The organism is Psychrobacter sp. CoH-33_TS_01, assembly GCF_058189395.1.
In genome coordinates this window covers 1-57,671 of the sequence record NZ_JBVGQI010000006.1, presented here as the reverse complement: position 1 = coordinate 57,671, position 57,671 = coordinate 1, and the positions used below count along the sequence as shown (strand labels likewise).

The following is a 57,671-nucleotide window of genomic DNA, read 5'->3' as shown; positions in this document are numbered from 1 at the left end:
CGCTGCCGATGACACCCTCACGGAACGTCTTAAAGACGCTTGCGCTTTAGTCGACTTACAACTGATTGATCATATTATCGTCGGCCGCAACCAAGTGCTTTCTTATGCTGAACAAGGTCGTGCCCCTTTTTAAATGTCTTTAAACCTTCTTTAATGCATAGGAAAGTAAACTGCAATTATTATGAGTCTATATTGGGACTATTATATTAGCACTACATTGACGCTATAACTGTCTTACCACTAGTCAATTTTAACGGGGCTGCTGACGTTTAAACCATTGACAATATTAGTTTAAAGTATTAAAAATATTAGATTAATTACATCAAAATAAAAAACATTTTACTTTATGTTTAAATTGACTCTGCTTTAAGCAGCTACTCTATCCTTATATAGGAAGATGCAACTATGACCTCCTCGATGAATAAACCTTTTACTAGCGTTTTATTAGTAGCATCCTCCTCCTTATTTCTGATATCTGGCATAGGGTTAGTAGGCTGCTCATCACCAAACGTCCAGCAAGAGACCAATAAACCGACGCGAGTAGACTCAGCACAGAATAAATCCGTAGCTGCAGAGACTAGCGAAGAAGAGGCTGTGCAAAGCGATGCCATAGCAGAGAACAGTGTGCAATCTGCCTCTGGTGACGAAAGATTGGGCACTAAATGGGGGGATGAAGTGGACTCAGTAATAACGACGGTCGACTTACGCCGCGTTAGTGAAAACCCCGTTGAGCAAATGCAGGTCTTTTATGCCGATAAAAATTATTCTGGGCGTACCTTGAATAGTATGTCCATGTTAGCGGGAAAAGTTAACTTTTCTATCTCCACGGATAATGGCGCTTTACCGCTATTTCGTAATAGCAATAAATACTATGTCCGTGGGCAATCTGGTCAGGCTTATCAGCTAGTCTACCGTAATAACAGTGATAAAACCTATGAGGTTGTCGCCAGCGTCGATGGTTTAGATGTCATAGATGGTAGCGCCGCCAGTCGTTATAGTAGCGGTTATGTCTTAAGCCCCCATGAAAGTTTAGTCATCGAAGGTTTCCGCAAAAACGAAAACGCTGTGGCCTCCTTTATTTTTAGTAAGCCTACTGATTCGTATGCCGCCAATAGTGAAGCAGGCTCTATTAATAATACAGGGGTTATCGGTACTGTTTTTTATGAGCTTTATGACCCTAACAACCTTCAATCCGGCCATCAACCCCCACAACAATCTGGGCAACCACAAGCTTTTCCAGCAGATAATGGCTATGCTAAACCCCCTAAATAATGCCAGCTACTAGACTACTTTTAGCAGCAACTCTACATTTAAAGGCTGTCACACCTTTATTAAAAAGATGTCGCAGCTTTATAACTAGTTAAACCGTAGCAGTGTTAATCATTTACACCATTGATTACTGCTGCGGCTACTAGCGGTTATTACTGGCGCATATTCGTCTGCTTATTGCTCATCATTACTTTTAATTTAGTATCCTTTCCTCTTATTATTCTCTTATCATCGCTCTGCCTTATCGCTCTTGCAAGGGTCATTACCCTGGTTTCAATCTAGAATTGCTCTCTCCATTTGCGGTTATCAAGAACATTTCTCACACAGGGCTTAGCACTTTTCTACTTGATAGTTTATGCCAGTCATCTATTATTTTCTATAAAGAGTCATATCCTAATTAATATCATTAAGTAGTGACTTATAAATAACTTATGGTCGCTCAGCTGAGGCTATGAGTGTGAACTGAAATTGAGATAGTTAAGTTAGTCTTAGCAATACCACTCTGTTTTTTAGATCTTTTTTAGCATTTTGTATGACCACTTAGCTTTTTGAATAACCACCCTGCTAAGAGCAAATGTTTTGTTGAGGCGTAAAACTATTAACTGGGCAAGCTATTCTTATTTAAGACTATTAATTATTACAGTCTGGCCAGTTAAAGCCAAACATCGGTATGTTTGATAATAAAAATTTTTAGCGTGGTGCTACCACCTAGATACTGATGAGGCTTGATAAGTTATAGCCTATTTATTTTGCAATACTGCGGTTCCTATTTTTTATACCCTAATTCTAAGGAGGCAATCATGTTGATTGGCCTATTCATTTTAGCAATACTGATCCAGTTGGCGACCGTCTTAGCTATATTTTTGCTAGGGCTTTCACGCGTGACAGGCAGCGTAGTGGCTATCGTCACTGTCATCATCACAGCTATTATCAGCCCTTGGTCCCTTATCTTGGGCATCCCTATGCTGCTATTGTGCTTGGTGATTCTTATCGAGCCTATCCGCCAAGCCCTCATTACCAAGCCGGTTTATAAAGCGTTGGGTGGTGCGATGCCGAGCATGAGTGATACCGAGCGCGAAGCTTTGGATGCTGGGACGAGTTGGTGGGAAAAAGAGCTGTTTATGGGGAATCCTGATTGGGATACTTTCGCCAGCTACCCCTACCCTACCCTGTCAGCAGAAGAGCAGTCCTTCTTAGATAACGAAGTTGAGACCCTATGTGGCATGCTTGATGAGTGGAAAATTCATCATGAAGATAAAGACTTATCACCTGAGGCTTGGCAATATATTAAAGACAATGGCTTCTTAGGTCTGATCATTCCTAAGTCCTACGGCGGTCGTGAGTTTACCTCTTATGCGCAAAGCCGCGTCATGAGTAAAATTGCCTCGCGCAGTTTGACTGCAGCCGTATCTTGCATGGTACCCAACTCTTTAGGGCCAGGCGAGCTATTGATGCATTACGGTACTGAAGCGCAGAAAGACCAGTGGTTACCAGGTTTGGCCAAAGGTACTGAAGTGCCTTGCTTTGGTTTGACCGGTCCAGAAGCTGGCTCAGATGCCGGTGCTATCCCCGATACTGGGGTGGTCTGTTACGGTGAGCATGATGGGCAGCAGGTCTTAGGTCTGCGCATGAACTTCTCCAAACGTTGGATTACCTTAGCGCCGATTGCTACTGTCGTTGGTCTCGCTTTCAAAATGTATGACCCTGAAGGCCTACTCGGTGACAAAGCCAAATCTGATTACGGCATTACCTGTGCGCTCATCCCAGCTAATCACGAAGGTGTGATTGTCGGTCACCGCCATAACCCTGGTGGCTCGCCCTTTATGAACGGGACCGTCGATGGCAAGGATGTATTTATCCCGCTCGACTTTATTATTGGTGGTGTGGACAATGCGGGTCGCGGCTGGCGTATGCTGATGGAGTGTCTCGGTGTTGGCCGTGGCATTTCGCTACCGGCTCTATCGACTTCAGCGGGTGATATGAGCTATCTAACCGTTGGTGCCTTTGCCAAGATTCGTGAACAGTTTAAAATTTCGGTCGGTAAATTCGAAGGTGTGCAAGATGCCACAAGTAGAATTGCCAGTAAGACCTATATGTTAGAAGCCTTCCGTCACTTAGTCACCTGCGGTCTAAATCAAGGCGGCACCCCGTCTGTGATGACAGCCATGGCCAAATACTATGCGACAGAAACCATGCGCAGTGTGGTTAATGATGGTATGGACGTGGTCGGTGGGCGTGCTATTCAGATGGGCCCGCGTAACTTCTTAGCCATTCCTTACCAAGCGATTCCAGTATCTATTACCGTAGAAGGCGCGAATATCTTAACGCGCTCGCTAATGATCTTTGGTCAAGGCGCTATGCGCTGTCACCCGTATCTGTTTGAAGAGCTACAACTACTCCAGAGCGATGATAAGGAAGCTGCGGTACAGAGCTTTGATGATATGTTCTTTAAACATCTCGGCTACACCTTCAACCGTGGTGCCAAAGCCTTTGTCGCCGGTTATCTTGGCGGTAGCAGCGCTGCCCCGAATTTCGCAGACAACTTTACCCGTCCTTACTACAAACATATCAACCGCTTGAGTGCTGACTTTGCGCTAACTGCCGATATGGCGTTAGGGCTACTTGCCGGCGATTTAAAACGCAAAGAGATGCTGTCGGGTCGTCTGGCTGATATCCATGCGCATCTATTTATTGCTACCGCTATCTTGCAGTTTTATCAGAACGGCACAAAGTCTGAGACCGAGCGTTTGCATGCCGAGTTGGCACTAAAAGACGCGTTATACACGATTCAAGAAGCCTTCTTATCGTTCTTTGATAACTTCCCGAATAAGATGGCGGCAGGCTTAGTGAAATTTGTCACCTTCCCTACGGGACGTATCTTTAGTCCTGCTAGCGATGATCTCAAGCGTCAATTGGGTGATGTCATCATGGATGATCATGAGGCCAACCCGTTCCGTGACTACCTCAAAACTATGGTGTATTACAACACGCAACCTGAAGACGTTACAGGCCGTTTGGAACATACCTATCAGACGCTATTACAAGTAGAGCCGTTATGGCAGAAGTTCAAAAAAGCAGAGCATAAAGATAGCTTTGAAGGCTTAAGCTTTGAGGATCATGTCGTATTTGCCACGCAAAATGGTGATATCACTGAATCAGAAGCGGAGCAATTGATTGAATATAATGCCATGCGCTTTGATTCTTTACTGACGGATGTTTTTGATAGCGACCTACAAGTAGCGCAAAAGCGCTTAAACCCGCACTCTTTAGAAAACGCAGCTGCTAACTTGACAGACTATGCTGAAAAGTTAAATCAAGCGGCTACTAACGCAGCATCAGGTAAGCCTGTCGGTTTAGCGGCCAGTCAGATGCAAGAGGAAGCCACCGGTGATGAAAATGCGGCCCATGGTTATGAGCCGGATGGGGACGTAAAAATGGCGGATGAGCAAAGCAGCGTCAATGAGAAGGTAGACCAAGCTGACTTTACCGAGACCAATCCGGATGCAGAAGCCTTAGACCATCGTCAACGTGATGCGGCAAGCAATCTACAGACGCGCATGCGTGACAATCATGCCCCTAAACCTGAGGATACTGCCACTCCTGCTGCTGTTAGTCCTAGTCCCTCTGCTACTGAAGCTGAGCCTGGTGAATGGCAAGATGGTCTACGTCGCGAGCCTAGTACTCATAAAACAGAGACTAGCGTTCATAAAACAGATACTAGCGATATGAAATAAGTACTTTTAGACAATACGCTATAAAAGATAGCTCTAGCTGTAGGCTGCTGTTGCTGAGCTAACCATAGCTCGTAGCTTAGCCGTCTACTATAGTGACAAACCATTGTTTAAATCTCTACCAGTGTTGATACCAAAAATCCCAAGTAGCTTAGTGCTACTTGGGATTTTTGTTGGCTATTTATTATTTAATTTAGCCTTATTTAATCGGTTATTTATAAAAATTAATGCTTAGGTATATTGTGCTTAGCCCAACCAATACAATTACTTAACTAGTAAATTTTCACGATAGCAATCCGCTCAAGCCTTTCTCTTATAAGTGGCTTCGTAAAAAAATGGTTGCAGTTATCCCAACTTTTCTTTTATATTGTTTTACATCAAATTACATTTCCTATAATTGACAAACAATAATTGGTCAATAAACCCGTAGGTATTACTGTAATCATCCAAGTTTTTTAGTTAAAGATGGACAAGGACGTTCCCTTTTAGAGGATATTCAATATGTGGAAAAACATGGGTTTAACCGGCAAGATTCTGGTCGCCATGGCATTAGGTATTGCACTGGGACTGTTTCTGAACTATTCAGGCCTTAATGCCGAAGGCGGCTTCATCAATACCTATTTCGTCAATGGCCTATTCGGTATTATCGGTAAGCTGTTCGTTAACTCGCTGAAAATGCTAGTTGTACCGTTAGTCCTTATCTCACTTATCTGTGGGGTTTGCGGGATTGGCGATATTCGCCTACTGGGCCGTATCGGTAGTAAGACCTTCTTTCTATATATGCTGACCACTGCGTTAGCGATTGCAACAGCTATCGGTCTTGGCTCAATCTTCGGCATTGGTAAAGGCATGAACATTGCCAGCGAAGCCTCTTTTGAAGCTCAAGAAGCACCGCCATTGATTGATGTTTTCTCTAACATCATTCCTGCCAACCCTATCAGCGCTATGGCCAATGGCGACATGCTCTCCATCATCTTCTTTGCGATTTTGATTGGTATCAGTATCTTGATGGTCGGCAAACCTGCTAAAGGCTTAGTGCAGAGTCTAGAGCTCATTAATGAAGTCATCTTAAAGATGGTGACCATCATCATGAATCTAGCCCCTTATGGCGTCTTCGCGCTATTGGTAAAAGCCATGTCGGAATTGGGCATTGACCTGATTTTCTCGCTATTGGGCTATGTGGCAGTATTGATTGGCGCGCTAGCCTTCCATTTCTTTATCACCATGATGATTATCCTGAAGTTATTTTCTGGACTGTCTATCAAGACCTTCTTGGCAAAGATGCGCGAAGTGCAGATTTTTGCTTTTAGTACTTCTAGCTCGAATGCGACGATTCCGGTCACTTTACGTACCGTGACTAAGCGCATGGGCGTGAACAACTCTGTCGCCTCCTTCACGGTGCCTTTTGGGGCCACCATCAACATGGATGGTACGGCGATTATGCAGGGTACTGCGACGATTTTTATCGCTAATATCTATGGCATTAATCTGGGAATCAGCGGTTATCTGACTGTGATTTTAATGTCAGTATTGGCATCAGTCGGTACTGCAGGTGTCCCCGGTGTGGGTCTGATTATGCTATCAATGGTCTTTGCGCAAGTGGGCCTACCTATCGAAGGTATTGGCTTAATCTTAGGGGTCGACCGTCTACTTGATATGTTACGTACGGCAGTCAACGTCGGTGGTGATGCGGCAGTGACCGCCATCGTAGCCAAGTCTGAAGATAAGATGGACCTAGCGATTTATAACGATCCTGACGCCGGTACTAAAGAGGTGTTCGACGGTCATATTGATCCGGATAACGAGCGTGAATTCTCTAACGTGATGAACGACGGTATCATGGGTAGCGAATATGACGATTTAAATAAGCGTTAAGGTTTGTCTTAGAAGGCTAGCGCTGGTTTGCGCTAGTCTTAGCTGCACTGATACGACAAAGCCCTAGGCACTTATTGTGCTTAAGGTTTTTTTAAGATTATTAAGGCGTGCCCTAATTATCTATAATATTGCTAGTCAATCATTGGCTATTAACCAAAAACATATTTAGTAATCATCGCCAAACACACCAATACGATAACCGGACGAATCAGTTTACTACCGCCCTTCACGACCATATGCGAGCCAAAATAAGCCCCTACCATTTGTCCCACCATCATTGCTAGACCCACTTTCCATAAGACATTACCTCCCAAGATAAAAAAGATCAGCGAGGCCACGTTGGTTGATAGATTCAACACTTTCGCTGTGCCCGTTGCGGTAATAATTTCGCGGCCCCGTAATGCCACATTACCGAGCGCAAAAAACATACCCGTACCTGGGCCGACATAGCCATCGTAAAAACCAATCAAGGGTGCAACGACCTTTTGCCAAGCGCCTTCGGAGATACGAGGCTCCGCTTCTACTTCACCAAGACTGGGGGCAAATAAGGTGTAAATCCCAATAGCTGCGATTAAAAAGGGAATCAATTTCTCCAACATATCGGGCGGTGACATCTGTACCGCGATCGTACCAATAGTCGCCCCAATAAATGCCCCAGCAATAGCCCGTTTAATCTTCGAGGGTTGTACTACCCCCTTTTTAAACATCGTAATCGATGCGGCTAGTGCTCCTGAAGCGGCCTGAAGCTTATTGGTGCCCAAGGTCAAAATAGGCGGAATATTAGCCAACAGCATAGCCGGTATCGTCAGTAAGCCCCCACCGCCCGCGATAGCATCAATAAAACCGGCGATGCCCGCAACTGCGACCAACATTAAGATTGTTTCTAAGGTTAATTGGACATCCATAACATCAACTTAGTATATAAAGGAGAGCTCGATTACTGAGCAGGAATTGCAGTAAAGCTGCACACTAACAGCTAGCAAAAGTGAGTATTTTACAATGGCATATAAGCCGGTACAGTATTAAAAAAGGCGGACTAACATGTTAGTAGCGTGGCGTAGCAACTATGATAATAGCTACCCCATTATTTAGGGTGACAAGATACGCCTAATTTGGTGATAAAGACAGCCTTAGCCGCAGCGTCGCTATTGGTGTTGTTATTGGCATTGCTATTAGCGCTCGAATTAGCATTAGTATGAGCATAGATATTGGCATAATTTTTGCCGGTATTTGCGTGCAAACACCTTAGCAAACTCGCTAAAAATACCCTAGTAATAGGGACATTATTATTAATAAGTATCGACTTTTGCGCTAGTATAATCATATTATGGTAGGTATCAATGCCGCTTGGCTATGTGAGGTCGTTTTTTTTCAGGTAAAATAAACGCGTAGCAGGATAGCAATAGCATAAAAATTATCGCTAATTGAGGCACAGTAAGCCCATTTTTTGTGGCATTGCCTGTGACATTTAATCAATATGAGGACAATCACACTAACAGCTGTAGGCTTTAAGTGCTGGTAAACTGAGGATAGTATGGCAATACAAAGGTTAAAAAAGTTTTTTGAATTTGAAGCGGCTGGAGGGATCGTGTTAGCGATTGCCGCCATCGTCGCAATGATTATCGCCAACACCCCCCTGCACCACTGGTACGAAGCCTTCATTCACGCCCCTGTCGAACTGCGTATTGGCAGTTTAGAAATTGCTAAAGATGCGCATCATTGGATTAATGATGGTCTGATGGCGGTCTTCTTCTTTTTAGTGGGTCTCGAGCTAAAGCGTGAAGTGTTAGTGGGTGAGCTGTCTAATATTAAACAGATTATCCTACCTGCTGCGGCAGCCCTCGGTGGCATGCTCGTCCCAGCACTGGTCTATCTCGCCTTTAACTTTCATGAACCTGAGTTTTATAAAGGCTGGGCTATTCCGTCAGCGACCGATATTGCCTTTGCCCTAGGTATTTTGAGTCTGTTAGGCAATCGTGTACCCAACTCATTAAAGATATTTTTGGTCTCCATTGCCATCTTCGATGATATTGGAGCGATTTTAATTATCGCCTTGTTCTATACCAGCGACCTCTCTTTTACCTCGCTTGGTGTGGCAGCCGCTTGCTTGCCGGTTCTCTATTTGTTAAACCGCCGCAACGTGACCAAAATTACGCCTTATTTATTAGTGGGTTTAATCATGTGGGTCGCGGTATTAAAGTCAGGCATTCATGCGACTTTAGCCGGGGTGGTCTTGGCGTTGTTCATTCCGCTGTTGGATAACACTGACCCTGAGCACTCGCCTTTAGAGGAGCTAGAGGAAGACCTTCATAATACGGTAGCTTATGGCGTGCTGCCGATTTTTGCCTTTGCCAACGCAGGTATTTCGCTTAAAGGCGCAGGCTTTGCAGAGTTATTCCATTCGGTTCCTTTAGGGATTGCGGCCGGTCTGTTTATTGGTAAGCAGGTTGGGGTCATGCTGACTTGTTGGGTTCTCATCAAGCTAGGCGCTTGTCAGATGCCTGCTGAGATGAACTTTAAGCAAATCTACGGTGCCGCCCTATTATGTGGTGTGGGCTTCACTATGAGCTTATTTATCGGTGGTCTCGCCTTCGGTGGCGGTAGTCCGCTATTCGATGAGCGCCTAGGCATCATCATGGGTTCAATCGTCTCAGGCATCGCCGGTTACCTCATGCTAAAAGCTACGCTAAAAGACCGTATCGATACTACTGTCGTTGATTTGACCCATACGCCATCGTAAGACGATGTTGGCGTTATTTTAGCCATGGTTTTATAGCAGAACTTTTTTATAGAAGCACTTTATAGTAGTGAGTCAAAGGCTATCTCTTCGGGGATGGCCTTTTTAGAATAGTCTAGTAAGCAAATTACTTTGAGGAATAGCATGATGCGTCTATCTGTTGGTTGGTCCCTACGCTCCATTGGTTTCACCTTGCCCATTTTGGCCAGTGCCCTAGTACTCTCGAGCTGTGCTACTTTAAGCAAAGAGCAATGCGTCATGGGCAATTGGCAGGCCATTGGTTATAACGATGGGGTCGCAGGCTATAGCTCTGAGCGCTTGGCCTCCCACACGAAGGCGTGTGCCAAAGCCAATGTCAGCCCCGACTATCAAGCTTGGGAGCGTGGACGACAACAAGGCTTAAAGCAATATTGCACCCCTAGCAATGCTTATGCTCTCGGCCGTCGTGGGCAGCAGCTCAATAGCGTCTGCCCTAGCGCCATGCTACCGGAACTGCGCAGCAGCTACACGCAAGGCTATAACTACTATAAGTTGCAAGCGCAGCTGCAAGAAGACCAACAGCAACTGCAAAGCTATCTGACGGAATACGATAAATTACGGGAAGGCGAACAGCTGGATTTCAAAACGGAAAAGGAAGCGCGTGCTCGTCTGCTATCGCTACAACCAAAGATACGCTCACTCAGACGCGATATTAATAATACCGAGGCGCAGCTAGACTCGTTAAATCGGCAGCTTAAGTATTAAAAGTTACCGAAAAACTTAGCGCTCGCCTCTTACTTAAGTTGTTTCAAAGCAGTGCAACTTTCTGCCTCTCCTGCCTCACAGGCTTGTTGAAACCATTGTTTTGCCTTACTTCTATCTTTAGGCACCCCTTCCCCATGTAAGTACATAAACCCAAGGAACTGCTGGGCATCCGTATTATGTTGCTCAGCCGATTTTAGCATCCAGTCTCGGACAAGGGTGTAGTCCCCGTCTACGCCTTTACCATAATAATAAGCAAGCCCCAGCATATATTGGGCACAGGGATTTCCTTGATGAGCTGCTGCTAAAAAATACTCTGCCGCATCTGCAAACTCTCCATGCTCTCCCGTACTATAAAAATTATCTATGGCTAAAGAGAGTTTTTTATCCCCGCCTGTAGGTAGGTCTTGTTGTTCAAAACAGCCTGGCATTGTTTTACTAGCAACGGCTGGTGTTTTATGAGTAGCGTTTTGTGCGTCCCCGATACTAGTAGACCTAGCTGCAGCGACAATAGCCGGTGGTGTCGCAAACGCTTGTGAAGTATTGACCCCTTGGGCAGACGCCAGCAAAGGTAGCCCACTTAATAACCCTAGGCTGATGATGCTGTTAATGAACCCTATGTTTAATATCTGCATAGTAGCTTCCTATAATACGGACACAGTAACTTTTTATCATCCTTGGACCGTAACGGTTTAGGGTACTTGCTCATTAAAGTATTTTATCGAGTCACAAGCCTCTGCTAGGCCATCAGTACACGCCTTATCAAACCACTCTAAAGCTTTGTTATCACTGGCGGCAACCCTTTCCCCTAAATGATACATATAGGCAATATTATAGGCAGCATACGGGTTACCTTGCTCTGATGCTTGCAAATACCAGTGCATAGCTAAAGGACTATTCTGCGATATACCTATGCCTTTATGATAGGCCGTACCGAGCTCATATTGGGCATGACTATCGCCATGTCGGGCTAAGACTTGAAGTGATTGCACATACTCAGAAGCATCCTCTTCCCCGGCTACTCCACTCCAAATAGCTGCAGGTGATTGGCTGTCAGTATCATCTGCAACCTCTCCACCATAAGAAGTAGCTGGAATAATAAGCGCCCCTATCACAGTAAACCACAGACGCACGGATGACCTAATGGGCATTTTTATGACCTTCTATAATGTGCGCCTAATTTCTCTGCGCCACTGATTAAAAGCAAAATACTTAAATCACTACCCATAAACAGCTACCAAATAGACAAAATGGGCGATTTTTCAATGGCGTTGCAAACGTCCCCGTAAGCGCACGACCAACCAAATGATGCCTACAAGTACTAAGACCGACGCTAAAGCCGCCACGATAGGCAAAAATATCGATAATGCCGATAAGCCAATGGCGGTACCGGTCTCACCAACCGACAACACGGGATTGGCCAAGCCGCCAGTAGTCCCTGTGGAGACAGCACGACCTGCCGCTGCCGTGCCCTTAATGGTTGCTGCGGCGCCACCACCCGCAATAATAGCTAATGCCCAAGTCATCTCAGGCGATAAATCGGCTACCGAAGCGGCCATCACCATCGTGCCGGCGACCCCAGCTAGCGGTACGGCGATAGTATCGAGCAGATTGTCCACAAACGGGACGAGATAGCTGATCGACTCCACGATACTCGCTACCCCTAATACGATTAAAGCCGGTGTCGAGGCTACCCAAGCAAAGCTATCATTGACTGGAATTACACCATAATAAGCCGCCAAACTCATGGCAAATAGCGGCACGAAGACGCGAAAACCGGCACTAGCCGCGAGGCCAATCCCCAAAAATATACTTAACAAAGTCGTGGTCATAGGCTTACCTTTATTAGGGTTCATTAAATCTTTAACGAACCCTGTTTTAACTAGAATTATTATTACTATAATGCCGCCATATTATGCTAATTACTCGGGTATTGGCTAGAGCGCACCCTCAATTAAATTTGCCACGCATCGTTTACCTGAGTGGTATCATGGGTTAGGCATTTTTTAGACTTTTCTTTTGCATAAGCTAGCATCTCCTATGACTATCTCCTTTACCGCCCTTAATGCGCTTCGCGGCTCTAGCTCATCTGCTGCTGCCACTACCGCAGCCACGCACGCTCATTATCGTCAGCATGGCCGCACCACAGCGACAGACAATCACAGCGATTTACAAGTCCTTAAGCGGATTCGTCGGTTTTTATTGCCCAAGGATTTTGCTATTCAAGACCGTCTACTGCAAGAAATGGTAGCAGGTTACGATATTGGCGATCCGATAGCAGACCGTTTAATCACTCAGGGTGTGCGCTTTGCCAAACCTTTACAAAGTGCCGTCTTAAATCAGCAGACTCCCGAACACTTAGCGGCTAATACAGACTTTAACCAACTTACCGAGCAGTTTAGTCAGCACCCCAATTGGTTTGACCCGAAGCTCGCTGCTATAGGTGCGGCGGCTTACCGACGCTATCCCCTTATGCTCATTTGGTTATTGCGTAACGTCGCGCTGATGGCCGGCTATAGTATTCCCGCTTTATCCTTACCTTTAGTGCAGACCGGGGCGCTTAAGCATGAAGCCTTACCGCGGCTAATGCGCACGTATGCTTATATTCTCGCCGTCTCTGAATACCCTGAGCTAAATGGGGCCGATAGCGTGTTAGCCATTGGTTCTGAAGGGTGGCGCCAGTCTATTCGCGTCCGCCAAGTGCATACCATGGTGCGCCAAGGTTTACTCGAAGGGCAGTTTAAATCTCAGCAAGCTAGCCCTTTTACTGACCAGAATCCTTCTTTAGCAACGCATGCTTTAGCCGATGGCCGCTGGAACAGTAGCTATTGGGGCATTCCTATCAACCAGACCGATATGGTGGCGACGCATTTGCAGTTTTCGTTATTAATTATGCGTGGGTTGCGTTTATTAGGGGCACGTATTAGCGAGGAAGAAGCGCAAGGAATTTTGCATTTATGGAATATGGCGAGTTATTGGATGGGCGTGGATTTGCAGCGGTTGCCGAGCGACGAGACCGCTTGTTGGGAGTGGCTGTATACTTATCTGTCGATTCAACAGCTCGACTTTGAGATGGGCAAACCTTTAGCGCGCGCTTTGCACGATTTGCCCAGTCAAATTATGGGAGAGGATAACCGCCGCGGTCAATTTGTAGAGTTGGTCAATGCCAGCGTGACCCGTACCTTAGTCGGCGACGATATTGGTGATGGCTTAGAGCTGCCCAAACCTCGATTGCGCTTTGGCATCTTGACCGCGGTGCCGATTTTATTTGGTCTCGATACGGCAAGATTGCACAGTGATAAGGCAGCTAATAAGTTAGAAGCCTTCCGTGCTAAACGCCAAGATAATATGAATTGGTGGCTGAAACAACACGATGATTACTATCGGCCGCAAGGGTGACCAGAAAGGATAAGCGCTTAGAGTGGGATTGTTAAATTGAGAGTGTTAAATTGGGTTTATCAAACTATATGAAACCAGCACTAGCGCTCACCTTTAAACCGATAAAACGTTAATTCGCTACGCTTGCGCCCGATAATACCACTCAATTTTTCGATCAAAACACAGCTCTAACAGACTGGCGAGAATTAATCCGGTCAGACCCCATACCGTCTCGCCATCTACTAGCCAGCTTGGCGTTAATAACACTAGATTACTGCCCGACATCGAATAATTAATCGCATACTCTTCTAAGGGCTGCTCGATTAATACCGCAAAGTCGGCCCAAAATATCCGCTCAATCTCACCCAATTCGGGCACTAACGTCAAATCTGGGGGTATCAAAGCGACGATAGGTCGGACGCTCATCCCACTCTTTGAGGTTTGTACCGGCAGTTGCCCCAACACTTGCACTTTATTAGGCGGTAGCGCCGTCTCTTCACAGGCCTCACGTAACGCGGTCACCACGTTATTACCATCAATTGTCTCATGCTTACCCCCCACGAATGATATCTCGCCTGCATGCGCGGCCAGATGCCCTGCCCGCTTGGTGAGCAGCATACGTGGATTGGGCTCATTAGTTATGGCGATAAGTACCGAGGCATCGGCAATGTCAGACTGAAATAGCGTCTCTAAAATCAACGCGCTTTGGCTAATCTCATGCTCGGGTTCAAAGGTCGTGTTAGTTGCAGAGGAAGTCGCCACAGCCTCGCTATCAGCAGCCTCAAAATGCCTACCCATAGCCTGACTATTGGAATCGTTAGGATCTCGACCTTGGCCATCATCATCTTTGATATCCGGCCAACCTGCAATGACAGGACGCTTATACTCTTGTGGAAAACACTGCGACTGCAGGCGCGTGGCCAGCTGTTTTAGGAGCGGGTGCGAGATATGAGCAGGTAGCGCTACCGCCAACTCATCAAAACTTGGAGAATGCAGGGGCTCGGTCATGGTTAAATCCTTTTTTGACACACAAATCAGCGTAACGCAATCATAGCAGGCATGCACGTGCTTTATGTGACTTATGGTGGCACTGCGTAAGCGCAAAGCTCACAAAATACTTATTGTATAAATAATCTAGCAATAGCTTATCCCATCCCTATAGTCAGGCGGCTATACTGAGGTGCTATATTGAAGCACTGTATTGAGCAGTTGCGCCGCTATAATTTAAGGCTTATTGTAAAAAAACCGCCCACTGGCCTACGCATTGTTACAGTCGAGCAGACCGAGTGGGTATAGCTGTGGTATCGTATTATTCTATAAATATATTTCTTTTTTTAGTTTTTAATTCTTCCTAATAGAGCTAGGCAACTTTTATGGCGTACTGTCTCCAATGCGGTCATGCGGCCGAACGAAAAATTCCCGAAGGCGATCATAACCTCCGTCTGGTCTGCCCCAATTGCGATTATATCCATTACGAAAACCCCAAGGTTATCTGCGGGGCTTTAGTCGTTCATGACGATAAAGTCCTATTATGTCGCCGCGCTATCGAGCCACGACATGGCTATTGGACCTTACCGGCGGGCTTTATGGAAATCGGTGAGACGGTGGCGGAAGGCGCTGCTCGCGAGACCATTGAAGAAGCAGCGGCCACGGCAGTAGAGCCGCACCTTTACTGTATCTACGATATTCCTGATATCGGCCAAATCTATATGCTGTATCTGACCACCTTGCAAGAGGGCAAATACGGTGTTGGTCCCGAAAGCTTAGAGTGTGCGCTATTTACAGAAGCTGAAATCCCCTGGGATGATTTAGCTTTTGAAGCCGTACGCCGCACCTTGCGTCATTACTTTGCAGATCGTCAGCAGCATAGCGACCACAGTACTTTTGCTATTCATCAAGAATATATTGGCAAGGATAAAAGTATTAAACGGTATTAATGACGTTTAGAGTGCAATAGCTTTAATGAAAGCCGCCCTAATAAAAATCTGACCCAATAAAAAACCACCGCTTATGACAAACGGTGGTTTTTTTATACGTGATTTTTACGGAGTATTTACTGCTAATCAGTCCCTTACAGCGCCGGAACGATTACGCTAAAAACTCAGTCTTAGCCTTTAACCCGTTGTACCGTAAAGCCAAGTGCTTTGACCGCCTCTTCTTTATCAAAAGGTGCTAATACGGCACGGACATGCGGCTGCTGTTGCAAGTACTGCTTCGCCACGCGCTGCATATCTTCTAGCGTTACCGCCAAGATATTCGCACGCATCTGCTGCTGCCAAGCTTCGCCACGACCATGTAGATCCGCAAAGCAAGACTTGACCGCTTCACCCGCAGGAGAGCCTGGCTTATCCATTGCAGAGATAATACCTAAGATGGCTTCTTCTAATTGCGCATCAGTTTGCGGCTCATTCAACAGCCACTCGACACTTTGCTGAAAGTGAGCAAAGGTCTCAGCACAATGCGGGTCACGGTAGCTAAAGAATTTAAAGGCACACGAGTTGGCGTCATAGCCTGCCCCGCCACCATAAGCACCGCCTTTTTCACGAATAGCACTGTGCAGATAGCCATTGCGTAAGTAAGGGGCCAATACCATTAAGGGTGCGGTATCCGGATGATCTGCCGGGGTGGCCGGATAGACCGCAGCGTTATGATAGACATTGGTCGCCACTAGCCAAGCAATATCATCCTGGTCCGTCGGTGCCGTCGTCGCTGCCGCTTGCAATTGCAAATCTGCAAACTCAGCAGGGACGCTCGCCAACGTAGAGACGCTATCCGCTGCCTTATTATCGATAGGCTCAGCCACCGCTTGCCAGCTTTGCGTAATCAAATCTGTTAAGCGCTCAGTTTGCTCCGCTTCACAGATAATCACCGCATGTTTGGGCAAACTGACGATACGTTGATGTAGCGCCATTAAACCGCTGGCTAGATTATCCCACTGGGTGCCATCTTCTTTGGCATGGGCTAAAAAGGCGGTCAAGGCATTTAGGGCCGGTAGACCACCGCGCACGTATTCTAGTTGCGCTTGACGGCTCATACCGCGGCTGGCCGTTTGCATGGCATAAGCGTGACCTGCTCCAGCAAGACGTGACTGCCAACCGGCTTGTTTTTGCTGCAGCAATTCTTTGATACGAGCATGCTCATCAAAGACACTGTGAGTCATGACCTCTTTGACCAAATCAATGGCTTCAGGCTTACGATTAAGCGCCCGGGTCGCCACTACGAAATAACTGCCAATCTCGTCGCTATTGGTGACGCTAGTGCGTTGGCTAATGCGAGCGGTCACGCCAGAAGAATGCGCGGCTTGCAAAGCCTGCATCTCACGGGCATCCAATTTATCCGTGCCTAGCTCTGACAATAAGCCGAGATATAACGGCAACAGCGGATGATTAATAATCTCATCAGCCACTTCCGGCGAAGTGCCCGGCAGTACCTCACTCGCTAAGGGCATGACCACTTGATAGTAATACAAGCCATTGGTGCCTGCTTCGTATTGATATAACTTTGCGTCGCGGCCTTCTAGTTGGATGGTTTTTTCTTGACCATAAATAAAGCTCACGGACTCCGGCACGTCTTCTAGCCCAACTTTCGGCAACAGGCTCAAGTCGTCTGGAGCACTTTGACGCGCGGCCAAATCTAGCGCTTGTTGACGCAATATAGCCTTGTCATCTTCAGTAAGCTCAGCGGCAATCTTATCGAGGCGCGCTTGCTCAGCGGCTACTATTTTCGCCGACTTTTCTGTATCAGGTATTAAAGTGACGCGGACGCGATGCGGGTTATCAATCAGATGGGTTTTGATTAAGCCTGGCAGCCAATTAGGGTCTTTGACCTGCTCGCGCAGCCACTCTAAATGCTCATCCACTTCCCAAATATCGATAGGGTTGCCATCATGAATCGCCGTACTAAAGCCTTCTAACATAAGGTTGAGGCCATATGGCATGCTATCGCCACCGATATGACGCTGGTCAATCTCGATTTGGTGCAAAATAGTCTCAATCACTTCAGCAGCGATTTCTTGGCTCGCAACCTCGGTTAACAAGTCTAAAATCCCTTGCTCAACCGCTGCAGCATGCTCAGGCTCAGAGCCGCGCAGACCGGTATAGAAAACCATTTCGAAATGACTGTCATCCAGTCCCAATAACGGACTTGGCGCTGTACCCAACTCATGGGTGTCTAAATAAGCGCGGAGTGGCGAGCCTGCATGCTCAATCAATACGCCCTCTAGTAGACGTAACGCCAAGCGCTGCTTCGGATCGGTAATGGCGGGCAACAACCAAGCCACCACGTGATGGGTCTTATTCGGACCCGCTTCATCAGCAGTGTAGGTTTCAGTCGCATGGATTGGGGCGGCAAGACGCTGCTCAGGACGCGATACGTGTTTTTTGCCGGTCTCAAATTGTTTGAGCGCATCTTCATGCAACTTTGCTTGGGTCTCAGCCACCGGAATATTACCAAAGCTCATCAACACGCTATTCGATGGGTGGTAATGGCTCTGATGAAATTCTACCAATTCGTTATGGGTGAGATCCGGAATATCGGAGGGCTCGCCGCCAGAATTATAGTGATAAGTCGTCGTCGGGAATAAATGATGGGCGACCGAATGATACAACTGATCGATTTCACCGCTCATCGCACCTTTCATCTCATTAAAGACGATGCCTTTAAACTGCGGTTTATCATTCTCATCCAACTCAACACGGATACCTTCTTGCGCAAAATCTAAAGGATGAATATTCGGGAAAAAAGACGCGTCAAGATAGACGGACAATAGGTTGAAATAGTCATTTTTATTTTGTGTGGCAAACGGATACGCGGTCCAATCTGCAGCGGTCATAGCATTCATAAAAGTATTCAATGAGCGTTTAATCATCGAAAAGAACGGGTCACGAACCGGATACTTGGCCGACCCACACAGCGCCACATGCTCTAAAATATGCGCTTCACCTTTAGAGTCCATAGGCTGAGTACGAAAGCCTACCAAAAAGGCATTTTCATCGCTAGGATGCGCTAAATGATAGTGCATCGCGCCCGTTTGAGCATGCTGACTGATTAAGACATCGAGGGATAATGCATCAATATGACGGTGCTCGATTAGGCGAAATTCAGGGTGTAAGGTGAGATCAGGGGTAAAGGCAGTATCAATCATAGGGGTCCTTGTTTATCGCGCTACATGCCGCTGGGTAGTGGGTGGCTCATAGCCGACACTAAACCATTAAGCTGGCCATAGAGTGATAAGTAAACTATTGATTTTATATATGAATATTATAGAAGTTGCTGCCCCAATTTTACGGTTTGGGACTGGGATATCTGAATTGTAAAAATAGTGACGGTAATACAGACGCCTAAGGTGATTTTATGGGGGTGATAGGTTATAAAGTCAAGCAATGGGCTAAGAGTAAATGGGCGGGTGAACATTTACCGCAAAAACGGCTATTGGTAAACCGTCCTTAGTAAATTTTAAACCAAAAAAAACGAGCTATTAAGCTCGTCTCTTTTTATGTATCCGCTCTATAAGAGCTTTTGCATATTATCTATAGTCAACGTCTAGCGCTGACCTATAAATTATACTGCAGTGATACCGTGTGCTTGTGGGCCTTTAGCGCCTTGAGTTACTGTGAACTCTACTTCTTGGCCTTCAGCTAAAGTTTTGAAGCCTGAACCAGTGATTTCGCTGTAATGAGCAAAAACGTCTGCGCCAGTTTCTGGAGCGATAAAACCAAAGCCTTTAGCTTCGTTGAACCACTTAACTGTACCTTTTTGAATTTCGTTAGACATAATATAATCCTAGTTTTAAAAATGATGGCCATTGGCCAGTAACGCTTGGAGCTACTACGGTAAATCTTAAAACGGAGGATTATAACTAATACTACGAGGTAATGATTTGGTGCAGAACTTCTCTTAAGCAGGGACGTATTATAAGGAATGATTGCGCATCACGCAAGCTTTATTTTTAATTTTCAGTTAAGGCCGCTCTAAATAATGGCGCTAAGATGATATCACTTACAGCATTTTCGCTAGGCGCTGAGCGGATTATGACTGGGATAACGAGCTAATTAGCACCCACAATTAATAGCATGAATTAAAGTGGCAGTAGCTTGGAGGCGGTGCTACTATAAAGGTAGAGATTATCCCTAACACCTTGCAATTAATACTTATAAAAATAACAGGTTAATACCGTATTTCTTGGTCAACAGACCCTATATTCAACGCAATATTTATAGACGCTGTTATAGCCCGTTATTAGCTCAGCTGTTATCCCTCTTCATTCCACCTCTAGGAGACCTTGCCATGAGTTACCAACATATATTACTGGTCACAGACTTACGCTCAGACGCGGATATCGTCGCACAAAAAACCAAGCGTATCTTCTCTTTACAGCAAGATGCCAAGCTTTCAGTCTTGCACATCGTCAAAGATACTATGGTAGGGTTTGGCTATGAATTGGTGCCCGCCTCCAGCCTTTATAAGGAAGTGGATGATGTGCGCTGCCAAGATGCGCAGGCAAATATGGCGAAATTTTTGACCCGCAATGGCTTAGACGTGGAAAACTCGGAAGTGACTACGGCTATTTCGAGTAGCGAAGGTATTATTAATTATGCGAATAAAAATGCCGTCGATTTGCTAATTATTGGTCGTCATGAGCGCCATGGCCTATCCGCTTGGATTAATGGGGCGACTGCCGATAGCATCCTACCGAATATCCAGTGTGATCTTTTGGTGGTCAAACTGGATAAACCCGTTAAGTAAGGGGTTATTATTCACCTATTCGCCAACGGTCATTAACCCGCTATTTTTAGCCCATTATTAACCAGCTACTAACTATTAGGCATCTACTATTACCTAAGCGTCATTCATTAGCAATCATCTTAATAAACTGCTGCCAGAGTAAGCTTTGGTGGCAGGCCGTATGCCAAATCAACCACCATTGCCGCGACAAATCCAGACCGGCTACAGCAATCTGCACTAACTCTCCACTGGCCAATTCTTCTTCAATCACATGCTGCGATAGACACCCCACCCCAATATCTGCAATGACCATGCGCTTGATGGCTTCAGACTGCGCCACCTCCATAATGACCCTGACCCCCGGTAAATGCTGCAATAGCTTTTCGTCGATGATTTGCCGAGTACCCGAGCCGGCTTCACGGACAATAAAAGGCAGACTGGCCAGCTGGGTAGGACTCAAATGATAACTGGCTCGCTCATCGCCCATTGCAGCATCCAAAGACTGGCCTTCCTCCGCAAAAGCATCCAGCCAACGGCTATTGCGTTTCGCAAACACAACTAAGGTATCGGTACGCCAAACTTGCTGCGCCAATACTTTGATATTGCTCGGATGCGGAGTGGCTTCAACCAAGGCAATATCCACATGCAACTGCTCAACTTCCGCGACAATCTCTTGGGTATTAGCAATGCGCACATCGATATCCGCAGCAGGCACTTGCTGACTTAGCGCAGCAATCACCTCGGGCAGCACATAATTGCCAATCGTCGTACTGGCCCCAATACGAATCTGCCCTGCTTGATGCTCATGGTACTGCTCCAAACTTTGCACTTGCCCTATTATCGCCTGCGCTTGTGCATAGAGCTGCTGCGCATAGGCATGGGGTTCTAGCCGCCGCCCTACCCGCTCAAATAACGGCATCTGTAACCGCGATTCTAATTGCGTTAGAGCGCTACTGACTGCCGACTGTGATAAATACAGCGCCTCACTAGCCTGACTGGTACTGCCCGTCTCGTATACGCTCACAAAGATGGCTAATTGCTTAAGGGTAATCTTGGGTAATGGCATAGGCGGCTCTCAAGGATTGGTTATCACCGTATCGGTAGCGACTTATAGAGTAGTGGGGCTATAGCAGGCGGCAGGCATATAGAGGGCTGCAAACCACCTCGCCTTAACCTATCGATATTATCGATAGACTATACCGTATTAATCCGTTATTCAAATAGATTTTACTGCTATATACTAACTTTGCATAACAGTATTCTATAGTAGACTATCTAGCGAATGCGCTAGTAGACGCAAGCAATTATTGATGATCCGCCACCTTTATAAGCCGCCCTCTATGACTACCGCCTTCGCCCGTACCTTAAACAGTTATATTCCTCGCCCCTACCAGTTTGCTGGGCTAGTCCTAGTGTTGGTGGGCAGTTTGCTGAGTATGTGGCTCAATGAGCAAATTAACGTATGGACTAATGGCCGTATGCTGGGGTTAAGCGCGCTAACCTTGGCCATCATTATCGGTATGGTGTTAGGCAATACGGTCTATCCAAAATTCGCCCCTAAATTAGCAGACGGTGTGACCTTTTCTAAAGGGCAGATACTGCGCTTAGCTATTATGCTGTATGGCTTTAAATTAACGCTAACCCAAGTCGCTAGTGTCGGCACCTCGGCCATCGTGATTGATGCCATCGTACTCAGCTCTACCTTTATGCTCACCTATTTCCTTGGGACGCGCTGGCTAAAAGTGGACCGTGAGACCGCGCTATTAATTGGTTCAGGGGCGAGTATTTGCGGTGCCGCAGCCGTGATTGCAGCGGAGCCTGTCGTCAAAGCAGAGGCTCATAAAGTGACTATCGCTGTCGCAACAGTAGTGGTGTTTGGAACCCTAGCTATGCTGCTTTATCCCCTGTTGTACCATGTGGGCTGGTTATTGCCTTGGCTAACCCCGCAGCAGTACGGGATTTATACTGGGTCTAGTGTTCACGAAGTGGCTCAGGTCGTGGTGGCGGGTAACGCTATTAATGCTGAAGTAGGCAATACGGCGGTGGTCACCAAAATGATTCGCGTGATGATGCTCGCCCCTTTCCTATTAATTCTATCGTTTATTTTGACTGAAAAATCACCGGCTAAAGTCACGCCAACCGTTTCAAGCGCTACTACTTTTGCGGGCACTAACACTACGGCTTCTCACAACACCAAAAACGCCTTTATGGCCCGACTATCACAAGTGAAAGTACCTTGGTTTGCCTTTGTCTTTATCTTGATTGTGGTGCTACATACCTTCGTTAGTATGTCTGAGAGCTTCGTCGCCACGATGGTCACTTTGGACAACGTATTATTGACTATGGCGATGTTTGCGCTAGGATTAACCACCCACCTTAGCGCTATCAAGCAAGCCGGCGTACGCCCTCTATTGCTGGGCGCCATTATGTTTGCTTGGCTCATCCTTGGCGGCGGCCTCATTAACGTCGGCATTAATCAACTGCTATAGTGGCTTCACTTTAAAACCGATATTAAAAAAGGCTTACTAACTATTAGTAAGCCTTTTTTATGGGATAAATCTAGTAAGCCTTTTTGTGGGCTAAATGGCTGAGATATTAACGCTTATTACTTGCACCATGAGTGCAGTTTAAGCGTCCGGCAAGCGCCATAAATAAATGGCTACTCCCGTAAATGCGGCTGCCACGCTCCAAGCCATCCATATTTTTTCAGCAGGCAATTGATAAAACAGCATGGTGCCCGACAAAGTCATCATGATGCATGCCAACCACTTAGCATAACGCGGTACGGCATGACGCTCCTCCCAATCGCGAATAAACTTACCAAAGTATTTATGGTTAATCAGCCATAAGTAAAAGCGCTTAGAGCCCCGCGCCCAACAAGCGGCTGATAATAAAATAAAAGGGGCGGTCGGCATCACAGGCAGCAGCAAGCCAATAATTCCCAGTATAAAAAACACGATGCCCAACAGCAAAAACAACCAACGCATAGCAGGATGCTTGGCTTGTTTTACAGTGCCTGAATAAGAATGCTCGAGGCTTTGCGGCATGATAAAAATCCAAAATTATATATAAATGAAATAGTAACAGTCACTTTATACCGTAGATAGAGCGTTACTTTCTACACGCGTCTTGTCACTTTCTTACCCGCGTATTGTGAGTACTGCCTTAATAGCAGCATCGACGCTAATAATCTTTTTACTCATTGTCACGATAATTGTTGAACAAAATTTCTTTCAAGAATCACCCTGTAATGACTGCCTAATTAATTATCCTATTTAATTCATAAAAAAATTGCTTATTCGCAACCTAGAATGTATGAATAAACCGCTGATATGACTAGAAAAAAACTCAACAATCGGGCATAATCAATTTGTTACATGATTACTTATGCTGAGTAAGTTATTGTATGTCATGCAATATTCTATAAGCTTATTAAGTGCTAAGTAGTTTATTTAATTAGTGATTAACAGTCGGCAGCCTTATTTAAACCATCGCTAATACTAATTTTATAAAAGACAACATTAGTCAATTTCCATAGCGTCTAAAGCTATGTAGCTCATTACCCTTATTATTATGATTATTAAGACAGCGTCTGACCCTGTCCGCCAACATACGCATGAGAGAGATTATGAAACAACGGTTGTCTTTAATCCTAGCTTTAGCAGCAGCTCTAGGCCTTAGCGGCTGTGACAAACTCCCAGGTACTAATTCTACTCCAGAAGTACAATGTGGTAGTGAGACTGCGGTCGATCTCGTCAAAGAGTTATTTCAAGATGGTATCGAATCCAACACTAAAAGTATCGCTAAAAATCAAGATATACGCATCGATAGTGCAGGCCTGCGTGCCAATATCAGTCAAGTAAAAACGACGTTAGATAACGTGCGTACCGATAAGAGTGACCCACAAAGTACCAAAAAATTCTGTGTGGCCACCCTCACGGCGAAGCTAGACTCAGACCTCGTGTCTCGTGCCAATTTCGTCCGTGAATACTATGGCACATCCGGCGTGAATGAAGATGCCTTTGAACAGGACATCGATATGGATGCTAACACCATCAGCTATGAGCTGGAGTATTCGGTACAGCCTACGGATGATGGCGAGAAGGTCTTTGGCAGGTTAGAGAATGGTAGTGAAGTCATTAGCTTTGTCGCTACCACTATCATTGATGCTATGCAGCGCAATGACGTACGCGCCCTAAAAGCTCAGGATAATAAAAATATAGCGATTAATGCAGGAGCTGAACGTGAAGCCGCTGCTTCTGCTCAGATTGCCGCTACCGAAGCTTATACCGAAGCCTCTAATGAAATGGCCAGCGTCGCCACTGAACAAGCTAAAGTCAAAGCCACTATGGACTTTAAACGTAGCGAGTTTAACAAACTTTGGAAGAGCGCTTCTGAAGAAACCCGTCAAAGTCTGATGGACAATCAGCGAGAGTGGGTAGAAAATCGTGATGAGATATGTACCGATCGTGCACGCGAGGCAGAAGCTGCCCGTCAAGAAATCGTCCGTATGGAATGTATCACCGAGCTATTGGGCGATCGCTACTATGAGCTAAAAGAGTATATCGATGCTTATGATTAGACTTATGACTAGGAGTTAAAGCGACCGCTACGATGTTAATTCTGCGTAAGTTATCAGCAAAAATTAAGCTCTTCACTTTTTATTAGTGGAGGGCTTTTTTTGGTCGGGGCACTAGTGACGGATAAACGGTGATTAGTGCTTAGCCATTAAATATTTATAGTTAAATTTGAGACCGATTCGTAATACCTTCCTCCAATCTCTCTATTGCGTATAGCTTTCCCAATACTCTGCAATCACTTTGGGGAAGCAATATTCACGTGGCATCACGGTAATAGCAATGGGTACTAGAATCGATTTGGTCACGCCGCCAATAGCGTCACAGGTGGGGCCAGCCGCTACGTCATAATGCACAATACGCACTGTATTCTGTGGGCATAGGTCTGAGCAGTGAAACTCTTCTATGACTTTGGTACCGTTATGTATCCCAACCACGAGGTTGGGCTCACCCTCGACTGGCGTGCGATCTGTTTGCTTGGCCAATTGGACAAGCTGGGCGTCGGTCATGGTGTTTTCATTGGTGGGAGCGGTTACGCAGCTGGCTAAGGCCATTAAACTGATTATTAAGCTGCTTAAGGCCAGCGTTTTCATAGGTTGGGTTATAAATCTGCTCATAAATAATGTCCGTTTTAATTAGCTTTTAATCAGCCCTAGCTGACGCGCTTCCTTAAGCCACTCTGGAAATTCCTCTAGCATTTTTTCGTATAACGATTCTTCGCTAATATCGTGTAAATCATCTAAGGCGAAGAAATTACAGTTATCAATGACTCGGCCTGTCATATCATCTAGGTTTTCTAAAATGCCGTAGTTTTTGCCACCGAGGCCTACAAATTGCCAAAATATTGGCAGCTGTGCCGCTTGCAGCATAATATTGCTAATACCACGGCTGTCACGGATGCCACCATCACTAATAAATAGAATATAGGCGGGCACGTCTAACCCTTGCGCGATATAAAACTTGGTGACCATCTCCATGACACCGGCTTCATTATTCGTTCGAGAACCAAGCGGCCAATTCCGCCAGCCGCCTTGTACCGTGTCGATGAAATCTGCGTAATTATTGAGACCCACCTCACCAAGATAGAGTGGATGCTCCCCGAATGCCCAACAGTCTAAAGCTTGGTCATCATCAAAACTCACCGCTAATGGTAATAAACGATTGACCACTTCTTGCACTAGTCCTTGTTTATATTGTCGATTCATTGAGCCTGTAGCGTCTAATACTAAAGCTACCTTGGCCGTTAAACTTTGCAATTGGCGCTTTTCTAGAGATACGGTTGCTTTTTTGGCAAGGTTAACTAGCTTGGGCGCTTTCTCCAACATCACTTTTTCTAAGGACACTTTAGCTTTATCTACACTAGGAGTGCTAGCTGATTTTGTTTCCTCTTCTGCCACATCGCCACCGAAATGCTGAACTACTGCTGCCAAGCCGCCATTAAACCCCTGACCTACATTGGCCACTCGCCAAACACCATTTTTGCGATACAGCTGCAAGAGCATACTGGCTTGTAAGTCAGCAAAATCCGCTGATTGGTAATTGGCCTGTGCCTTCTGTGACTGTTGGAATAGATTGATCTCTAAAGACTGTACGTTCTTAAGTGGAGTGTCAGCAGATAATACGAAGAATAGACTGTCAATATCGATAGGCAGTTTAGATAGGCTAACCTCAAACTCTGCTTGGACGCTTTTATTTGAATTAGGTTGAGCGTCGTAATGGGTAAGTTTGATTTGCTGACAGGGCGAGACTGGTTGATTGTAAAAAACCATGTAATCGTCATTAATCAGCTTGCCTTGATTGTCTAATGCAAAGCAGCTGATATCCATCTCTATTGGACTTTGACGGGTAAATTTCACTGTGATTGGGGAGTTTTCATTTATATCAAATTGATGTAGTTGGGCGCGTTGGCCTATAGCTAAGTGATTCATAATTATTGGCTCTATTTAGTTTTCTTTTTTCTCCAAGCATAACTTATCCCAAATCTTACTTCTTGAGAGAAACAGTCGTAAACAGTGCCACAGGCCGTACACTGACACTCATATTTAACTTCAAAAGTATAATTACCTTCAATTTTTTCAAGTATGTGTATTAATCCTAAATCAGCTTGAGACTCTGGGCTTACGTTATCCTGTTTATACCTTAAACACCGACATGCACCGTTAGCAATTTCCTTTAGAAAAAAGTTGAGCCTATCCATCGACCCCAGCTTATATTGTCTATTTTCATTCTTTTCCCAAGTTTCCGTTTCTGATAAAAATTGGAACTTTTCTTGATGTTTTGCCAACTCCCTAAGCACAGTCATATCAGTAATATTCATAATTTCGAAAGAATTTATATCATCAGGTATCAATGGTTTCTTATCCAATGTACCGTTTTTAACAACCTCAATAAGCTCATCTGTTTTCATAGAATACCACTGTATTTTTTAGAACGATGAAGATTTTTCCAATACCGCCAATATAAAATCAATGCCACAAAAAAACCCAATACCAAGCAGTTATACTCAATATTGGGTTAGTAGACAACCATTAATAATGCTACATCTAAGTCATTTCACCGCCGACTCACTTTCTTTCTGCATCAATTCTTGCAGTAGCTCATTCAAGCGTACCTCAGCAGGTTGCCCCCCTTTTTGCAGCCACTCATACGCTTCATTACTCACCGGCAAACGCTTTTGCATAAATCGCCCTCTTACCGCCCCACTCCAGTCTGTAACTTCTGGAGCGTCGGATAAATTGATTTCGCGGTATCTTAAGGCTTCAAGCTCTTCCAGTTGTTCGGCGGTTAAAACAGGCTTTTCACCCTTAGCGAAGTACTTCCTAGTAACTGACATAGTAGATTCTCTCTTCATTCAGTGTAGCTTTACGCGCAGTAATGACACGGATCACTTCACGTCCTATCTCATCGTCAAAAATAACATGGCCAATGAATAAAATCATTATATTATCCGGTGCCATACCAATGGTCTTCCAACGCTGTTCGTTATCTTGGATAAAATCAATTTCAGTTAAGCTGTGCTCATCAAAAAAAGCAGCTATAGCGGTTTCAAAAAACAACCCATGCTTTTTCTTATTGCTAATATTTTTATCATCATCCCATTCAAATACAGTGTGCGCATACTCCACTCGACCCATGCTATTCCCCAAAAATTGGTACTAGGCTTTGACTACAGTTAGCAATAACTTCACTTTAAATACTGACACCAAACATTTCTCTGACTTCCTCATCACCCCAATGAATGTCATCAGGCACAGTCATCTCACCTTGCATAAAGCCAAGCTTTCGCTTTTTCTTAATACCTACTTTCTCTTCAGATAAAGCTGCCTGCTCAGGCGGTAATACGGTAACGACTACTTTAGCCGAAGTCACGTTTGGTGGGGTCTCTAACCATTTGATTCGACCATTTTCTAATAAGGCTTGATAGCTGTTGGACATAATACACTCCATCAGAATGTGTAGATTCTCCCTCAAGTTATAGTAGCACTTTATAAAAGGTCTTGTTTATTGCTTCCGTAGCTCTTAAGCGCCAGCTTTTCCATTCCCCCATTAAAAAACCCAGTATCAAGCACTTACGCTCAATACTGGGTCATTAGACAATACTAGGAATTAAGAATTAGTTACCGAAGCAACAAATTACAAAGCCTTAAGCTGATCCATCTGCTCGGTCATCACTTTCAACTGACCCTCCAGCTCTGCTAGTTTCGCCTTCTCAGCATCCACGACTTCCACAGGCGCTTTACTGACAAAACCTTCATTGCCCAGCTTACGCGCGATGCCTTCTGCTTGACCTTTGAGCTTGTCATATGACTTACCCAAACGGTTTAGCTCGGCAGTTGGGTCAATCAGACCTTTCATAGGCACTAAGATACGTAACTGACCGACCATGCTTGATGATGATAGCGGCACTTCTTCGCCTTCTTTCACGATAGTTAGACTTTCAACTTTCGCGAGCGCTTTAAACTGGTTTTGGATACGTGTTAGACGATCAGACTGCTCATCGGTGATGTTTTGTAGTAAGACCGGTAGACGTACTGCGTTACCTAGCTTCATCTCACCACGGATGTTCCGCACGCCAGCGATAAGCTCCTGTAGCCAAGTCATATCCGTCTCAATCTGTGCATTGATTTGCGCAGTGTCTACGGTTGGGAACTTAGCGACGACGATGCTATCGGTGTCTTTACGGCCTAATAGCGGCGCGATGGTCTGCCAAATCTGCTCGCTTAAGTACGGCATGATAGGATGGGTAAAGCGTAGCGCGGTCTCTAACACATGCAGTAAAACAAAGCGAATCTGTGCCTTACGCTCATCGCTGACCGAGTCATCGTTTAAGCTCGCCTTAGCAAGCTCAACGTACCAATCGCAATACTCGTTCCAGATAAACTCATAGATATCTTTACTGACCATATCCAAGCGATACTGGGTAAAGTGCTGATGGATGTTTTGGATGCTCGAGTTTAAACGGCTCATAATCCAGCGCTCAGGCAGCTCCCAAACGTCAGGGTTTGCAGTGCTATCGATTGCTTGCGCCGTGCCTTCGCTATCCACGCAGTTCATTAAGACAAAACGACTGGCGTTCCAAATTTTATTACAGAAGTTGCGATAACCCTCGACGCGCTTCAGGTCAAAGTTGATATCACGACCGGTGCTGGCCAGCGAGGTAAAAGTAAAGCGCAACGCATCCGTACCGAAAGCAGGAATACCTTCTGGGAACTCTTTACGCGTCTGCTTTTCAATCTTCGCCGCGTCTTTCGGGTTCATCATATTGCTGGTGCGTTTTTCCACCAACGTTTCTAAATCGATACCGTCGATGATATCGATAGGATCAAGGACGTTACCTTTAGACTTGGACATCTTCTGACCGTTGCCATCGCGTACTAGGCCATGCACATAGACGGTTTTAAACGGCACTTGTGGCGTACCATCTTCATTCTTCATAAAGTGCATGGTCAGCATAATCATGCGTGCGACCCAGAAGAAGATGATGTCAAAACCGGTAACTAGGACGCTGGTCGGGTGGAAGGTCTCAAGGACTTTTTTCACATCCGATTCGTCAGCCCAACCTAGCGTGCTGAACGTCCATAGGCCTGAACTAAACCAAGTGTCGAGTACGTCATCGTCTTGACGCAGGCTGATGCTAGCATCAAGGTTATACTTGCTGCGCACTTCCGCTTCGTCACGGGCGACATAGATATTGCCTGCTTCGTCGTACCAAGCAGGGATACGATGGCCCCACCACAACTGACGGCTGATACACCAGTCTTGCAGATCATTCATCCACGCCATGTACATGTTTTTGTACTGGGCAGGGACAAATTCGATACGGCCATCTTCGACCGCTTCAATCGCTGGTTTCGCCAATTGCTCAACAGCCACATACCATTGATCGGTCAACCACGGCTCAACGATGACACCACTACGGTCGCCACGCGGAGCTTTTAGAGCATAGTCTTCGATTTGATCGAGCCAGCCTTCCTCTTTTGCTTGCGCCACCAATTGCTTACGGGCTGCAAAACGCTCAACACCAGCATAAGCCTCTGGGGTGGTCTCAAGCTCAGGCTCGCGGGTCTGCAAGTCCGGATAGACTTCCATTGCTGGGAGGATATGAGCATGGGCATCAAAAATATTAATGAGCGGCATGTCATGACGACGGCCTAACTCATAATCATTAAAGTCATGGGCTGGAGTAATTTTTACACAGCCAGTACCAAAGTCGCTTTCGACATAGTCATCCGCGACAATAGGCACTACACGGCCGGTAATAGGTAGCGTAATTGTCTTACCTACCAGATGTGAATAGCGCTCGTCTTTTGGATTCACGGCAACCGCGGTATCGCCCAATAAGGTCTCAGGACGGGTGGTGGCTACGACAAGATAGTCTTTACCATCTTGGGTCTGTACATCTTTATCGGTGAAGTGATAACGGAAATGCCACAGCGAACCTTTTTCGTCGTGGTTTTCGACTTCTAAATCGGACAGCGCCGTTTGGAATTTTGGATCCCAGTTGACCAGACGTTTACCACGGTAGATAAGGCCATCGTCAAACAGGCGAACGAACACTTCTTTGACCGCATTGGAAAGGCCATCATCCATGGTAAAGCGCTCACGCGACCAATCTACTGATGAGCCCAGACGGCGAATCTGACGGGTAATATTACCGCCCGACTCTTCTTTCCATTCCCAAACCTTATCGATGAAGTCTTCGCGGGTCATATCACGGCGCTTAATCCCTTGGGCATCCAGACGACGCTCGACGACCATTTGCGTGGCGATACCCGCATGATCCGTGCCCGGTTGCCAAAGGGTATTGTCGCCTAGCATGCGGTGATAGCGGGTCAATGCATCCATAATAGCGTTATTAAAACCATGGCCCATATGCAAGTTGCCGGTCACGTTCGGTGGTGGCAGAGCGATAGAGAACGACTCATCGCTGTCATATTTTGGCTGAAAATAGCCTTGCTCTTCCCAAGTTTGGTACATGCCTTGCTCAATCTCGGCAGGGTTGTAGGCATTCTCGAGTTGGTTTAGCGCGGCTTGAATAGATTGGGTAAGATTGGTCTGACGGTTTGTTTGGCTCATAGTTACTGTCTTATCAATTAGTAAGAATAGAAATGGTATAGGAAAATTTGAATACGTTGATTTTAACGTAGATGGGCTAATTTTGTTAGATGGTGGGGCAAATTAACTCTGGAGTGCACTCTAACTCATGCCCTCTTAGCCGCTGTAAATAAATCCATACCTCATAAAAAGATAGCGATTATAGAAAATTAACCTGCTGATTAAACAAAGAATAACAGCAATAGGGTGAAATCCTAATATCACTGCGGTCTGCTATCCACTAAACTGCAAGGAGCGACCGACTTTGTAGCGCTGCCCTTCTCTTAATTAGCTGATTAAATAGCGAGCTTCCTGTGCCCAAAGACCAGCCTTCTCCTCCTGCGCCCTCGACGCAACCTTCGCTGCCAGCGGCTACTGAGACGCCGATAGCGGAGCATCCTACTGAGCTGCATGCTACTCAACACGAAACACACTCAGACTCAGACTCAGATTCCGACTCAAACAACAGTCAGGATGAGTCGCAGCCGAGTGCCACTAAGCATTTAGAAGATGAGGACTTTTCCGAAGGCGTCAGTGAGCAAGATAAAGAAACGATTAAAAAAGTCGCGGAAGACGACAACATTAGCCAGCCCAAAAGCTACGCCAGTATTTTAGTCGAGCAAGTCCTAGATGCCAAAGAAACCTTTAACCGCTCGCTAGGCTCATTATTCACTAGTGCCTTTACCGCTGGATTAGAGATAGGGATTAGTCTTTTCGTTATTTTGGCCGCCTATTCACTACTCAGCGCCTTGTTGCCTACCGAATATGACCACTATGCCCTAGTGCTGTCTTCCTTACTGTATCCACTAGGCTTTATCATCGTCGTGATTGGTCAATCCTTATTATTCACCGAGCAAACATCTTTACTAAGCCTGCCGGTATTAAATAAAATCGAACCGGTGAGCAAGTTGTTAAGACTTTGGGGCATCGTTATCGTCGGCAATATTTTGGGCGGTTGCCTATTTGCAGTATTGATGATTGGCTTAGGCTTGCATATGGGGCTGTACAGCAGCGAAAATATTGACCACTTTGCCCAGCACGTTTTAGATTACGACTGGTGGGTTATCTTTGGTAGCTCAGTATTAGCCGGTTGGCTTATGGGCGTTGCAGCGTGGTTAGTTACCTCAGCGCGCGATACCATTAGCCGGATTGTCTTAGTGACTTTGATTACCGGTACTATCGGATTTTTAGGCTTACACCACAGTATCGTGGGTAACGTTGAAGTATTCTCCGGGCTGATTTATGGCCATAGCATTAGCGTCGCCGACTATCTCATTTTTCTAGTGTTGGTATTATTGGGCAATACCGTTGGGGGCGTGGTCTTCGTCGCTATTTTGAAAAACCGCACGTTCTTATACGATATCGAAAAAATTAAGGCCGAAATGCCTAAAACAGAATTTATGAAAAGACAGCATAGAGACTAATAAATTAAATCAAAAGAACGGCGCTTACTTAAAAGTAGCGTTGGGCAAAGGTGGCGGGACTTTGGGATTATTCACGGTATATACCGCCGTCCCATAAGCAATCGCCTCAACCATACTCCCCAACTGATTGATATTGGACACCTCAAGGCGAACGCCATAAATCTGATTATAACCCTGATACTGGGCTTGCAGCTTCATCCGCACTAAAGCTTCGCGGCGGGCACGGTCGAGCAAAGTCTCATAAGTCGTTAGGTTTTTACCCACTAAGCTTAATAGCCGCGCGATGATCATTTTGAAATAATCTTGGGCGATGACCACACTACCGATGACCAAATCCCCTTGCGTCTCTTGGGCTAATTCTGGCTCGTAAAAGCGCTCACTCGATAAAATGATATGCCCCAAGACTTTTTCTGACTTGGCGAGTTCTTGCAAATGCGCTTGCTCATTACGACGACCAAAAAACCAACCGACCACAAACAACACGATGAATAACCCGTAATTCGATAATACTTCGTGCAAAATATTCGACACCGCCCTGCTCTCCTACTCTTAGCACCGTTAAACGTAGCACCGTTAAACGTAGCACCCTTTAATCTTGGTCACCCTACTCTAAGCAACCTGCAATCCTAATGTTTGCCCATAAAGGCTAAGTTAACGGTGGTGGCTGTTGATAAATAGGAGCATTGTGGTTGGGTACGCTATTGGGTACGGCTCTAACCGCCGTGCCATAGACAAAAATCTCTGACGCTCCCTGTGCGATACTGGCGGTAGAAAAGCGAATACCAACGATAGCATCCGCGCCTAATGCTTGTGCCTTGACCATCATTCGTTCGATAGCCTCTTGGCGTGACTCTTCTAGCAATTCTGTATAGGCGGTCAGCTCACCACCGACCAGGTTTTTAAAGCTCGCAAACAGGTCTTTACCTACATGCTTTGAGCGCACGGTGCTGCCGTAGACCACATCCAAACGCTCGGTGATGGTGTAATTGGGCAGGTGTTCTAAATTAGAGAGTTGCATAATCAAGCCGTTTTATAGTTAGAGGATGGAGATGGCCGGAGGCAGCGCTCACAAGGCATGACCTTATCTTACACCATATAAAAAAAACGGGCAGCCCTTATAGTAGGATGCCCGCTCTTGGCTAGTATTTATACGTCTGTTATTTATACGCTTAGGTAGAGCTATTAGTCTTGCGTATGAAACAACAGATACAGCTCAGTCAAATTGCCTTCAATACTGTTGGCCATCTGCGCTAAAGCATCATCATCACTACGAATTTCTGCTAGAGCAGGGTCTTCGTCTTCAGCATCACCCGCCATATCAATACCGCTAAATACCATCATCGGTAGCGTCAACATAGCCACGTCTTCAGCAGTATCTTCTTCACTAAACCAGTCGACGTTTTCATCGCCGTACATAGCATCGACAAAGCCTACTGACCAAGCCGCTAGGTCAGAATCTAAAGAGAAATCCACTTCTTCGTCAGCGCTAGAGGCTAAAGGCAGCTCAATATCGGTCTCAGCTTTAAGATCAGCCAGCATAGACTCGCGCCAAGCGGTGATAGCGTCTCTTACTTCTGCATCGACTTGGTTTTCTTTACCTTCAAATAGCAAAGACATCCAGTTCGGTAAGGCTTTACCGACTACGGTCGCCGCTAAATAGCCATGGGTCGCTACGCTCTCTAAGCCAAACTCGTTATCGTCAGAGTCGAGGTACTCTTTTAAATCATCTAAAGTCATAATCGGTTACTCATATCATTACAAATTTGTGGTGGTACAGGAGTGTAGCGGGCAAGGTTTTTTGCAACTATTCGTCGTCAAAGTCGTCGTCGAAGTCGTCATCTAAATCATCGTCTAAATCGTCATCATCGAAATCATCGTCAAAACCGTCTTTTAGCTCACGGGCTAAGCGTTTCTCTTCTAACAAATTATCGATTAAACGACGTTTTTCTAAGCTGCTCAGACGCTCACGCGCACTGGTTGAGGCCTCTTCCGCTACCTTTGCCTCAGGATCTTCGTCATCAAAATCATCATCAAAATCGTCGTCGATATCTGCATCACTCACAGCAAACTCCTCTTAACCTACAGTAATTGGGGTCGTATGGTCTCTTAATGGTTGCCATATTACCCAAATGGATTTATGAATTGGCTTACGTCTTGGTCAGTATTAATAACAAGCTATGCTTTATGGGCGGGATAGCTTTTTTAGCTGGATATTTTGTTGAGCCTGTAGCTTAAGCCACTAGGTCTCTAATGGGGCAAACCCACCTTCTGCTAAGCCGCTTTTTTGGGTAGCGCGCATGATAGAGATAGGTTAAGCGGATTACAAGGTTTCTTATAAAACCTTCAGCGAGTATTGTCAATGATAATCGCAAATATGTGAGCAATGAGGGCCGCAGAAACACTATTTAGCCTATCGAGGCCGTCATGCCGGTATAGCCTCTATTCGCGTTGCGGCCCACTATACTCCTAAGATGAGCGCAAAAAGGCCTAAGGGCAAGGAAAACTTACGGCCTAACCCTTAAATAAATGCTGCAGTGACGGTGCTCAGCTTAGCGGAGGAGTATGGCGCTATAGTCCAGGTATCCTTAAAACCTTAAAAGCCCATTTTTATGAGTGCGTTAACCCTTTATCTGTACGCTCTTAGGCGTCTTCATTACCTGACAATAGCACAGCATTGCGCACATCGATCAGACGCTGCATCATTGCCTCATTGGTCCCGTCAAAGAAAGCACTCTCGCGCTCATAGACGGTGGTAGGACGTTGTAAATTGCGCACTTGAATGTGGTTGCCAATCTCTTTGAGACCCGCCTTTGGATACAGAATCAACATCTCACCACGACGACCCACGCTCTCTAGCAAATGACTGAGCGGACGGGCTTGCGCATCATCACTGACGCCAACCCGAATGGGCAGAGCAAAGCGTGATAGCTCGCGATGTTTGTCATAAATGATTTGATTGAGCATGAGATAGAGCTTACCTAGCATCACGCCCGCTAAGGCCGCTTTACTATGGTTATTGTCAGCTTTTAACACGACTACCGCGCCACTATGATCAAACTTCGGTTCATTATCCAAATAGATGCCATGCAATAGCGGCTGCTTTAATAATTCGCTAATAGCTTGATTGAGCAGTTGTGAGCAGAGGGTAAAGTAAGGGTCGGCGGTCTCAGGGGCCAGCTTATCTAACAGACGATAATTATCATCATAGACAATCTGCACATCGACCGTACTGACATAGCGACTCGGAGAGACTGCAGGGGCACTCTTATCCGTATCAGCAGCTCCTTCAACACTCGTAGTAGCCGTATCTGCCGTCGTCTCGGTGACATCATGGCCGCTAATATTACTACCAGCATCGCCACTGTTAGTGTCACGATGCGACTGGACGTAGCTATTGAGCTCATCATGAATATTAGCTGGGGCAGCCGTACTATGGTCCGCAAGCTCATCACCATCACTCGCCGCGGCGACATTATCACGATTGCCGAATAACGGCCAACGCTTAGGCTCTTTCGCTTGAATCGTCGCTTCAGCAGCGCTTAATTCAGCATCTATTAACCCGTCATCCTCGGCTCTAATCCCGCGGCTATTACCATTGCTCGTTTTATACTGCTGACGATAATGCTCGTGAATATCACGGCCTAGCGCATTGATTTGCTCTTTGGTCGGACGCGCGACGTAGCCGTAAAGCAGCCATAGGAATAAATGCAGCAGCATAGACCCGATGACGAAAGGCCATTGGCTGGCGATGATTTCGCCCTTGCTAATGTCTTTCATGGTCAGCGCCACGCTGCCTATTACCGCCTCACCTTTGGTCGCGACTTGACGTACGGTCTTGCCTTTATGCAACGGCGCATTGCCCAGCGGTACCAGCACTTCGTCGTCCGCCCCTTTGATGACCAAACGCGCGACGTCTTGCTCGCTGGTATAACGACCCGCTATGACGCTTAAGCTCACGCGATCGCGACTTTGTAGGGCAAGACTCGCTTCGCTAATCAGCTGCGAGACCATTTGCTCGGCTTTTTGAGCCTGGCTTTTTTCTAACTGTTGCTCGGTGCTCAGGACTAGTAGCAAGGTCTGCAAGCTAAAACTGATCAGGATAATAATGGCAAATAAGCCTTGTCGCGGCGCTAAATACGTCATGGTATGCTAAACTTTTTTAATAGTGAGTCACAAAGATGTGGGTCGACCACACCTTCTTTGAAGGGGCCATCGGTAACTGCTGGGTGGAGCTGCGTGCAATTTCTGAACTAACTTAATTGTGCACGGCAAATATCTAGGGGGCCGTTAAACAAGCCTGTCGCCCTATACTAGCAAATATTCTTAGACGGTTAGGTCTTAATATAAAAACTATGTGGGCGAAATATGCGGGTAAATGCTGCTATGATTGCTGCAGTCACCCTGTGCGCCAACGTTATGGCGAGCACAGACCGTCATGCCTCACATTGTAGCGCAACTGACGGGTAAATTAACCAACAACTTCTGCTTAATTGGCGGTTAATTACGCCCGAAGCAAGCGCCTACAAAGACGCTATGGAAGCTGTTATTATTCCTAATCTTATTTCAGCACACAAGGGTCAATTGAGCCATGCCAAACAATACGCCTTACTCGTTACCAAAAAACAGCAAATCATGGCAACTTGCTTTAGATTCTGTCTCAACGTTACTGCCTGCGGGGGTGAGCAGCGCCGATTTAGATACGCTGCAATCGCTCCCAATTTTTGCCCTTATTGTCGTATTGCCGGCCACTCAAGCCCACCAAGTCGTCAATGTGCATGATTATGTACAGGCTTGGGTCGACGATCAGCCCAATTGGGCCTTAGTGACCGTCACCGATGATGCGGTAGCAGAGCGTCTGCCTATTGTTATTCAAGACTCTAGCACGCTTCAAAATACGGACCAGCCTCATCCCGCCAGTCAAGCCAGCACCATTACCCCCGCTACAGTCCATCGCTACCTATTGATACCGACGACAGGGGCATTGATGCACCCTGAGAAGAAGAGCGCGGCCGCCCATATCATTGATGAGCAACTGACGACGCGCTTACGCCAAAAACTGCATGAGCAAGTGAACCAACAGGTTAATCCTGCGGCTGCACCTACTAACAGCAACGCCGAAGTGGTCGATTGCCATATTTTATCTATCGGTCATATGTTACGCCCGCATAAGCTGGCTTGTTTCGATATGGACTCTACCCTAATTGAGCAAGAGGTCATTGACGAGTTGGCCAAAGCCGCCGGTATCGGTGAGGAGGTCGCTGCCATTACCGAATCCGCTATGCGTGGTGAAATAGAGTTTGACGAGTCTTTTGCTAAGCGTTTGGCGTTATTAGAAGGGTTGTCTACCGATGTGTTGGATGATATCTGCAGTCAGCTGACCTTGTCTCGCGGGGCGAAATTTACCTTAGCCGCCCTAAAAGCGTTGGGCTATCATACCGTATTGGTCTCGGGCGGGTTTACTTATTTCGCGCAGCATATCGCGGCTCAATTGGGTATCGATGAAGTGCATGCCAATAACCTAGATATCGATAGCGGTGAAGTTACCGGCTACGTGCAAATGCCTATCGTAAATGGCGAGCGTAAAGCTATGCTGACCGCTAAGATTGCCCAGCGTTTAGGCATTGAGATGACACAAGTGGTCTGTATTGGTGATGGTGCTAATGACCTGCCGATGATGGCAACCGCTGATTTAGGCATTGCTTATCAAGCCAAACCTATCGTACAAGCGCGCGCCGATGCAGCGATTAATGTGACTGGCTTAGAAGGTGTGTTGTATGCGCTAGGCTACCCTGCGCCGCAAGTCTAGACTATTTTATTCGATTATCCTGAGTCTATAGAGACCACAGTGCAGCTATTGCTAGTCGTGCCCTGATTCAATAAAATACGCGAGGTATTGGCTATCTCGCGTTTTTGTTGCCTACCTTTATGCGCCTATTGTGCTCGTTCTGTGCTGTCTATTTTACCCTCACCCCTATTCCTTTACTCTCTTGAGCGACCTTTATGTCCCCCTCTCCTGAATCTCATCGCCCTATATCCCCAGCGAATGCTGACTTGTCGCCGCATCAAGCGCCCCTTACCCCTATGACACCCGCCAATGCGCCCAAGCAACTGTTAGGGGTGTACGTCAAAGGGATTGCTATGGGGGCCGCGGACATTGTGCCCGGTGTTTCAGGCGGCACGATTGCCCTTATCGCCGGTATTTATGAGCGCCTTATCAATGCTATAAGTAGTATTGGTCCAGAGCTGTGGCAGGTTTGGCGTCGCCAAGGGGGGATGCAGGGTATCGTGGCCGTTTGGCGTCATGTGGATGCTACTTTCTTACTCTGTCTGATTGCAGGTATTGGCACCAGCTTCGTCACTCTAGCGGGCGGTATTAAGTATTTACTAGACAATCAACCGCTGCTTATTTGGTCGTTCTTTTTTGGGTTGGTCGTGGCCACGGTCTTTGTCTTGCTAACAGAAGTCACCCGTTGGACAGCGGCCCGCGTGGGACTATTTGTCGTCGGGATGGTGGCCGCTGCCCTCATTAGTACCGCACCGATTATGCCCGCCTCCCCCAGTTTGCCTTACCTCTTTATGTCGGGAGCGATAGCTATTTGCGCCATGATTTTGCCAGGGGTATCAGGCTCATTTATCCTATTGCTACTCGGGACCTACGATACGATTCTAGAAGCCGTGCATACCTTAAACTTTACTATCTTGCTGACGGTAGTCGCTGGGATGGTGACCGGACTGCTGCTATTTACCCGGATGTTAAAGTGGCTGTTGGCGCGCTATTATCAAGGGACTCTCGCGCTACTGACGGGCTTTATTGCAGGGTCTTTATTAAAGATTTGGCCGTGGAAGACAGTAGCGTTAGGCAACGTGATGCCTTGGCAGTTTCCCGGAGGGGCACAGTGGGCAACGACTATTAGCCTAATGATTGTGGGCGCAGCATTAGTCCTGCTCATTTCTTGGTGGGGCCGTCGCGGCGAGTCAGCCCATTAAGGTCACGGACCTATTTAATAATGCAATTGGCCTACTGAATAGTTCAAATAGCCTGCTCAATAATTCAAGGCGTCCCCCTGCTGCACTTAGTTAAGGCAGGCGTAAACTTATACCCGTGACTCGTTACCCAATCACGGGTGGACTGGCTAGACCGTGCGGTGGATAGACATTGTTATCCGTTGCACGGTTTAAGCCCTCATTTCTAACCCCAGCCCACCCCTCCCTTAAAAAATTATAACTGCCAGCTTTTAGCCTGACGATTACAAAAAACTTTAGCCAGATTTCCCAAAAATTTCTGCGCTATTCTCCGCAAAAATCAACGCTACCCCTAGTGCCATCACGCCTTAAAAATCCTTTAAACTAAGGCATAAAATAGGCTAATTTTTAGACGACAACCACTGTCGCAACGGTTCGCTTTTGCCCTTTAGCTTGGCCTACTTTGTCGCCATAATAGGCTCATACCGCAACATTATCTGACTGCTAACGAGGCGATGCACTATGTTTATACTTACCCTCACGACCCTCTCTTCTGGCGACGCTAGCTGGACACCGTTTAGCGCCGCGACCCTAAATATAGGTGAGGTTTTAGGCTATGGGTTATTGGCAATAGGTATCCTAGCGACCGCGCTGTCATCCCAACGCTACTTATTATTATATGCACTCGCCGGCATGGGGTATTGGTTATGCATTGAAGGCCTGCAATATATGCTGACTTCAGCGCTACCCTTATCGAGTTGGCACGGTTATGTCGCTGCGATGGCATTAAGTTGGTTGCCTCTGTGCGCTTGGATTATTGCGCGCGCTTGGCGTCATGACACTATCAGTATCCGTAGCAAATCGCGCCCGGCAGCAGTGCAACAGCGCTATATCGAGCACACGCCCGTTTACGATGAATACGAGCCTAAGTTTCAATAGCTAAGGATAATGACCGCCTTATCGCTAGCTTTAATCAACCGCATGACCTTGAGAATCACATAGCTTTTAAAACCTTTATTTTAACTATGCTGACTTTGATTATTTATTAACTAAGCCAATCCTAGATAAAAGACTAACAACACGCTATTAAAAAAATTTATATTGAGTCTGCTATTTTCTAAAAACTATTCCTGACTCATTACGCCCTATGTCGAGAGCCTGTCATCTATTTTGAGAGACAGGCTTTTTTGGGGCTCAACTTTTTTTGACTCTCCCCTTTCGTTCACGCCAGTGAGTTACTATACTGTGGGCAGCCAACCTTTACGCAGTCAGCAACTGGGCCGTGCCTTCAAGGGCATCATGAGGCTAAAGGTGCGATAGAGTTTGTTAGGCCATTACTCACTAGGGTTGTTAATTGAGAACACACCTTAGTTACATGCAGAACTAAAGCGTCAACGTAATTACTAATGACGCTACGGCTACAGCCGCTATACTATGTAGATTGTCGTATTCATTTTTTATTTTTTAGGAGCTTGTTTATGTTTACTATCCCTGTACTGAATGTCAAAGCCGATCCCCTTGATGCGTTACTAGCGGCTGTTGGCTATCGCTTGTCTATGCTTGCCGGCGGTGACAACGAAGATTTTAAAGCCTTACTGGCTGACCGTGACGTAACTATTCAATTGGGCAGTGACTCAGCAGGCGTTACGCGTTCTTATAATTTTAAAAATGGTAGCTTTAGCCAAAAAAGTGGCGCTGCGGAAAAACCAACGTTAAGCATCGACTTTAAAGATTCAGCGACAGGTGTGAAGCTGTTGACGGGTGGTAACGTTGCCGCGTTTATGACCGCTATTCAAGCGGGTGAGCTAAAGATGGAAGGCGATTACAGCTTACTGATGTGGTTCAATAAATTAGCTAAATATATTGTTCCTGCAATCCCAGAAGAGTATAAACCTTATATCCAAAAAGCTAAGCCTTACGCTTATAAAGCGCAACAGTTTGCTATGCATTGGATTGGCGTGGCCAAACATAAACTAGGCAAATAAGCTTAAACTTATTTAATAATGGCTTAGCGGGTTATTGAATTGTCCAAATGATGTGATGTCGTTTGGGCAATTTTTTTATGGTCACTTTTTATAGCCGCTTTTACTATCAATAGTAAAAATAACTGGTTAACCAAATAGCCGTAGCGATAAAGAGAGGCGACATAAAACTAGCCCTAAGCACCATTGCAAAAAAACTACGTTTCCTTAAAAGGGTACTGAGAGAAATAGGTGCGAAAGATGCTAAGATAGCCGCTAATTTTGCCCCACACATCTCATAAAATGATACGATTACAATCATATTAGCAGCTTGCACCTTAGAGCTTGCTAAGTAGCTATTGGTAAACGACACCAGGCTAGCCTTTTAGGCAACAACGTTTAGCAAAATTGCTAAGCATGCCCTAGAATTAACAATTTAATTAAAAGCTAAGTAAGCAGTTATAGATCATTTATCCCTTGATAGTTATCGAGCTAGCTAAGGGACAATGGTCTGATGATAATATCAGTGACTAAATAGGATTAAGGATGATGAGCAGCACAATGACAGGTTTATTAGGGATTAGCGAACCACAATCGGCAGTTACTCACGGGAGCCATAACGTAGGCCATTTAAACTTTGACGCGGCGATGACAGCTCAGTCAGATCAGCATACCGCTAGCAGCAAACCGGCTATTACCCGGGAGTATATTGCTGAATTATTCGACATGCCCTTTATGGATTTGCTGCTACAAGCCCAGCAAGTACACCGTCAACATTTCAACGCCAATGAAGTGCAAATCAGCACGCTACTATCGATTAAGACCGGCAACTGTCCTGAAGACTGCGGCTATTGCTCACAGTCGGGACATCACCGTGATAAGACCAAACTGCAGGCTGAAAAACGTCTAGAAGTTGATAAGGTTATCGCAGCGGCCAAACGTGCTAAAGCCTCTGGCTCCTCACGCTTTTGTATGGGCGCAGCCTGGAAACATCCGAGCGCTAAAGACATGCCTTACGTGGCAGAGCTGGTCAAAGAGGTCAAAGCCTTAGGTCTAGAGACTTGCATGACCCTCGGGATGCTGACCCCTGAGCAATCACGCCAATTAGCCGACGCAGGTCTCGATTACTATAACCATAACTTGGATACGTCCAGACGCTATTATGATGAAGTAGTGACCACGCGTAGCTACGATGACCGCCTAGCCACTATCAACCATGTTCGCGATGCCGGTATCAATGTGTGTAGCGGCAGTATCGTCGGGATGGGTGAAGGCCGTGACGATCGTATCGATTGGATTTACGAGCTGGCCAGTATGCCCATACCACCAGAGTCTATTCCGGTCAATTTACTGGTGCCCATCGCAGGCACACCGCTCGGCGATAAGATATTAAGCGAAGGCGAGCTGCCGGTATTAGAATGGATTCGCACTATTGCCGTGACGCGTCTATGCTGTCCTGAGAGCTATGTGCGCCTTTCTGCTGGTCGCGAGAGCTTGTCTGACTCTGAACAAGCCTTGGCCTTTATGGCCGGTGCAAACTCGTTCTTTTATGGCGATAAGCTGCTGACCACAGGCAATGCGAGCCAGTCGAACGACGATCGTTTGATGAAGCAGCTGGGCCTACGCGCGCAGGTGAGTCGCCCAAGACAAGTGTTAGTGACGGATGCGGTAACGGCCCATACCTCAGCACTAGTCATGTCCGCTTAATACTGCGCTGCTTATATTGCGCAACTTAGACGCTATCTACAGTATCAGGCAGCATCATCCGTTATAAAAATCGCTGTAAAGAAGGCTTAGCCCGTTATTGTGGGACTAGGCCTTTTTTATTGGTATACCTTAGCAAGTCGCCCACTAACTCACCAGCGTTTGACCTAGGTCGTTCCTTGGATAGCACAAAAGCTGAGACAGCGGTATAATCGCTAGCTTGTCGGCTACCAACAGCTATAAAACAAGCTGTTTGTCCGGTAGCGCGCCACCCTACTCTATACGATCTAAGGCAGCCCTATGGCAGATTATTTTAATTGGATTAAAGCCGCACACGTCATCTCGATGGTGTGTTGGTTTGCGGCGATATTCTATTTGCCCCGCCTGTTTGTCTACCATGCGATGAGTGATGACCGTGTCAGTCACGAGCGTTTTATGATTATGGAGCGCAAACTGTATCGCGGCATCATGACCCCATCAATGATTGCCACTTGGGTCTTTGGGATTTGGATGTTGGTGTTGGGCTGGGATGTGTATAAAACCCAAGGGTGGCTGCATGCCAAATTAACCTTGGTCGTGTTGCTATCAGCCTACCATGGCGCTTGCGGATTTTATCGCAAAAAACTGATGGATAATGCCCATTATAAGACCGATAAGTTTTGGCGCTGGTTTAACGAAGTGCCGGTATTGGTATTGGTCGCCGTCGTGATTTTAGTGATTGTGAAACCTTTTTAGCCATTTTAACAGGGCTGCCAAAAGCCGACTCACTACAAAATAAAAAAGCCCATAGCTATCAAAGTTATGGGCTTTTTTAAGGGTCGCTGTTAAGGGCAGCGCACTGTGACTCTGACTTAAGCCGTCGGCCGCATAATTTGATAAACATGGCTTAAGTCATACACTTTATAGCGGGCCGGCTCATGACGACTTTCTCCGGCATAACTCAAGATTAGCGCTTGGCGGCTCGGTTTATCTACCCAACCAATAAATAAGCCACTGTGCTCGATATCGTTATAGCCATGATTAATATAATACAACCAATCGCCTGAGCGTAACGCCTCGCTATCGGCATAAGGCCCTGCCCGATACGTCCCTTCAAAGACCGTGTCGCGGCTGATTCCGGCGCGCTGAAAAGCGGCGTTTAAATAATCCCAACAGCCGCCCGGCAAGATAGTGCGCTGATCTAACGCCATGACTCTGACCTGACGTAAGACTTGTTGCGCCGCCGGGGTCGCCATAGCTTCAGAGGCTAGCACTACTGAGGCGTGCTCCGGTTTTAGATTATCATACGATTGCATAAAGGCAGGCGTAGTAGCCAATTGTGGAAAGGCTACAGGGGTTCTGGCATAAGCCGTATTTGCAGGAACGATAGTCGCGTTAGATGAGGTAAAAATAGCGGCATTGGCCACAGTAGGCAGCGCTAAGGCCGAAGCTACGGTTAACGCTATCGTTACGGGTGTGAAGAATAATTTAATGGCCGTTGAGCACAACATATCACTCAAGCTTAAGCGCGGGCGCAGGGACTGACTTGGTTTGAATAACCTTGGTGGTAAGGAAGATGCTACAGAATATAACTGAGCCGGTGGCGACCCTGATGTTAAGTCCTGATGACTAGCATTAATTGTGGCATGTACTGCGGTATGTTTTGGTGTCAAACTGACCTCCCTATCCTTGAGTGGTCCGACCTATTGGTCTATGGAAGAATGCTCTCTTAGCAGTGATGTTGTCATACATTGTTATACATAGAGTGCGCTTATAACCTAGCCGCTATGACCTAACTCTGCACACAGCTTTATCAGTTTAAGCAATTTTCCTAGCGTTTAACAGCGCTTTCATACACTTTAATTCCAGCAATCTGCTTAATTAGACTGCATCTTGATATTAGCATTGCGCTTGTTCAATTGCTGACCTCTAAGGATGGCTTGCATCACCTGAGCTTCTTTAGCCGTCTCGAAACCCGTGACCAGACACTTTTGCTCATTATTAACATCTAGGATTAACAGCTCAGTGCCTTCAATCTCAATCTGATCATCCACAGCGATAACGACCCGGTTTTGAGTTCCCAGCGCTTTATGGGTAAACGCACCCGCCCGCACATCGAGCACCCCGCCACGGATCAAATTAGCGGCTTGTTTTTTGAGCTTTTGCCGTTGGCGATTAAAGATAAAACTGCCCACGATTAATAGCGCTAAAGCCCCAATAGCCCAACGTTCAGGCAATAAACTCATGGCCATCGCCACCCCGACCGCGCCAATAAGCAGCGCTGACCCAAACCAAAACAGCCCATCACCGCTGGGTGTGGGCTGTCCTTGTAGGGTGATGTGGGCGCCATGATCGGTTAATTTTAGCATCAGGGTATCCTTGCCTGCAGTTTGTTCGCGACGGAGGTTTTTATAACCCGCCTCCGTCACCACTATGACAGATATTTTTTAGGAGGTGGAGTCTAGCAGCGCACTTATATTCAAACATTAAGCCCGCTGCTAAAAAACCCTACTTACCAGCCCAAGACCGTTTGCTGCATCTTGATCAAATCAGCGATACCGGCTTGTGCCACATCTAGCATTTTATCCGCTTCAGCACGGGTAAAGGGCTTTTCTTCAGCGGTGCCTTGAATCTCAATGAACTCGCCTTTTTGCGTCATGACCACGTTTAGGTCGGTATCACAGCTGGCATCTTCTTCGTAGCATAAATCCAACAAGACTTCGCCATTTTTAATGCCCACAGAGACCGCAGCGACGAGGCCAATTAGTGGATCGGCTTTTAGTTTTTTCTTCTTTTGCAAGGTCTCAAGCGCATCAATCATAGCCACTGCAGCACCGGTGATACTGGCAGTACGGGTGCCGCCATCGGCTTGAATAACATCACAATCCAGATAGATAGTGTTTTCACCCAACTTCGATAGGTCCACCATGGCGCGTAGACTACGGCCAATCAGACGCTGAATCTCTTGCGTACGGCCCGACTGTTTACCACGAGCGGCTTCACGTTGGTTACGGGTATTGGTCGCGCGCGGCAACATCCCGTATTCTGCCGTAATCCAACCTTTACCTTGACCTTTGAGCCAACGCGGCACGCCATTTTCGACACTAGCAGTACACAATACTTTGGTATCGCCAAAGCTCACTAGCACTGAACCTTCAGCGTGCTTGGTATAATTCCGTTCAAAAGTTACGGGACGAAGTTGGTTGAGCTCACGGTTATCTATACGCATGTAAAGCGGTTTCCTATCATTGATTCATTTGTTAGGTCAGTCGTGCCTTAATGCCAATAAAACAGCTATCGCACCAAGGCTTAATGTCGCTATCGTAACGTCATGACCTACTAATAGCAAGGCTGAGAATTACTCTAAGCCTTCCATTTTACGCAATTCTTTACGCAATATTTTACCCACATTAGACTTCGGCAATTCGTCTACGAACTGCACGATACGTGGGCGTTTATAGCCGGTAAGATTCTTTTTACCAAAGTCGAGTAGCTCTTGTTCAGTGACTTCACCTTTTTTTACGACAAAGATTTTAGGGTCTTCGCCGCGGGATTCGCTAGGCACGCCAATAGCGCCACATTCCAACACGTTAGGGTGCTCCGACATGGCCTCTTCGATCTCGTTCGGATAGACATTAAAGCCCGACACTAAAATCATATCTTTTTTGCGATCGACGATTTTGATAAAGCCCTTCTCATCCATAATACCGATGTCACCGGTTTTCAGATAGCCATTTTCGGTAAAGGTCTCATCGGTTTCATCGGGGCGATTTTGGTAGCCGAGCATCACTTGCGGGCCTTTAACACAGATTTCACCGCGCTCACCGATAGGCATCTCATTGCCCTCATCATCGATAAGGATGACGTCCGTATTTGAGGCCGGGATACCGATTTTGCCGGTAAATTCGGCGATAGTCATAGGGTTAAAGGCGACTACTGGCGATGTCTCAGACAAGCCATACCCTTCTACGATAGGCAGGCCAGTAATCTCATGCCACTCTTTGGCGACGCTCGGCAGCACCGACATACCGCCACCGATAGCGGCCTTTAGGTGCGAGAAATCCAATTTTTTGAAAGACTCTTGCTGCACCAAGCCATTAAACAAGGTATTTACAGCCGGTAAGAAAGACGGCTTATATTTATCAATTTGTTTGATTAAGTCTTCTAAATCACGCGGGTTCGGGATTAATAAGCTGTTGTAGCCTTGGTACATCGGGTATAGGCCACACACGGTAAAGGAGAACACGTGGTATAGCGGCAAGGCTGCAAGGATAACGTCCTCAGAGGTCACATCATCTTCAAAGGCACTGGTCATCAAGGCACTGATTTGCAACATGTTAGCTACTAAGTTGCCATGAGTGAGCATAGCGCCTTTAGCGACCCCCGTCGTACCCCCAGTATATTGCAGCAAGGCCACATCGCTTAAGTCCACATCGGGACGGCGATACTTACTGGCAGACACCGCATTTAGGGCTTCTTTAAAGCCCACGCTCTTAGGGATATTGTAAGCCGGGACCATTTTTTTCACGTGGCGGACGACCAGATTAGTGATGGCGCCTTTAAAGAAGCCTAGCATGTCACCCATGCTACATACGATGACGTGCTCAACCCCTGAGGTATGCTCGGCCTCGGTAAAAGTAGTAGCAAAGTTTTCGATAATAAAGAGCGCTTTGGTGCCACTGTCTTCTAGTTGATGTGACAGTTCACGACTGGTGTATAGCGGGTTTACATTGACTAAAGTCAGACCCGCACGAATCACACCTAGCGCGACGATAGGGTACTGTAAAATGTTGGGCATCATAGCGCCCACTTTATCGCCTTTCTCTAGCCCTAACGACTGCAGATAGGCGGCAATCTGGCGGCTATACAAATCTAACTCATGAAAAGTCAGCGAGACGTCCATACAAGTAAAGGCTTTTTTATTGCCATAGCGACTAAAATTGCGCTCAAAGATATCTAATAATGAGCTTTCATCTGCCGGCATTTCAATCTGTGCAGGAATGCCATAACGCTCATAAGACTCTAGCCAAGGACGGTCACTAGGGATGTGCGGTGTCTTTGGATAAGGCTCAGCTTTATAAGAAAATTTGGTGGTAGGCTTACCTTGATCATTGCTGACCGAATGGTTATTCGCCTGTTTATTAGTGGTCGTTGCGTCAGTTTGTGCCGTCATATAAGTACCCAAAAAATTAATTATTAGAAGTAAACTACCTAGTTATTCAGTGTGATGAGGTTACTGTTTTAAGATAGTTTAGCGCTCAGAAGGTACAAACTTCTATTCGCAAACTATAGCCATTATCCTAGCGTCGCCCTATTACGCCTTTATAGAATAATGCAAAACCTTATTAATTACAGTCGCTTTAGGTGAACGTTTGTGAAGCAAAAGTTATTCACGTAAGTCAGCGCAACTGCTATTAGGCCAGCCTTTTTCTTCTTCACATCTGAGTAAAGTAAATAATACCTAGTGTCATCATAAAAAACTATCTTGCGATTAGCCCTCCCTTTATTAGTCATCCGTTCCTAGTTATAAATACCTAGTCATCCATCCACGGTTATCAACTCAGCCTATCTTATAGTCTATATAGTCTTATTAGTGGCAACACGCCTTAATAAAACCCAATAAAAAGGGACAATACTGAGTCAGTATCGTCCCTTTATTTTTAGCGTCTCAATCAAAATCACTCTGCATAAGGGCCGTTTGAGCCCTATTTACAGTAACGCTTCAATCTAGACTTAAGCTAAGGCTAATCCTGCCTCAAACCCATCCTACTTTCTTCTTATAGCTCGCTTCACTTTATAGCTTACTTAGCTCTATAGCCAGCTTATGAAGCCGCTTTTTTCTGCTGGCTCTGTTCTTCGATGACGCGAATCTCTTTACGTAAGATTTTACCCACGTTAGATTTAGGCAACTCATCGATGAAAGCGACATAACGCGGGCGTTTGTAGCCGGTTAGATGGTCTTTACCATACTGTAAGACTTCCTCTTCCGTCAAGCTGTCATCTGAGCGTACCACATAAATCTTCGGCACTTCACCGCTGCGCTCGTCTTCAATACCGATGACGCCACACTCTAAGATTTTTGGGTGTTCCGTCATGACGTCTTCGACTTCGTTTGGATAAACGTTAAAGCCCGACACTAAAATCATATCTTTTTTACGGTCAACGATTTTTACATAGCCGGTATCGCTCATGACGCCGATATCGCCTGTGCGGAAGAATCCATCGCTGGTCATGACTTCATTGGTAGCGTCTTCACGTTTCCAGTAGCCTTTCATAACTTGCGGGCCACGGACACTGATTTCACCGCGCTCGCCCAGCTCTACTTCGTTGCCTGCTTCATCTAAGATGGCCATTTCAGTACCCGGCATTGGCACACCGACTGTACCGGTGAAGTGATCTAAAGCTAGCGGGTTGGCGCTCGCCACAGGAGAGGTCTCAGATAGGCCATAGCCTTGGATGATGACGTTGCCCGTGATTGCTTCCCACTTGGCCGCAGTATCTTTCAATACCGCCATACCGCCACCCATCGATAATTTCAGGTTGCTATGGTCCATTGCTTTAAAGACATCGCTGTTGGCCAAACCGTTAAATAAGGTGTTTACAGCTGGGAAGAAAGCCGGTGGATAATCCTTATAAGCTTTGATTAAGCTAGCCCCATCACGTGGGTTGGGTACCAATAGTCCGAGACAGCCACGGCGTAAACCAAACATGCCGCAGACGGTAAACGAGAAAATATGGTATAGCGGTAAGGCGGTCATAATAACTGGTTGCTTAGGACCATTTTCATACTCATCAAAAGCACTGCCCAAGAAGGTATCGCACTGAATTAGGTTAGCGACCAAGTTTTTATGCGTCAGCATTGCGCCTTTAGCGACCCCAGTAGTACCACCGGTATACTGCAGCATCGCTAAGTCATTGAGGCCGATATCGGTTGGGCGCTTATATTTATTAACGCCATATTTATTCAAAGCTTTTTTGAAGGTTACACTGCCTGAGATACTATAAGCAGGCACCATCTTTTTGACGTGGCGCACGACGGTATTGACCAATAAACCTTTTAGCGTACCCATCATATCGCCCATAGAAGCGATAACGACATGGTCGACCAATTTTTTGCCAATATCTTGATAAGTTTTAGCAAAGTTTTCTACGATAAATAAGACTTTGGCCTCAGAGTCATCCAATTGATGCTCAAGCTCTTTTGACGTGTATAACGGGTTGACGTTGACTAGCACATAGCCTGCGCGCAAAACCCCCAATACGGTAATAGGCATCTGCAGAATATTCGGCATCATTACTGCTACTTTATCGCCTTTTTTCAGGCCAAGCGCCTGTAGGTAAGCGGCAATCTGGCGACTATAGCGGTCTAAATCAGCAAACGACAACTCAGTGTCCATGCAGACGTAAGCGGTTTTTTTGTTATGTTTGACGAAACTTTCTTCAAAGATATCGATTAGAGAAGTATCTTCAGGCGGCAACTCAATGTCGTAGGTCATGTTTAATTCTTGGTAGGTCTTTAACCATACCGGGTCATTACGGCGTATGAGAGTGTCTTGATTGTCCATAATCGTAAAGCTCCTGATAAATAATCTTTTGGCGAAGGGTTATACTTATATAAAAATAAGGAATGATTAGAATGCTATAACACGACAAAGTGTAGCATTCAGGCGATGACACTATTATTCTTTAAGATACACTATTACTACAGTCATACTCAATACATAAAATCAGTACAGTTGTTAACTCTTGCGTTCAATAAAAAGTGTTGGAGCGAAATAAAAGCTACCATGAGGCGAATCCGTTAAGCCCATCTTCATTATAATAGTAAACAATAGTTTGCTTATAAAAAATGCTTATTTTGTCTGCTCTAAAGCACTGGCCAGTTCGGTTAAATCAACAAAGCCACGCCGGATGCCATCGCGATCACTGTTGGCGGGCTGGGTCAAACTTTGCTTGGCCAGCTTGCCACTGTCCGCGTATTGCCAATTATTAATATACTGCCCCTGCCCTAAACGTTGCGCAAACCCTGCCACTGCTACCGCAAATTGCGTGTCGGTATTGGCGCTGCTTAAGGGGTGGCTGCTATTGGCAATAGGCAGGCTGAGCAGCTTAGAATCACCACCTGCAGGTGCCTTATAACGTATTTTGAGATAGCCCAATTCGGTCATATTGGTTTGGGTCGTTTTACTCTCGCTGCTGCCATAACGACGATCGCTATACAGTCCAGGCTTGCCTACTGGCGTCACTTCAAACAGGGCAATGACCGCTTTACCCGCGCCCAACTCGCCAGCATCGACTTTATCATTATTAAAGTCTTCTTCGGCCAGTACACGATTCTCATAACCGATTAACCGCCACTCAGAGATGACACTAGGGTTGAATTCCACTTGGATTTTGACGTCTTTGGCGACGGTATTAAAGGTAGCCGCTAGCTCATCGCTAAACACCTTTTTGGCTTCGGTTAAGCTGTCAATATAGCTGTAATTACCATTGCCGTTATCCGCCATTTGCTCCATCATATAGTCGTTTAAGTTGCCCCGACCAAAGCCTACGGTCGATAGCGAAATGCCTTTATCGCGCTGTGATTTGACCAAATCCAGCATCTCATCGACATCGCTAATCCCCACGTTAAAGTCGCCATCGGTCAGCATGAGAATACGATTAATACCACCCTTCTGCATATTTTCACTGGCTTGCCGATACGCCAGTTTTAGCGCATCTTCGCCATTGGTCGAGCCTGCGGCTTTGAGGCCATCAATCGCGGCTAATATCTTAGACTTTTTATCGCCGGGCGTAGCCGGTAACACCACTTCGGTACGGCCAGAATAAGTGACGATACTAATCGTATCTTGCGCGCGCATTTGTTGCGTTAGTAATTTGAGGGCAGATTGGGCAAGCGGTAGCTTGTCACGGCTGTCCATGGAGCCCGAGACATCGACTAAAAAGACTAGATTAGCAGGAGGCAGGGCGGCATTGGTCGACTTTTCTGACCAGCTATTATCGACGGCTTTAATACCCACTTTGACGATTTTATTATCCTGACCTACTTTGTCCCAAGGCGAGTCAACGACTTCGGTCGCCACCACAAAAGGCGCATTACCGACCCGTTTGCCATCGCTAAATGGATAGGAAAAGTAATTTACCAGCTCTTCCGCCCGCACGGCATCCACAGGAGGCAATTGGCCTTCATTTAAGTAACGGCGGACATTGGCGTAGCTGCCCGTGTCCGTATCAATCGACAAAGTGGCTACCGCTGACTCTGCGGTACGATGCACAGGATTGGCGCTCTGATCTTGATAATTATCGCGGTCTTTCGGTTGCGGAGCCGGCATAACCGGATAGCTGCTGCTTCTAATCAGGCTAGCATCCGCCCTGCTCGCTACTGCTGCGATGACGGGCGCAGACTGGTATGAGGGCGTAGGCTTTGCTTTGACTGGGCTGGATACCGGCTCACTGCGTGCTCTAGTCTCTGCTGAGTTGGGGGTACTACACCCCGCTAAAAATAAGCCAGCACTCACAGCAGTGGCCAAGGCGCTCAGTTGTGTAATCGTTTTTTTATGCCCTAGTCGATACTTTGGCTGTGTGCTCATGCCTTGGTCTCCTACCCATTCGCTTATTTTTATGGCCGTGCTTTTATAACTTAACTTTTATAACTTATGCTCTGATAACTGAGCTTTGATAAATTAACGGTTATATTTGAGCTGTCATTGCCTCAAAGTTATCAATTGGCGACTATGAACCGCCTCTTAGGAATACTTAAAAAACTCCTAAGCCTATCCTTATGTTGTAACTAAAATAGCGGCCAGTTGCAAGGGTTTTTAAGTACAAAAGGCTAGGATAATTTTCATCCCTATTATTAGTAGGACTACTGAGCTTATTTATTACAATCAAGCAATTAATATAGCACCCTAAATCTCATCCTCCTATGGTCTATTGCTACACGCTGCCACTGCTACTTGTTTATAAAAAGCCAGACATTGTTCATAAAAAACCAGTCATAAAAAATCAGTTAAAAAAAACCAAACGAACCCTCAGCATTATCACCACTATTAGCCCGTCCTAAAACGTGGCTCGCCTATAGATTAGCCCTGATATCGGGACAATAAGCGTCACGACCTGTCGTCTATTAGCATTCGCCACTTTTTTATTGCGCCAATATCCTTTACGATAACGCTATCTTATCTTTGCCGATTTGGCCGGTTCTGCCTCGAGTAGCAGGAGCGCCAGCTTACACTTTATACAAGCGAAACTTCTCTCTATGTCTGATGTCATTATTTCTGATACCCCGGATCTTCCCGCCAGCGAACCCATGGATACCCGCTCTGTTGCGGAATTCACTGAGCAGGCCTATTTGAACTATGCCATGTACGTCATCATGGACCGCGCGCTGCCGCATATTTCAGACGGCTTAAAGCCGGTGCAGCGCCGTATTGTCTATGCGATGAGTGAGTTAGGTCTAAAGTCGACCGCTAAACCCAAAAAATCGGCGCGTACCGTCGGTGATGTGCTAGGTAAATACCACCCGCATGGCGATAGCGCTTGCTATGAGGCTATGGTGTTGATGGCGCAGCCGTTTAGCTACCGTTACCCGCTCATCACAGGCCAAGGCAACTGGGGTAGCCCTGATGACCCGAAGTCTTTTGCCGCGATGCGTTATACCGAAGCGAAGATGTCGGCCTATGCCAATACTTTACTGGCGGAGCTCGGCCAAGGTACGGTCGATTGGCAAGACAACTTCGATGGTTCGATGCAAGAACCGGTTACCCTACCCGCTCGCTTGCCCAATATTCTATTGAATGGCACCACTGGTATTGCCGTAGGTATGGCGACCGATATCCCGCCGCATAACCTCAATGAAGTTGTGCGAGCAGCGATTCGACTATTAAAGAATCCTGAGCTGTCGGTCAAGCAGTTGACCCAATCTATTCCCGCGCCAGATTTACCGACCAAAGCGGAAATCATTACCTCGAAAAAAGACCTACAGAACATCTACGAGACCGGTCGTGGCAGCTATAAAATGCGTGCGGTCTATCACATCGATAAAAAAGAAAAAAACCTGGTCATTATCGATGCCCTACCGCACCAAGTCTCCGGCAATAAAATCCAAGAGCAAATTGCCAAGCTAATGACCGACAAAAAACTTCCGTGGATTGTGGATATCCATGATGAGTCGGATCATGAGAATGCCTGCCGTATCGTACTCGAGCTTAAGTCTACCCGCGTCGATGTCGACCGCGTGATGAGCCACTTATTTGCCAGTACCGATTTAGAGAGCAACTACCGCGTCAACATGAACATGATTGGGCTAAACGGTAAGCCACAAGTCAAAAACCTCAAAGAAATCTTAGAGGAATGGCTAGTCAGTCGCCGAGCCGTCGTGACGCGCCGTATTGAATATCGCTTGGATAAAATTGATAAGCGCCTGCACATTTTGGCCGGTCTGTTGATTGCTTATCTGAATATCGATGAGGTGATTCGTATTATTCGTGAAGAAGATGATCCGAAAGCCGTATTAATGGCCGATTATGATTTGAGTGACATTCAAGCAAATGCCATTTTAGATATCCGCTTACGGCAATTGGCTAAGCTAGAAGAAATCGAATTGCGCCGCGAGCAAGATGAACTTGCAGTGGAGCGGGCCACCTTGCAAGAGCTGCTAGACAATCCAGACAGCTTGACCAACCTCATCATTGATGAGCTCACCGCCGATATGAAAGAGCATGGCAACGAGCGTATGTCTACGGTGGTCGAGCGTGATGAAGCAACAGCGCTCAAAGAGTCGGATCTAATCCCTAGCGAGCCGATTACCGCTATCTTGTCACAAGCGGGTTGGATTCGTGCCGCTAAAGGTCACGATGTCGATGCTACGGGTATGAGTTTCCGCTCGGGCGACAGCTATCAAGCGCATGTGCAGGGCAAGTCCAATGAAAAAATTTACATCATGGATAGTACGGGTCGCAGTTATAGCATCGATGCCCACACCCTAGCCTCAGCGCGCGGTCAGGGCGATCCACTAACGAGTGTGCTTAAGCCTGCTGCTGGGGCTAAATTTGAGCAGCTGTTAACAGGCGATAATGAGCAAAAAGTTATTCTAGCTAGCTCACAAGGCTACGGCTTTATTAATACGTTAGGCAACTTAGAAACCAACCAAAAAGCCGGTAAAAACGTTATTAATATTGCCAAAGATGCCCGCCTATTGACGGTCAATGCTATCCCTATCGGTACGAGTGGCAATAGTGAGATGGCAGCCAGTCCCGCTCATGACCAAATCGCGGTAGTGACCTCAGCCGGCTATCTGCTCATCTTCCCTATCGATGATTTGCCGGAACAAGCGCGCGGTAAGGGCAATAAGCTCATCAACCTTAAAGCGGGCGAAGAGGTGCTTGCCGTGACCTCGCTGCATCATGACGATAGCCTGACGGTAACTGCAGGTAAGCGTCATGTCACGCTCAAACCGATGGACTTGGCGAACTACACGGGCAAACGTGGTAATCGTGGTGGTCAGCTGCCTAGAGGCTTTCAAAATGTGACTGCTGTTGAGGTGGCTGAATAGCTGAATTTATCGTCTTAGCACTAGGTCATTGGCACAAGATTTTGCCCCTCCTTTTTAAAAGGAGGGGCAAAGGGTGGATTTCAACCTCTAAATCAAGCGCGTAGGCTGGTGCTTTAGCCTAGCATAGTAACTTTTTAGCCATAGTCACTCTTTAGCCACAGTTGTAGCTATAGACTGCGTTACACCCACCTTGCTCTCATCACTACCTATGGAGTCTTTTATAACCGTGGGTGTTACCCACGCTACGGATTCTACTGACTTAAGACTATTAAGAGGGTACTTTGCCAATACAGTAGGGTGCGTCCCACGCACCTTTTAGGATTAGGCCACTCTACCTAGGCCTACCTTAATTAAAATGTTCTGCAAGTTTCTTACTTAAGATATATAATAAAATTAGTAGGTTATGCTTCAATAACCTCACTCTACAACACTTAATTAAAATAATAAGTTGAGAAATATGAAAATTAAAAATACCTATAAGTTAGCTTCTTTATTAACTTTTTTAATGGTTGCAGGTTGTGCTTCACCAGAGCAGCAGCCAGTTGACTCCTTACAGGTTGAAACACCCGAGGTCATGGAGCAGAATTCAGAATTATCCCCAGTAGTTGCTGAAACAGAAGAAACTCTAATGCCAGTCTCAGCACCAAGCAGTGGCGTCTATAACGAAGATTTTCAGGGTGAAGAAGCTATTGCCCCGCTTGAAATCCAATCTCAAGGTGGGTCAGATTATTATGTAAAAGTTGTTAATGCCGCCACTGATAGAGAGACACTTACTATATATATCAATGGTGGGGACACTGTTGAGGTCGACGTGCCTCTAGGTAGTTATGAGATTAGATATGCTGCTGGAGATACCTGGTATGGAGAAGATGAGCTGTTTGGTCCAGAAACTTCTTATAACAAAGCAGATGATTTGTTTACTTTTTCTGATACGGGCTATCAGATTTCAGGCTATACCATTACTCTATACCAAGTCGTTGATGGCAACTTAAAAACTATTCCACTCGATAAAGATAGGTTTTAACAGTTATAGCAATAATATTGTCATACTTAAGAAATGCAGCATAGATTAATGCTTTATTTGCAAAAGTCAGTAAACATTTGGCTCCAGTAAATGGCTTGGTTTTTGTAGCGTGGGTAGCACCCACGGAAGGAAATAGTCATATCAGCCAATACCCTAGATTTGCCGAGTAAGTTGGCGCTTTAGCCCAGCAAAGTCAACCCATACAGTTAGACAGTTAGACAGTTAGACAGTTGCGTTTTAAGCATAGTGCGCTTTTGACGCACCTTCTAAAGCGCGATGCTCTTCTTACCCTTATCTGCAATAAAAAATTTTTATATAATTCAGGCAATAAAATCGGTGGGTTACGCTTCGCTAACCTCACCCTTGTATCTTGATTGATGATAAATCTCATGAGTTATTGGTACAATTTATCATCGAATCACGAGCATTGTGAGCGTG

At 46.1% G+C, this 57,671-nt stretch carries 47 protein-coding genes (1 of these 47 running past the window's edge); 20 read left to right on the top strand and 27 right to left on the bottom strand.

The window, feature by feature from the left end:
- The 4 genes from radC to ACZ2XM_RS10490 all read left to right on the top strand — a co-directional run.
- Positions 1-133 carry the end of a RadC family protein gene (gene radC, locus ACZ2XM_RS10505; protein ID WP_490588917.1) on the top strand. The gene continues 548 nt to the left of window position 1, outside the view, so only the last 133 of its 681 coding nucleotides appear in the window; the start codon falls outside the window, past its left edge; it ends in the stop codon at positions 131-133.
- A gap of 272 nt (positions 134-405) precedes the next feature.
- The gene (locus ACZ2XM_RS10500) at positions 406-1,272 is read left to right on the top strand and encodes a hypothetical protein (protein WP_490588918.1); all 867 of its coding nucleotides are present in this window, start codon (positions 406-408) and stop codon (positions 1,270-1,272) included.
- 797 nt (positions 1,273-2,069) lie between these two features.
- Positions 2,070-5,003: an acyl-CoA dehydrogenase gene (locus ACZ2XM_RS10495; protein ID WP_490588919.1), complete on the top strand. Its 2,934-nt coding sequence runs from the start codon at positions 2,070-2,072 to the stop codon at positions 5,001-5,003.
- Positions 5,004-5,501: 498 nt separating this feature from the next.
- Positions 5,502-6,875 (top strand): dicarboxylate/amino acid:cation symporter, encoded by a 1,374-nt coding sequence (locus tag ACZ2XM_RS10490; protein ID WP_490588920.1) that lies wholly within the window; start codon positions 5,502-5,504, stop codon positions 6,873-6,875.
- Positions 6,876-7,024: 149 nt separating this feature from the next.
- Here ACZ2XM_RS10490 and ACZ2XM_RS10485 read toward each other — a convergent pair whose 3' ends face one another.
- Positions 7,025-7,780: a TSUP family transporter gene (locus ACZ2XM_RS10485; protein WP_490588921.1), complete on the bottom strand. Its 756-nt coding sequence runs from the start codon at positions 7,778-7,780 to the stop codon at positions 7,025-7,027.
- Between the two features lie 629 nt (positions 7,781-8,409).
- On the opposite strand from ACZ2XM_RS10485, the gene nhaA reads away from it, so the two are divergent.
- Both nhaA and ACZ2XM_RS10475 read left to right on the top strand, forming a co-directional pair.
- A complete protein-coding gene (gene nhaA, locus ACZ2XM_RS10480) occupies positions 8,410-9,615 on the top strand; it encodes a Na+/H+ antiporter NhaA (protein WP_490588922.1) in 1,206 nt (401 codons plus the stop codon).
- A gap of 141 nt (positions 9,616-9,756) precedes the next feature.
- Complete coding sequence (locus ACZ2XM_RS10475; RefSeq protein WP_490588923.1) at positions 9,757-10,356, top strand: DUF2799 domain-containing protein; 600 nt, start codon at positions 9,757-9,759, stop codon at positions 10,354-10,356.
- 29 nt (positions 10,357-10,385) lie between these two features.
- Here the strand turns inward: ACZ2XM_RS10475 and ACZ2XM_RS10470 are convergent, their stop codons facing one another.
- From ACZ2XM_RS10470 to ACZ2XM_RS10460, 3 genes are all read right to left on the bottom strand, one after another.
- Positions 10,386-10,988, bottom strand: coding sequence for a tetratricopeptide repeat protein (locus tag ACZ2XM_RS10470; protein WP_490588924.1), 603 nt, complete (start codon positions 10,986-10,988; stop codon positions 10,386-10,388).
- 57 nt (positions 10,989-11,045) lie between these two features.
- Complete coding sequence (locus ACZ2XM_RS10465) at positions 11,046-11,504, bottom strand: tetratricopeptide repeat protein (protein WP_490588925.1); 459 nt, start codon at positions 11,502-11,504, stop codon at positions 11,046-11,048.
- A 111-nt stretch (positions 11,505-11,615) separates the two neighbouring features.
- Positions 11,616-12,185, bottom strand: coding sequence for a DUF4126 domain-containing protein (locus ACZ2XM_RS10460; RefSeq protein ID WP_490588926.1), 570 nt, complete (start codon positions 12,183-12,185; stop codon positions 11,616-11,618).
- Between the two features lie 208 nt (positions 12,186-12,393).
- Here ACZ2XM_RS10460 and ACZ2XM_RS10455 point away from each other — a divergent pair, with 208 nt between their 5' ends.
- Complete coding sequence (locus tag ACZ2XM_RS10455; RefSeq protein WP_490588927.1) at positions 12,394-13,752, top strand: oxygenase MpaB family protein; 1,359 nt, start codon at positions 12,394-12,396, stop codon at positions 13,750-13,752.
- A gap of 117 nt (positions 13,753-13,869) precedes the next feature.
- Here the strand turns inward: ACZ2XM_RS10455 and ACZ2XM_RS10450 are convergent, their stop codons facing one another.
- A complete protein-coding gene (locus ACZ2XM_RS10450; RefSeq protein WP_490588928.1) occupies positions 13,870-14,739 on the bottom strand; it encodes an NUDIX hydrolase in 870 nt (289 codons plus the stop codon).
- A gap of 365 nt (positions 14,740-15,104) precedes the next feature.
- On the opposite strand from ACZ2XM_RS10450, the gene ACZ2XM_RS10445 reads away from it, so the two are divergent.
- On the top strand, positions 15,105-15,668 hold the full coding sequence (locus ACZ2XM_RS10445; RefSeq protein WP_490588929.1) for an NUDIX hydrolase: 564 nt from the start codon (positions 15,105-15,107) through the stop codon (positions 15,666-15,668).
- 170 nt (positions 15,669-15,838) lie between these two features.
- Here the strand turns inward: ACZ2XM_RS10445 and ACZ2XM_RS10440 are convergent, their stop codons facing one another.
- Entirely contained in the window at positions 15,839-18,874 is a 3,036-nt protein-coding gene (locus tag ACZ2XM_RS10440) for an insulinase family protein (protein WP_490588930.1), read from the bottom strand.
- 416 nt (positions 18,875-19,290) lie between these two features.
- Positions 19,291-19,503, bottom strand: coding sequence for a cold-shock protein (locus tag ACZ2XM_RS10435; protein WP_320157250.1), 213 nt, complete (start codon positions 19,501-19,503; stop codon positions 19,291-19,293).
- Positions 19,504-20,016: 513 nt separating this feature from the next.
- Between ACZ2XM_RS10435 and ACZ2XM_RS10430 the strand changes: the two genes are divergently transcribed.
- The gene (locus ACZ2XM_RS10430; protein WP_490588931.1) at positions 20,017-20,475 is read left to right on the top strand and encodes a universal stress protein; all 459 of its coding nucleotides are present in this window, start codon (positions 20,017-20,019) and stop codon (positions 20,473-20,475) included.
- Positions 20,476-20,575: 100 nt separating this feature from the next.
- Here ACZ2XM_RS10430 and ACZ2XM_RS10425 read toward each other — a convergent pair whose 3' ends face one another.
- Positions 20,576-21,520 (bottom strand): LysR substrate-binding domain-containing protein, encoded by a 945-nt coding sequence (locus ACZ2XM_RS10425; protein WP_490588932.1) that lies wholly within the window; start codon positions 21,518-21,520, stop codon positions 20,576-20,578.
- Between the two features lie 274 nt (positions 21,521-21,794).
- Here ACZ2XM_RS10425 and ACZ2XM_RS10420 point away from each other — a divergent pair, with 274 nt between their 5' ends.
- A complete protein-coding gene (locus ACZ2XM_RS10420; protein ID WP_490588933.1) occupies positions 21,795-22,943 on the top strand; it encodes a YeiH family protein in 1,149 nt (382 codons plus the stop codon).
- Between the two features lie 138 nt (positions 22,944-23,081).
- Here the strand turns inward: ACZ2XM_RS10420 and ACZ2XM_RS10415 are convergent, their stop codons facing one another.
- The gene (locus ACZ2XM_RS10415) at positions 23,082-23,501 is read right to left on the bottom strand and encodes a YbaN family protein (protein WP_490588934.1); all 420 of its coding nucleotides are present in this window, start codon (positions 23,499-23,501) and stop codon (positions 23,082-23,084) included.
- A 581-nt stretch (positions 23,502-24,082) separates the two neighbouring features.
- On the opposite strand from ACZ2XM_RS10415, the gene ACZ2XM_RS10410 reads away from it, so the two are divergent.
- Positions 24,083-25,036 (top strand): lysozyme inhibitor LprI family protein, encoded by a 954-nt coding sequence (locus ACZ2XM_RS10410; RefSeq protein ID WP_490588935.1) that lies wholly within the window; start codon positions 24,083-24,085, stop codon positions 25,034-25,036.
- 201 nt (positions 25,037-25,237) lie between these two features.
- Here the strand turns inward: ACZ2XM_RS10410 and ACZ2XM_RS10405 are convergent, their stop codons facing one another.
- From ACZ2XM_RS10405 to ACZ2XM_RS10375, 7 genes are all read right to left on the bottom strand, one after another.
- Positions 25,238-25,648, bottom strand: a complete 411-nt coding sequence (locus ACZ2XM_RS10405) for a hypothetical protein (protein WP_490588936.1) — start codon at positions 25,646-25,648, stop codon at positions 25,238-25,240.
- Positions 25,649-25,666: 18 nt separating this feature from the next.
- Entirely contained in the window at positions 25,667-26,959 is a 1,293-nt protein-coding gene (locus ACZ2XM_RS10400; RefSeq protein WP_490588937.1) for a VWA domain-containing protein, read from the bottom strand.
- A gap of 11 nt (positions 26,960-26,970) precedes the next feature.
- Entirely contained in the window at positions 26,971-27,438 is a 468-nt protein-coding gene (locus tag ACZ2XM_RS10395; RefSeq protein ID WP_490588938.1) for a hypothetical protein, read from the bottom strand.
- A gap of 141 nt (positions 27,439-27,579) precedes the next feature.
- Positions 27,580-27,864 (bottom strand): hypothetical protein, encoded by a 285-nt coding sequence (locus ACZ2XM_RS10390; protein WP_490588939.1) that lies wholly within the window; start codon positions 27,862-27,864, stop codon positions 27,580-27,582.
- Positions 27,851-28,165 carry a BrnT family toxin gene (locus tag ACZ2XM_RS10385; protein ID WP_490588940.1) on the bottom strand — a complete coding sequence of 105 codons (315 nt, stop codon included), beginning with the start codon at positions 28,163-28,165 and terminating at the stop codon, positions 27,851-27,853. Before ACZ2XM_RS10385 ends, ACZ2XM_RS10390 begins: the two co-directional genes overlap by 14 nt.
- A 55-nt stretch (positions 28,166-28,220) precedes the next feature.
- A complete protein-coding gene (locus ACZ2XM_RS10380) occupies positions 28,221-28,466 on the bottom strand; it encodes a hypothetical protein (RefSeq protein WP_490588941.1) in 246 nt (81 codons plus the stop codon).
- A 198-nt stretch (positions 28,467-28,664) separates the two neighbouring features.
- On the bottom strand, positions 28,665-31,607 hold the full coding sequence (locus ACZ2XM_RS10375) for a valine--tRNA ligase (RefSeq protein WP_490588942.1): 2,943 nt from the start codon (positions 31,605-31,607) through the stop codon (positions 28,665-28,667).
- 332 nt (positions 31,608-31,939) lie between these two features.
- Between ACZ2XM_RS10375 and ACZ2XM_RS10370 the strand changes: the two genes are divergently transcribed.
- The gene (locus ACZ2XM_RS10370) at positions 31,940-33,049 is read left to right on the top strand and encodes a formate/nitrite transporter family protein (RefSeq protein WP_490588943.1); all 1,110 of its coding nucleotides are present in this window, start codon (positions 31,940-31,942) and stop codon (positions 33,047-33,049) included.
- A 24-nt stretch (positions 33,050-33,073) separates the two neighbouring features.
- On the opposite strand, the gene ACZ2XM_RS10365 is transcribed toward ACZ2XM_RS10370, so the two are convergent.
- From ACZ2XM_RS10365 to ACZ2XM_RS10345, 5 genes are all read right to left on the bottom strand, one after another.
- The gene (locus ACZ2XM_RS10365; RefSeq protein WP_490588944.1) at positions 33,074-33,580 is read right to left on the bottom strand and encodes a YbjQ family protein; all 507 of its coding nucleotides are present in this window, start codon (positions 33,578-33,580) and stop codon (positions 33,074-33,076) included.
- 115 nt (positions 33,581-33,695) lie between these two features.
- Positions 33,696-34,067, bottom strand: coding sequence for a YbjQ family protein (locus tag ACZ2XM_RS10360; RefSeq protein ID WP_490588945.1), 372 nt, complete (start codon positions 34,065-34,067; stop codon positions 33,696-33,698).
- Positions 34,068-34,231: 164 nt separating this feature from the next.
- Positions 34,232-34,786: a UPF0149 family protein gene (locus tag ACZ2XM_RS10355; protein ID WP_490588946.1), complete on the bottom strand. Its 555-nt coding sequence runs from the start codon at positions 34,784-34,786 to the stop codon at positions 34,232-34,234.
- Positions 34,787-34,853: 67 nt separating this feature from the next.
- Entirely contained in the window at positions 34,854-35,111 is a 258-nt protein-coding gene (locus ACZ2XM_RS10350) for a PA3496 family putative envelope integrity protein (RefSeq protein WP_490588947.1), read from the bottom strand.
- A 578-nt stretch (positions 35,112-35,689) separates the two neighbouring features.
- Positions 35,690-37,192 carry a hypothetical protein gene (locus ACZ2XM_RS10345; protein ID WP_490588948.1) on the bottom strand — a complete coding sequence of 501 codons (1,503 nt, stop codon included), beginning with the start codon at positions 37,190-37,192 and terminating at the stop codon, positions 35,690-35,692.
- A 445-nt stretch (positions 37,193-37,637) separates the two neighbouring features.
- Between ACZ2XM_RS10345 and serB the strand changes: the two genes are divergently transcribed.
- The 6 genes from serB (at position 37,638) to hemJ (ending at position 44,412) form a co-directional block, all read left to right on the top strand.
- Positions 37,638-38,855, top strand: a complete 1,218-nt coding sequence (gene serB / locus ACZ2XM_RS10340; protein ID WP_490588949.1) for a phosphoserine phosphatase SerB — start codon at positions 37,638-37,640, stop codon at positions 38,853-38,855.
- 194 nt (positions 38,856-39,049) lie between these two features.
- Positions 39,050-40,036, top strand: a complete 987-nt coding sequence (locus ACZ2XM_RS10335; RefSeq protein WP_490588950.1) for a DUF368 domain-containing protein — start codon at positions 39,050-39,052, stop codon at positions 40,034-40,036.
- 498 nt (positions 40,037-40,534) lie between these two features.
- Positions 40,535-40,951: an AciT family ciprofloxacin tolerance protein gene (gene aciT / locus ACZ2XM_RS10330; protein WP_490588951.1), complete on the top strand. Its 417-nt coding sequence runs from the start codon at positions 40,535-40,537 to the stop codon at positions 40,949-40,951.
- A gap of 539 nt (positions 40,952-41,490) precedes the next feature.
- Positions 41,491-41,997, top strand: coding sequence for a hypothetical protein (locus ACZ2XM_RS10325; RefSeq protein WP_490588952.1), 507 nt, complete (start codon positions 41,491-41,493; stop codon positions 41,995-41,997).
- Positions 41,998-42,621: 624 nt separating this feature from the next.
- Positions 42,622-43,680, top strand: coding sequence for a biotin synthase BioB (gene bioB, locus ACZ2XM_RS10320; protein WP_490588968.1), 1,059 nt, complete (start codon positions 42,622-42,624; stop codon positions 43,678-43,680).
- Positions 43,681-43,977: 297 nt separating this feature from the next.
- Entirely contained in the window at positions 43,978-44,412 is a 435-nt protein-coding gene (hemJ, locus tag ACZ2XM_RS10315; protein WP_490588953.1) for a protoporphyrinogen oxidase HemJ, read from the top strand.
- A 116-nt stretch (positions 44,413-44,528) separates the two neighbouring features.
- Here hemJ and ACZ2XM_RS10310 read toward each other — a convergent pair whose 3' ends face one another.
- From ACZ2XM_RS10310 to ACZ2XM_RS10285, 6 genes are all read right to left on the bottom strand, one after another.
- Positions 44,529-45,329: a hypothetical protein gene (locus ACZ2XM_RS10310; RefSeq protein ID WP_490588954.1), complete on the bottom strand. Its 801-nt coding sequence runs from the start codon at positions 45,327-45,329 to the stop codon at positions 44,529-44,531.
- A 204-nt stretch (positions 45,330-45,533) separates the two neighbouring features.
- Positions 45,534-46,025, bottom strand: coding sequence for a hypothetical protein (locus ACZ2XM_RS10305; protein WP_490588955.1), 492 nt, complete (start codon positions 46,023-46,025; stop codon positions 45,534-45,536).
- Positions 46,026-46,168: 143 nt separating this feature from the next.
- Positions 46,169-46,885, bottom strand: a complete 717-nt coding sequence (gene rph, locus ACZ2XM_RS10300; protein WP_490588956.1) for a ribonuclease PH — start codon at positions 46,883-46,885, stop codon at positions 46,169-46,171.
- A 129-nt stretch (positions 46,886-47,014) separates the two neighbouring features.
- Positions 47,015-48,640: an AMP-binding protein gene (locus ACZ2XM_RS10295; protein ID WP_490588969.1), complete on the bottom strand. Its 1,626-nt coding sequence runs from the start codon at positions 48,638-48,640 to the stop codon at positions 47,015-47,017.
- A gap of 838 nt (positions 48,641-49,478) precedes the next feature.
- A complete protein-coding gene (locus ACZ2XM_RS10290) occupies positions 49,479-51,221 on the bottom strand; it encodes an AMP-binding protein (RefSeq protein WP_490588957.1) in 1,743 nt (580 codons plus the stop codon).
- Positions 51,222-51,509: 288 nt separating this feature from the next.
- A complete protein-coding gene (locus tag ACZ2XM_RS10285; RefSeq protein WP_490588958.1) occupies positions 51,510-53,246 on the bottom strand; it encodes a vWA domain-containing protein in 1,737 nt (578 codons plus the stop codon).
- A gap of 668 nt (positions 53,247-53,914) precedes the next feature.
- Between ACZ2XM_RS10285 and parC the strand changes: the two genes are divergently transcribed.
- A complete protein-coding gene (gene parC / locus ACZ2XM_RS10280; RefSeq protein WP_490588959.1) occupies positions 53,915-56,209 on the top strand; it encodes a DNA topoisomerase IV subunit A in 2,295 nt (764 codons plus the stop codon).
- Between the two features lie 457 nt (positions 56,210-56,666).
- Positions 56,667-57,233, top strand: a complete 567-nt coding sequence (locus ACZ2XM_RS10275) for a hypothetical protein (protein WP_490588960.1) — start codon at positions 56,667-56,669, stop codon at positions 57,231-57,233.
- Positions 57,234-57,671: the final 438 nt, after the last annotated feature.

Coding starts and splice junctions, on each gene's coding strand:
- ACZ2XM_RS10500 (WP_490588918.1), top strand. CDS start 406: ATGACCTCCTCGATGAATAAACCTTTTACTAGCGTTTTATTAGTAGCA.
- ACZ2XM_RS10495 (WP_490588919.1), top strand. CDS start 2,070: ATGTTGATTGGCCTATTCATTTTAGCAATACTGATCCAGTTGGCGACC.
- ACZ2XM_RS10490 (WP_490588920.1), top strand. CDS start 5,502: ATGTGGAAAAACATGGGTTTAACCGGCAAGATTCTGGTCGCCATGGCA.
- ACZ2XM_RS10485 (WP_490588921.1), bottom strand. CDS start 7,780: ATGGATGTCCAATTAACCTTAGAAACAATCTTAATGTTGGTCGCAGTT.
- nhaA (WP_490588922.1), top strand. CDS start 8,410: ATGGCAATACAAAGGTTAAAAAAGTTTTTTGAATTTGAAGCGGCTGGA.
- ACZ2XM_RS10475 (WP_490588923.1), top strand. CDS start 9,757: ATGATGCGTCTATCTGTTGGTTGGTCCCTACGCTCCATTGGTTTCACC.
- ACZ2XM_RS10470 (WP_490588924.1), bottom strand. CDS start 10,988: ATGCAGATATTAAACATAGGGTTCATTAACAGCATCATCAGCCTAGGG.
- ACZ2XM_RS10465 (WP_490588925.1), bottom strand. CDS start 11,504: ATGCCCATTAGGTCATCCGTGCGTCTGTGGTTTACTGTGATAGGGGCG.
- ACZ2XM_RS10460 (WP_490588926.1), bottom strand. CDS start 12,185: ATGACCACGACTTTGTTAAGTATATTTTTGGGGATTGGCCTCGCGGCT.
- ACZ2XM_RS10455 (WP_490588927.1), top strand. CDS start 12,394: ATGACTATCTCCTTTACCGCCCTTAATGCGCTTCGCGGCTCTAGCTCA.
- ACZ2XM_RS10450 (WP_490588928.1), bottom strand. CDS start 14,739: ATGACCGAGCCCCTGCATTCTCCAAGTTTTGATGAGTTGGCGGTAGCG.
- ACZ2XM_RS10445 (WP_490588929.1), top strand. CDS start 15,105: ATGGCGTACTGTCTCCAATGCGGTCATGCGGCCGAACGAAAAATTCCC.
- ACZ2XM_RS10440 (WP_490588930.1), bottom strand. CDS start 18,874: ATGATTGATACTGCCTTTACCCCTGATCTCACCTTACACCCTGAATTT.
- ACZ2XM_RS10435 (WP_320157250.1), bottom strand. CDS start 19,503: ATGTCTAACGAAATTCAAAAAGGTACAGTTAAGTGGTTCAACGAAGCT.
- ACZ2XM_RS10430 (WP_490588931.1), top strand. CDS start 20,017: ATGAGTTACCAACATATATTACTGGTCACAGACTTACGCTCAGACGCG.
- ACZ2XM_RS10425 (WP_490588932.1), bottom strand. CDS start 21,520: ATGCCATTACCCAAGATTACCCTTAAGCAATTAGCCATCTTTGTGAGC.
- ACZ2XM_RS10420 (WP_490588933.1), top strand. CDS start 21,795: ATGACTACCGCCTTCGCCCGTACCTTAAACAGTTATATTCCTCGCCCC.
- ACZ2XM_RS10415 (WP_490588934.1), bottom strand. CDS start 23,501: ATGCCGCAAAGCCTCGAGCATTCTTATTCAGGCACTGTAAAACAAGCC.
- ACZ2XM_RS10410 (WP_490588935.1), top strand. CDS start 24,083: ATGAAACAACGGTTGTCTTTAATCCTAGCTTTAGCAGCAGCTCTAGGC.
- ACZ2XM_RS10405 (WP_490588936.1), bottom strand. CDS start 25,648: ATGAGCAGATTTATAACCCAACCTATGAAAACGCTGGCCTTAAGCAGC.
- ACZ2XM_RS10400 (WP_490588937.1), bottom strand. CDS start 26,959: ATGAATCACTTAGCTATAGGCCAACGCGCCCAACTACATCAATTTGAT.
- ACZ2XM_RS10395 (WP_490588938.1), bottom strand. CDS start 27,438: ATGAAAACAGATGAGCTTATTGAGGTTGTTAAAAACGGTACATTGGAT.
- ACZ2XM_RS10390 (WP_490588939.1), bottom strand. CDS start 27,864: ATGTCAGTTACTAGGAAGTACTTCGCTAAGGGTGAAAAGCCTGTTTTA.
- ACZ2XM_RS10385 (WP_490588940.1), bottom strand. CDS start 28,165: ATGGGTCGAGTGGAGTATGCGCACACTGTATTTGAATGGGATGATGAT.
- ACZ2XM_RS10380 (WP_490588941.1), bottom strand. CDS start 28,466: ATGTCCAACAGCTATCAAGCCTTATTAGAAAATGGTCGAATCAAATGG.
- ACZ2XM_RS10375 (WP_490588942.1), bottom strand. CDS start 31,607: ATGAGCCAAACAAACCGTCAGACCAATCTTACCCAATCTATTCAAGCC.
- ACZ2XM_RS10360 (WP_490588945.1), bottom strand. CDS start 34,067: ATGCAACTCTCTAATTTAGAACACCTGCCCAATTACACCATCACCGAG.
- ACZ2XM_RS10355 (WP_490588946.1), bottom strand. CDS start 34,786: ATGACTTTAGATGATTTAAAAGAGTACCTCGACTCTGACGATAACGAG.
- ACZ2XM_RS10345 (WP_490588948.1), bottom strand. CDS start 37,192: ATGACGTATTTAGCGCCGCGACAAGGCTTATTTGCCATTATTATCCTG.
- serB (WP_490588949.1), top strand. CDS start 37,638: ATGCCAAACAATACGCCTTACTCGTTACCAAAAAACAGCAAATCATGG.
- ACZ2XM_RS10335 (WP_490588950.1), top strand. CDS start 39,050: ATGTCCCCCTCTCCTGAATCTCATCGCCCTATATCCCCAGCGAATGCT.
- aciT (WP_490588951.1), top strand. CDS start 40,535: ATGTTTATACTTACCCTCACGACCCTCTCTTCTGGCGACGCTAGCTGG.
- ACZ2XM_RS10325 (WP_490588952.1), top strand. CDS start 41,491: ATGTTTACTATCCCTGTACTGAATGTCAAAGCCGATCCCCTTGATGCG.
- bioB (WP_490588968.1), top strand. CDS start 42,622: ATGACAGCTCAGTCAGATCAGCATACCGCTAGCAGCAAACCGGCTATT.
- hemJ (WP_490588953.1), top strand. CDS start 43,978: ATGGCAGATTATTTTAATTGGATTAAAGCCGCACACGTCATCTCGATG.
- ACZ2XM_RS10305 (WP_490588955.1), bottom strand. CDS start 46,025: ATGCTAAAATTAACCGATCATGGCGCCCACATCACCCTACAAGGACAG.
- rph (WP_490588956.1), bottom strand. CDS start 46,885: ATGCGTATAGATAACCGTGAGCTCAACCAACTTCGTCCCGTAACTTTT.
- ACZ2XM_RS10295 (WP_490588969.1), bottom strand. CDS start 48,640: ATGCCGGCAGATGAAAGCTCATTATTAGATATCTTTGAGCGCAATTTT.
- ACZ2XM_RS10290 (WP_490588957.1), bottom strand. CDS start 51,221: ATGGACAATCAAGACACTCTCATACGCCGTAATGACCCGGTATGGTTA.
- ACZ2XM_RS10285 (WP_490588958.1), bottom strand. CDS start 53,246: ATGAGCACACAGCCAAAGTATCGACTAGGGCATAAAAAAACGATTACA.
- parC (WP_490588959.1), top strand. CDS start 53,915: ATGTCTGATGTCATTATTTCTGATACCCCGGATCTTCCCGCCAGCGAA.
- ACZ2XM_RS10275 (WP_490588960.1), top strand. CDS start 56,667: ATGAAAATTAAAAATACCTATAAGTTAGCTTCTTTATTAACTTTTTTA.